Annotated in this window: 50 protein-coding genes (1 of these 50 cut by a window edge); 21 read left to right on the top strand and 29 right to left on the bottom strand. The window is 71.4% G+C overall.

Annotated features, from left to right (window positions below; all coding sequences use genetic code 11):
• The first annotated feature begins 26 nt into the window (after positions 1-26).
• Entirely contained in the window at positions 27-2,114 is a 2,088-nt protein-coding gene (locus FXF51_RS36915; RefSeq protein WP_148439344.1) for an ATP-binding protein, read from the top strand.
• A 109-nt stretch (positions 2,115-2,223) separates the two neighbouring features.
• Here FXF51_RS36915 and FXF51_RS36910 read toward each other — a convergent pair whose 3' ends face one another.
• Positions 2,224-2,673 (bottom strand): RrF2 family transcriptional regulator, encoded by a 450-nt coding sequence (locus FXF51_RS36910; RefSeq protein ID WP_148439343.1) that lies wholly within the window; start codon positions 2,671-2,673, stop codon positions 2,224-2,226.
• A 171-nt stretch (positions 2,674-2,844) separates the two neighbouring features.
• Between FXF51_RS36910 and FXF51_RS36905 the strand changes: the two genes are divergently transcribed.
• Entirely contained in the window at positions 2,845-4,026 is a 1,182-nt protein-coding gene (locus FXF51_RS36905; RefSeq protein WP_148439342.1) for an ROK family transcriptional regulator, read from the top strand.
• A 60-nt stretch (positions 4,027-4,086) separates the two neighbouring features.
• Here FXF51_RS36905 and FXF51_RS36900 read toward each other — a convergent pair whose 3' ends face one another.
• The 4 genes from FXF51_RS36900 to FXF51_RS36885 form a co-directional block, all read right to left on the bottom strand.
• Positions 4,087-5,586: a glycoside hydrolase family 3 protein gene (locus tag FXF51_RS36900; protein ID WP_148439341.1), complete on the bottom strand. Its 1,500-nt coding sequence runs from the start codon at positions 5,584-5,586 to the stop codon at positions 4,087-4,089.
• Between the two features lie 64 nt (positions 5,587-5,650).
• Positions 5,651-6,502: a carbohydrate ABC transporter permease gene (locus FXF51_RS36895; RefSeq protein ID WP_148439340.1), complete on the bottom strand. Its 852-nt coding sequence runs from the start codon at positions 6,500-6,502 to the stop codon at positions 5,651-5,653.
• The gene (locus tag FXF51_RS36890) at positions 6,499-7,512 is read right to left on the bottom strand and encodes a carbohydrate ABC transporter permease (protein ID WP_148439339.1); all 1,014 of its coding nucleotides are present in this window, start codon (positions 7,510-7,512) and stop codon (positions 6,499-6,501) included. The genes FXF51_RS36895 and FXF51_RS36890 overlap by 4 nt, the downstream gene beginning before the upstream one ends.
• A gap of 2 nt (positions 7,513-7,514) precedes the next feature.
• Positions 7,515-8,828 carry an extracellular solute-binding protein gene (locus FXF51_RS36885; RefSeq protein ID WP_148439338.1) on the bottom strand — a complete coding sequence of 438 codons (1,314 nt, stop codon included), beginning with the start codon at positions 8,826-8,828 and terminating at the stop codon, positions 7,515-7,517.
• Positions 8,829-8,964: 136 nt separating this feature from the next.
• Here FXF51_RS36885 and FXF51_RS36880 point away from each other — a divergent pair, with 136 nt between their 5' ends.
• The 3 genes from FXF51_RS36880 to FXF51_RS36870 all read left to right on the top strand — a co-directional run bounded on the left by FXF51_RS36880 (position 8,965) and on the right by FXF51_RS36870 (position 11,937).
• Positions 8,965-10,113 carry an ROK family transcriptional regulator gene (locus FXF51_RS36880; RefSeq protein WP_148439337.1) on the top strand — a complete coding sequence of 383 codons (1,149 nt, stop codon included), beginning with the start codon at positions 8,965-8,967 and terminating at the stop codon, positions 10,111-10,113.
• 12 nt (positions 10,114-10,125) lie between these two features.
• Complete coding sequence (locus FXF51_RS36875; RefSeq protein ID WP_148439336.1) at positions 10,126-10,776, top strand: M15 family metallopeptidase; 651 nt, start codon at positions 10,126-10,128, stop codon at positions 10,774-10,776.
• Positions 10,777-10,851: 75 nt separating this feature from the next.
• Positions 10,852-11,937, top strand: coding sequence for a glutamate--cysteine ligase (locus tag FXF51_RS36870; protein WP_148439335.1), 1,086 nt, complete (start codon positions 10,852-10,854; stop codon positions 11,935-11,937).
• Here the strand turns inward: FXF51_RS36870 and FXF51_RS36865 are convergent.
• The 13 genes from FXF51_RS36865 to FXF51_RS36805 form a co-directional block, all read right to left on the bottom strand.
• Positions 11,934-12,674 carry a sulfite exporter TauE/SafE family protein gene (locus FXF51_RS36865; RefSeq protein WP_148439334.1) on the bottom strand — a complete coding sequence of 247 codons (741 nt, stop codon included), beginning with the start codon at positions 12,672-12,674 and terminating at the stop codon, positions 11,934-11,936. The two genes, FXF51_RS36870 and FXF51_RS36865, sit on opposite strands and share 4 nt — an antisense overlap.
• Positions 12,671-14,464: a gamma-glutamyltransferase family protein gene (locus tag FXF51_RS36860; RefSeq protein ID WP_148439333.1), complete on the bottom strand. Its 1,794-nt coding sequence runs from the start codon at positions 14,462-14,464 to the stop codon at positions 12,671-12,673. Before FXF51_RS36860 ends, FXF51_RS36865 begins: the two co-directional genes overlap by 4 nt.
• A gap of 9 nt (positions 14,465-14,473) precedes the next feature.
• Entirely contained in the window at positions 14,474-15,436 is a 963-nt protein-coding gene (locus tag FXF51_RS62990) for an ABC transporter ATP-binding protein (RefSeq protein ID WP_262380073.1), read from the bottom strand.
• The gene (locus FXF51_RS62985) at positions 15,433-16,398 is read right to left on the bottom strand and encodes an ABC transporter ATP-binding protein (RefSeq protein ID WP_148439332.1); all 966 of its coding nucleotides are present in this window, start codon (positions 16,396-16,398) and stop codon (positions 15,433-15,435) included. The genes FXF51_RS62990 and FXF51_RS62985 overlap by 4 nt, the downstream gene beginning before the upstream one ends.
• Positions 16,395-17,222: an ABC transporter permease gene (locus tag FXF51_RS36845; RefSeq protein WP_148439331.1), complete on the bottom strand. Its 828-nt coding sequence runs from the start codon at positions 17,220-17,222 to the stop codon at positions 16,395-16,397. Before FXF51_RS36845 ends, FXF51_RS62985 begins: the two co-directional genes overlap by 4 nt.
• Positions 17,215-18,174: an ABC transporter permease gene (locus tag FXF51_RS36840; RefSeq protein WP_148439330.1), complete on the bottom strand. Its 960-nt coding sequence runs from the start codon at positions 18,172-18,174 to the stop codon at positions 17,215-17,217. Before FXF51_RS36840 ends, FXF51_RS36845 begins: the two co-directional genes overlap by 8 nt.
• Complete coding sequence (locus tag FXF51_RS36835; RefSeq protein WP_148439329.1) at positions 18,174-19,790, bottom strand: ABC transporter substrate-binding protein; 1,617 nt, start codon at positions 19,788-19,790, stop codon at positions 18,174-18,176. Before FXF51_RS36835 ends, FXF51_RS36840 begins: the two co-directional genes overlap by 1 nt.
• Positions 19,791-19,880: 90 nt before the next feature.
• Positions 19,881-20,558 carry a GntR family transcriptional regulator gene (locus tag FXF51_RS36830; RefSeq protein WP_148439328.1) on the bottom strand — a complete coding sequence of 226 codons (678 nt, stop codon included), beginning with the start codon at positions 20,556-20,558 and terminating at the stop codon, positions 19,881-19,883.
• Between the two features lie 25 nt (positions 20,559-20,583).
• Positions 20,584-21,369, bottom strand: coding sequence for a hypothetical protein (locus tag FXF51_RS36825; RefSeq protein ID WP_148439327.1), 786 nt, complete (start codon positions 21,367-21,369; stop codon positions 20,584-20,586).
• A 165-nt stretch (positions 21,370-21,534) separates the two neighbouring features.
• A complete protein-coding gene (locus tag FXF51_RS36820) occupies positions 21,535-23,307 on the bottom strand; it encodes a hypothetical protein (protein WP_148439326.1) in 1,773 nt (590 codons plus the stop codon).
• On the bottom strand, positions 23,298-24,050 hold the full coding sequence (locus tag FXF51_RS36815) for an ABC transporter ATP-binding protein (protein ID WP_148439325.1): 753 nt from the start codon (positions 24,048-24,050) through the stop codon (positions 23,298-23,300). The genes FXF51_RS36820 and FXF51_RS36815 overlap by 10 nt, the downstream gene beginning before the upstream one ends.
• Positions 24,047-24,652: a TetR/AcrR family transcriptional regulator gene (locus tag FXF51_RS36810; protein ID WP_187414770.1), complete on the bottom strand. Its 606-nt coding sequence runs from the start codon at positions 24,650-24,652 to the stop codon at positions 24,047-24,049. The genes FXF51_RS36815 and FXF51_RS36810 overlap by 4 nt, the downstream gene beginning before the upstream one ends.
• Positions 24,653-24,806: 154 nt before the next feature.
• The gene (locus FXF51_RS36805; protein ID WP_148439323.1) at positions 24,807-29,513 is read right to left on the bottom strand and encodes an ATP-dependent helicase; all 4,707 of its coding nucleotides are present in this window, start codon (positions 29,511-29,513) and stop codon (positions 24,807-24,809) included.
• Between the two features lie 90 nt (positions 29,514-29,603).
• Here FXF51_RS36805 and FXF51_RS36800 point away from each other — a divergent pair, with 90 nt between their 5' ends.
• On the top strand, positions 29,604-30,092 hold the full coding sequence (locus FXF51_RS36800; RefSeq protein WP_148439322.1) for a VOC family protein: 489 nt from the start codon (positions 29,604-29,606) through the stop codon (positions 30,090-30,092).
• 12 nt (positions 30,093-30,104) lie between these two features.
• On the opposite strand, the gene FXF51_RS36795 is transcribed toward FXF51_RS36800, so the two are convergent.
• Positions 30,105-30,299, bottom strand: coding sequence for a hypothetical protein (locus tag FXF51_RS36795; protein ID WP_148439321.1), 195 nt, complete (start codon positions 30,297-30,299; stop codon positions 30,105-30,107).
• Positions 30,300-30,343: 44 nt separating this feature from the next.
• Between FXF51_RS36795 and FXF51_RS36790 the strand changes: the two genes are divergently transcribed.
• Positions 30,344-30,538, top strand: coding sequence for a DUF3046 domain-containing protein (locus FXF51_RS36790; RefSeq protein WP_148439320.1), 195 nt, complete (start codon positions 30,344-30,346; stop codon positions 30,536-30,538).
• Positions 30,539-30,558: 20 nt separating this feature from the next.
• Here the strand turns inward: FXF51_RS36790 and FXF51_RS36785 are convergent, their stop codons facing one another.
• Positions 30,559-30,879 carry a hypothetical protein gene (locus FXF51_RS36785; RefSeq protein ID WP_262380072.1) on the bottom strand — a complete coding sequence of 107 codons (321 nt, stop codon included), beginning with the start codon at positions 30,877-30,879 and terminating at the stop codon, positions 30,559-30,561.
• A 491-nt stretch (positions 30,880-31,370) separates the two neighbouring features.
• On the opposite strand from FXF51_RS36785, the gene recA reads away from it, so the two are divergent.
• Positions 31,371-32,462, top strand: a complete 1,092-nt coding sequence (gene recA, locus FXF51_RS36780; RefSeq protein ID WP_148439319.1) for a recombinase RecA — start codon at positions 31,371-31,373, stop codon at positions 32,460-32,462.
• A gap of 11 nt (positions 32,463-32,473) precedes the next feature.
• Complete coding sequence (gene recX / locus FXF51_RS36775; protein WP_148439318.1) at positions 32,474-33,907, top strand: recombination regulator RecX; 1,434 nt, start codon at positions 32,474-32,476, stop codon at positions 33,905-33,907.
• A gap of 455 nt (positions 33,908-34,362) precedes the next feature.
• Here recX and FXF51_RS36770 read toward each other — a convergent pair whose 3' ends face one another.
• Entirely contained in the window at positions 34,363-34,767 is a 405-nt protein-coding gene (locus FXF51_RS36770; RefSeq protein WP_148439317.1) for a MerR family transcriptional regulator, read from the bottom strand.
• A 768-nt stretch (positions 34,768-35,535) separates the two neighbouring features.
• Between FXF51_RS36770 and FXF51_RS36765 the strand changes: the two genes are divergently transcribed.
• Entirely contained in the window at positions 35,536-36,966 is a 1,431-nt protein-coding gene (locus FXF51_RS36765) for a SulP family inorganic anion transporter (protein WP_262380071.1), read from the top strand.
• Between the two features lie 838 nt (positions 36,967-37,804).
• Positions 37,805-39,421: a ribonuclease Y gene (gene rny, locus FXF51_RS36755; protein WP_148439316.1), complete on the top strand. Its 1,617-nt coding sequence runs from the start codon at positions 37,805-37,807 to the stop codon at positions 39,419-39,421.
• 160 nt (positions 39,422-39,581) lie between these two features.
• Here rny and FXF51_RS36745 read toward each other — a convergent pair whose 3' ends face one another.
• The 6 genes from FXF51_RS36745 to FXF51_RS36720 form a co-directional block, all read right to left on the bottom strand.
• A complete protein-coding gene (locus FXF51_RS36745) occupies positions 39,582-41,411 on the bottom strand; it encodes a prolyl oligopeptidase family serine peptidase (protein ID WP_148439315.1) in 1,830 nt (609 codons plus the stop codon).
• Positions 41,412-41,461: 50 nt separating this feature from the next.
• Entirely contained in the window at positions 41,462-42,307 is an 846-nt protein-coding gene (locus FXF51_RS36740) for a glutamate ABC transporter substrate-binding protein (RefSeq protein WP_262380070.1), read from the bottom strand.
• 130 nt (positions 42,308-42,437) lie between these two features.
• Positions 42,438-43,355, bottom strand: coding sequence for an amino acid ABC transporter permease (locus FXF51_RS36735; protein WP_148439313.1), 918 nt, complete (start codon positions 43,353-43,355; stop codon positions 42,438-42,440).
• On the bottom strand, positions 43,352-44,020 hold the full coding sequence (locus FXF51_RS36730; protein ID WP_148439312.1) for an amino acid ABC transporter permease: 669 nt from the start codon (positions 44,018-44,020) through the stop codon (positions 43,352-43,354). The genes FXF51_RS36735 and FXF51_RS36730 overlap by 4 nt, the downstream gene beginning before the upstream one ends.
• A gap of 58 nt (positions 44,021-44,078) precedes the next feature.
• Complete coding sequence (locus tag FXF51_RS36725; RefSeq protein WP_148439311.1) at positions 44,079-44,939, bottom strand: glutamate ABC transporter substrate-binding protein; 861 nt, start codon at positions 44,937-44,939, stop codon at positions 44,079-44,081.
• A gap of 20 nt (positions 44,940-44,959) precedes the next feature.
• Complete coding sequence (locus FXF51_RS36720) at positions 44,960-45,715, bottom strand: amino acid ABC transporter ATP-binding protein (protein WP_148439310.1); 756 nt, start codon at positions 45,713-45,715, stop codon at positions 44,960-44,962.
• Between the two features lie 137 nt (positions 45,716-45,852).
• Between FXF51_RS36720 and miaB the strand changes: the two genes are divergently transcribed.
• Positions 45,853-47,349 carry a tRNA (N6-isopentenyl adenosine(37)-C2)-methylthiotransferase MiaB gene (miaB, locus tag FXF51_RS36715; RefSeq protein ID WP_148439309.1) on the top strand — a complete coding sequence of 499 codons (1,497 nt, stop codon included), beginning with the start codon at positions 45,853-45,855 and terminating at the stop codon, positions 47,347-47,349.
• 40 nt (positions 47,350-47,389) lie between these two features.
• On the opposite strand, the gene FXF51_RS36710 is transcribed toward miaB, so the two are convergent.
• Positions 47,390-47,851: a hypothetical protein gene (locus FXF51_RS36710; RefSeq protein WP_148439308.1), complete on the bottom strand. Its 462-nt coding sequence runs from the start codon at positions 47,849-47,851 to the stop codon at positions 47,390-47,392.
• A 385-nt stretch (positions 47,852-48,236) separates the two neighbouring features.
• On the opposite strand from FXF51_RS36710, the gene FXF51_RS36705 reads away from it, so the two are divergent.
• The 3 genes from FXF51_RS36705 (at position 48,237) to FXF51_RS36695 (ending at position 50,300) form a co-directional block, all read left to right on the top strand.
• Complete coding sequence (locus FXF51_RS36705; RefSeq protein ID WP_148439307.1) at positions 48,237-48,797, top strand: hypothetical protein; 561 nt, start codon at positions 48,237-48,239, stop codon at positions 48,795-48,797.
• A 79-nt stretch (positions 48,798-48,876) separates the two neighbouring features.
• On the top strand, positions 48,877-49,620 hold the full coding sequence (locus tag FXF51_RS36700) for an isocitrate lyase/phosphoenolpyruvate mutase family protein (protein WP_148439306.1): 744 nt from the start codon (positions 48,877-48,879) through the stop codon (positions 49,618-49,620).
• A gap of 26 nt (positions 49,621-49,646) precedes the next feature.
• The gene (locus tag FXF51_RS36695) at positions 49,647-50,300 is read left to right on the top strand and encodes a hypothetical protein (protein ID WP_148439305.1); all 654 of its coding nucleotides are present in this window, start codon (positions 49,647-49,649) and stop codon (positions 50,298-50,300) included.
• Here FXF51_RS36695 and FXF51_RS36690 read toward each other — a convergent pair.
• On the bottom strand, positions 50,273-51,190 hold the full coding sequence (locus tag FXF51_RS36690; RefSeq protein WP_148439304.1) for a ribonuclease Z: 918 nt from the start codon (positions 51,188-51,190) through the stop codon (positions 50,273-50,275). The genes FXF51_RS36695 and FXF51_RS36690 overlap by 28 nt on opposite strands.
• Before the next feature lies 1 nt (position 51,191).
• Between FXF51_RS36690 and FXF51_RS36685 the strand changes: the two genes are divergently transcribed.
• The 6 genes from FXF51_RS36685 to FXF51_RS36660 all read left to right on the top strand — a co-directional run.
• A complete protein-coding gene (locus tag FXF51_RS36685; protein ID WP_148439303.1) occupies positions 51,192-51,710 on the top strand; it encodes a methylated-DNA--[protein]-cysteine S-methyltransferase in 519 nt (172 codons plus the stop codon).
• A gap of 12 nt (positions 51,711-51,722) precedes the next feature.
• Positions 51,723-52,628, top strand: a complete 906-nt coding sequence (gene miaA / locus FXF51_RS36680; RefSeq protein ID WP_148439302.1) for a tRNA (adenosine(37)-N6)-dimethylallyltransferase MiaA — start codon at positions 51,723-51,725, stop codon at positions 52,626-52,628.
• Between the two features lie 9 nt (positions 52,629-52,637).
• Positions 52,638-53,450, top strand: coding sequence for a diaminopimelate epimerase (dapF, locus tag FXF51_RS36675; protein ID WP_148439301.1), 813 nt, complete (start codon positions 52,638-52,640; stop codon positions 53,448-53,450).
• Between the two features lie 48 nt (positions 53,451-53,498).
• Positions 53,499-54,260 (top strand): aminoglycoside phosphotransferase family protein, encoded by a 762-nt coding sequence (locus tag FXF51_RS36670; RefSeq protein WP_262380069.1) that lies wholly within the window; start codon positions 53,499-53,501, stop codon positions 54,258-54,260.
• Positions 54,261-54,279: 19 nt separating this feature from the next.
• Positions 54,280-56,556, top strand: a complete 2,277-nt coding sequence (locus FXF51_RS36665) for a tetratricopeptide repeat protein (protein WP_148439300.1) — start codon at positions 54,280-54,282, stop codon at positions 56,554-56,556.
• A gap of 116 nt (positions 56,557-56,672) precedes the next feature.
• Positions 56,673-57,197, top strand: the 5' portion of a protein-coding gene (locus FXF51_RS36660) for an SDR family NAD(P)-dependent oxidoreductase (protein WP_262380068.1). It continues 264 nt past the right edge of the window; 525 of the gene's 789 nt are visible here — the first part of the coding sequence; its start codon is at positions 56,673-56,675; the stop codon falls past the right edge of the window.

Genomic DNA, 57,197 nt, shown 5'->3' with positions numbered 1-57,197 from the left:
TAGCCGAGTCCTGTGAGGTGACGATCATGCAAGTCAGCCAGTGGCAGGGGAACCTTCCCAGCGAGAGCACGAGACTGATCGGTCGCCGCGGGGAGGTGGACGGGGTACGGGCGCTGCTGGGCAGGTCCCGCCTGGTGACGGTCACCGGAGTGGCCGGGGTCGGCAAGACCAGGATCGCCCTGCGGGCCGCCGCCGGGCTGCGTGACGCCTTCGCCGACGGGGTCTGGGTCGTTGCGCTGTCGCCGCTGGTGGAGGGGAGCGCGCTGCCGTACGCGATCGCGGAGGCGCTGCCGCTGAGCGACCAGAGCTCCAGGCCGGTCACCGAGGTGCTGGCCGACTACCTCGCCGACCGGGAGCTCCTGCTCGTGCTCGACACCTGCGAGCACCTGACCGAGGCGTGCGCGGCGGCGGTCCTGACGCTGCTCGCCGCCGCGCCGCGGTTGCGCGTCCTGGCCACCAGCCGCAGACCGCTGGGCTGCGCGGACGAGCAGGTCTTCACGGTGGAGCCGCTGCCGGTCCCGGAGGGCGACGAGTGGCGCGAGGGCGACGCGGTGGAGCTGCTCCTCGACCGCGCCGCGGCCACCGTGCCCGGCTTCACGATCGACGAGCGCAACCGGGACGCCCTGATGCGGGTGTGCCGGCGGCTCGAAGGGCTGCCGCTGGCCATCGAGCTGGCCGCCGCCCGGCTGCGCGAGCTGTCCCCCGAGCGGCTGGCCGAGCGGCTGGAGGACCGCTTCACGGTCCTCGGCACGACCGACCACAAGGTGTACGGCGCCGACCCGCCCTGGCACCAGGCCCTGCGCACCGCGATCGGCTGGAGCCACCAGCTCTGCACCCCCGCCGAGCGGCTGCTGTGGGCGCGGGCCTCGGTGTTCGCCGGCGGCATCGACCCCGTCGCCGTCAAGCAGGTCTGCGCCGACGACCGGCTGCCGAGCTGGCAGATCCCCCAGCTGCTCGAATCGCTCGCGGACAAGTCCATCCTCATCTGGGAGCCCACCGGGGCCGGCGACCGCTACCGGATGCTCGACACGATCCGCGAGTTCGGCGCCATCTGGCTCAAGGACCTCGGCCAGGACGAGCGCATCCGCCGCCGGCACCGCGACCACTACCTCGACCTGGCCAGGGAGGGCGACGCCTGCTGGATCGGCCCCGACCAGTACGCCTGGTACGACCGCATGACCGGCGAGCTGCCCAACCTGCGGGCCGCGCTGCAGTTCGCCCTGGTACGCCCGGAAGGGCACACCGCGCTGGAGCTGGCCGGGGCGCTGTGGTTCTTCTGGTATCCCTGCGGCTTCCTCCAAGAGGGCCGGCACTTCCTGGAACGCGCCCTGGCCCAGGACCGCGCGCCGGGGCCCGCCCGCCGCAAGGCCATGTGGGCGTGCGCCCTCGTCCTCGTGTGCCAGGGCGAAGGGGCGCTCACCGAGAAGCTGGCGCTGGAGTGCGCCGCCGAGGCCGAGGCGCAGGGCGACGTCGAGGCGACCCTGATGGCCTGGTGCGCCGTCAGCTGCGCCAGGGTCATCATGGGCGACAACGCGCGGGCCGCCGAGGCCGCGCAGAAGGTGATCGACCAGGAGGAACGTTCCCTCTTCGTCTTTCCCGTGCTGCTCGCCTACACCAGTTACGGGATGAGCAGGACCATGGTCGGCAGCTTCGAGGACGGCATCGCCGCGCTCGAACGGCTCCGCACCCTCTGCGACCGGCACGGGGAGCGGTGGCAGCGGGCGTACGGCGACGTGCTGCGCGCCCAGGCCGAGCTGGCGTGCGGGCGGCCCGCGCAGGCGCGCGCCTTCGCCACGGCGGCGCTGGAGGTCAAGTGGCGGCTGCACGACAGCCTCGGGATGGCGATGGCCATCGACGTGCTCGCGCCGGCGGCGGTGGCCGCCGGGGAGGGGGAGCGGGCCGCCCGGATGCTGGGGCTGGCGGACCAGATCTGGGACACCGTGGGCAAGCACCAGATCGGCACGCCGGAGCTGGTGGCCACGCGGCGGGCGTGCGAGAGCGAGGTGCGGGGGGTGCTGGGGGATCGGGCCTACGACAGTGCGTTCAGTGCCGGGCGGGACAGCGATCTGGACGCGGGGGTCGCGTACGTGCTGGGCGGGCCCTCAGGGCGATGAGAGCGGCCGCGGCAGGGCACGACGGCGGCGCGCCCGGCGGTCTGCTTACGGGCGTGCGCGGGCGTGCGCGGCCGGGGCGGGCATGCGCGGCCGGGGCAGGCGGGGGTGGTCAGTCCCAGGCGGCGGGGTCGGAGGCGAGCTGCCGGATGCGCTCGGGCAGCGCGCCCGAGGAGACCTGCTCCAGCGTGACCTCCTCTAGGATCGACCGCTCCGTGGCCCGCAACGCGATCCACACCTGCTGCAACGACTCCGCGGGCCCCCGGTAGCCGACGTGCTCGGGCCGCTCTCCGCGTACGTTGGCCAGCGGCCCGTCCACGGCGCGGATCACGTCGGCGAGCGAGATCTCGGAGGCGGGCCTGGCCAGCACGTAGCCGCCCTCAGGACCGCGCTGCCCGCGCACCAGCCCGGCGCGGCGCATCTGCAGCAGGATGTTCTCCAGGTACTTGGGCGGCATGTCCTGCTCCTTGGCGAGCTCGCCCACGGTAGTCGGGCCTGCACCGGCTGCGGCAAGTTCAGCGGCGGCGCGGAGGGCGTAGTCGACACGAGCGGATAGGCGCATGTTCTCGATTATCCCTCCTGGTCAAGACTGGTTAGGCGCAAGCTTGCCAGAAGGGACACAAGATCTGATTACGCCGGGCCCGTCCCAGGTGCGGAAATCGGCGTTCACACCAGGCAAGAATGGGAGCGCTAAACTTCCAACAACCTTTTCGATTTGACGGTGGGATTCAGCGTGGAGCGACGCCCTGGTGTGCCCAGATTGCTCAGGGAGATCAATGACCGGGCCGCGCTGGAGCTGTTGCTGGCGACCGGTCCCATGACGCGGGGGCAGATCGGCAACCTGACCGGTCTGTCCAAGGTCACGGCCTCGCAGACGCTGGCGCGGCTCGAGGAACGCGGGCTGGTCGAGGTGGTCGGCACGCAGGCCGGCGGGCGGGGGCCGAACGCGGCGCTGTACTCGGTGATCGCCTCCAGCGCGTACGTGGCCGGCCTGGAGGTCGGGCCCGAGCTGATCTCCACGGCCGTCGCCGACATCCACGGCAACACCATCGCCGAGATCACCGTCGATCCCGACGGCCACGACGACCCGGTGTCGGTGGTGCACGGGGCGATCGTGAAGGCGTGCCGCAGCGCCAAGGTGAGCCTCGCCAAGCTGCGCGGCGTCGTGATCGGCACGCCCGGCGTGGTCGATCCGCGCAGCGGCGACATCCGGTTCTCCTTCGACCTGCCGGGCTGGCACGAGGGCATCCACGAGGCGCTGGCGGGCGATCTGCGGCGTCAGGTGACCATCGAGAACGACGTGAACCTCGCCGCCATCGCCGAACGCGCCGACGGGGCCGCACAGGGGCTCGACGACTTCGTGCTGCTGTGGGCCAGCCGCGGGCTCGGGCTGGCCATCACGCTCGGCGGCAAGCTGCACCGGGGGCGTTCCGGCAGCGCGGGGGAGATCGGCTACCTGCCGGTGCCCGGGGTGCCGCTGCCCGAGGACATCCGTACGCTGCCGGGGCGGCTGCCGTCGCTGGCCGGTGGGTTGCAGTCACTGGTCAGCGCGGAGGCGGTGACCGAGCTGGCGCAGAGCTACGGGTTCGCCGCGGAGAGCGCCACCGAGTGCGTCAAGGTGGCGGTGGCGGCGGGGGCCGAGGGGGAGCCGCTGCTGGACGAGGTCGCGCAGCGGCTGGCGCTGGGGGTGGCGGCGGTGTGCGTGATTCTCGACCCTGGCCTGGTGGTGCTGGCCGGCGAGGTGGGGCATGCCGGGGGCAGGGCGCTGGCGTCCCGGGTGGAGGAGGCGGTGGCTCGGATCTGCCCGGTGCGGCCTCAGGTGGTCACCACCACGGTGATCCACAAGAACCCGGTGTTGCGGGGGGCCGTGCTGGCGGCGCTGGATCGGGCGCGTGAGGAACTGCTGACCTCCTGAGGCGCGCGAGAAAGGCGCGACGCCCCGCGGCAGGAGGCGGGGCGTCGCGCGTGGCGGCGGTCAGGCGGTGAGGAGCTCGACGGCGGCCTGGGCGTTGGCCCTGGCGGCCCCGTACGTGGCGATGTAGGCGGCGCTGTCCGGCCGCCACACCGGCAGCCCCATCTCGATCACCGTGGTGTCAGGGCGGGCCGACACCAGCGCCGACACCAGGGACCGGCTCTCGTCGTGCCGGTGGGCGTCCTTGACCACGACGACCAGGGAACGCCCGTCGGCCTTGGCCAGCAGCCCCGCGACGTCGGCGGCGGCGGGCTTGACGCGGACGATCTCGGCGTCGGGCAGCCACGGCCCGACCCCCCACGGCACGTCCCCCACGGCGATGGTCGGCGGGGTGTCCACCTCGACGACCAGGGGTTCGACGAGAGGTGAGGCGGCCCCGCTGAGGCGGACGGCGCGGCGGGCGGCATGGAGACCCACCCCGGGCTGCCCGCTGCCGTTCTGCCCCGTCCCGTTCTGCCCGGCCCCGTTCCGGTCGGCAGTGACCTGCTCGGGCGTGACCTGCTCGGGCGCGGCGGCCCAGGAGCGCAGCGCGGCCACCCGCGCGGCCGCCTCCTCCAGCCTGGACTCAGGCAGCCGCCCCTCGCGCACGGCGGCGACGATCTCGGTGATGATGGCCCGCACGTCGTCGTACGTCGGCAGCGGCCCCAGGCACAGCAGGTCGGCCCCGGCGGCGAGGGTGAGCACGGCGCCGCCGGCGAGGCCGACGCTCTTGGTGATCGCCTGCATGTCGAGGGCGTCGGTGACGACCACGCCGTCGTAACCGAGCTCGCCCCTGAGGAGCCCGGTCAGTGCGGCGCCGGACAGCGTCGCGGGCGTCTGGCCCGTCACCGCCGGCACCGCGACGTGCGCGGTCATCACCGACTTGGCGCCCGCGCCGATGGCGGCGCGGAAGGGCGCCAGCTCTCGTTCCCGCAGCACGTCCAGGCCGACGTCCACGACGGGGACGGCCAGGTGGGAGTCGACGCGGGTGGCGCCGTGGCCGGGGAAGTGCTTGACGCAGGCGGCCACGTTCACCGACTGGAGTCCTTCGACGGCGGCGACCGTGTGCCTGGCCACCAGCGCCGGTTCGGTGCCGAACGAGCGGGTGCCGATGACCGGGTTGTCGGCCTCGGTGTTGACGTCGGCGCTGGGCGCCATGTCCAGGTTGATGCCGCAGGCGGCCAGTTCGGACCCGATGGCCCGGTAGACCCGGCGGGTGAGCTCCACGTCGTCCACGGCCCCCAGCGCCGCGTTGCCCGGGTACGGGCTGCCGACGTGGTAGGCCAGCCGGGTCACGTCCCCGCCCTCCTCGTCGAGCGAGATGACGGGCTCACCGGCTCCCCTCAGCGCGGTGGTCAGGGCGAGCACCTGGCCGGGGTCGGCCACGTTGAAGCCGAAGAGTGTCACGCCGCCGAGGCCGTGCTCCAGCTCGCGCAGCACCCATTCGGGCGCCGTGGTGCCCTGGAAGGCGACGAGCAGCGTGCCGGCCGCGAGTCGGCGCAGCCCCCGATCACTCTGACTCATGGCTCCTCATCCGTATCAAGGCAGGGTGGAGTACGGTGCCGGCGGCACCGTACGCGAGAACGTGTCAGCCCTTCACGGCCCCGGCGGTCAGGCCGGTGACCATGCGGCGTTGCACCAGCAGGAAGAAGATGACGACCGGGATCGTCATCAGCGTCGAGCCGGCCATGATGGCGCCCCAGTCGACGCCCTTCTGGCCGAAGAAGTACTGCAGGGCGACGGGCATCGTGTATCCCTCTGACCCGGACATCAGGTAGAGGGCGAAGACCAGGTCGTTCCACGCGGTGATGAAGGAGAAGATGCTGGTGGCGACCAGCCCGGGCGCGACCAGCGGGAAGAGCACCTTCCAGAAGGTCGTCATGCGCCCGGCGCCGTCGATCCAGGCGGCCTCCTCCAGCGACCTGGGCACCGCGGCGACGAACGTGCGCAGCATCCACACGGCGAACGGCAGCGTCAGCGCGACCTGGGTGACGATCAGCCCGAGGAGCTGGTCGCCGAGCCCGGCCCGCTTGACCATCATGTACAGCGGGATGAGCAGGCCCTCGGCCGGCAGCATCTGCACGATCAGCAGCAGCACCAGGAACGTGCCACGGCCCTTGAAGTTGAAGCGGGCGATGGCGGTGGCCGACAGCAGCGCGAACGCGGAGCCGATGATGACGGTGCCGAGCGCCACGACCGCGCTGTTGCGCAGGTAGAGCCAGATGGAGTTGTTCGCGACGCCTTCGGTGAGCACCCGCTCGAAGTGCTCGAAGGTGAAGTGCGTCGGGAACGGGATGAACTCGGTGGTGAAGATCTGGTCGTTCGCCTTGAAGCCGGTGGCGACCATCCAGTAGACGGGGAAGACGGCGTAGACGAAGACCGCGATGCCGGCGACGTTCAGCAGGACCTTGCCGAGCCTCTTGCGTGCGAGCGGGGTCACATCTCCTCCTGCTTCACGATCTGCCTGACGTACACCACGGTGATGATCAGCAGGATGATCGTCAGCACCACGGAGATCGCCGCGCCGGTTCCCAGCTTCTGCGGCGGCTTGAACGCCTCGGCGACGGAGTACATCGACAGGTTGAAGCCGTCACGGTTGGTGGGGCCGTTCATGAGCACGTACAGCTGGCTGAAGCACTTGAAGTCCCAGATGATCGACAGCACCGTCAGCACGGCGAAGACCGGCTTGAGCATCGGCAGCGTGATCTTCCTGAACGTGTGCCACGCGCCGGAGCCGTCCACCTTGGCGGCCTCGTACAGCTCGGCGGGGATGCCCTTGAGGCCGGCCAGCACCGAGACGGCGATGAACGGGAAGCCCGCCCACACCACGCAGACGGTCAGCGCGATGTAGAGGGGGACGGTCTCGTTGAGCCAGGGCGTGCCGGTCCAGCTCTCCTGGCCGTCGGGCGGGGCGGCCAGCCAGTCCGGCAGCAGGTTCAGCAGCCAGTTGACGATGCCGGCCTCGGCGTCGAACAGGGAGCGCCAGATGACGCCCTGCGCGACGGGTGGCACGGCCCAGGCGAACATGCAGCCGACGACCACGAACAGCGACATCTTCTTGCCGAGCTTGTTCAGCAGCACGCCGACCGCGGTGCCCACGATCAGGGTGAGGCTGACGGCGACGAAGGCGAAGGCCACGGTGTTGCGCAGCGCGGACCAGAAGATGTCGTTGGCGAAGATCTTCTCGAAGTTCTCCAGGCCGACCCACTCGGCGGGCCTGGTGCCCCGGATCTGCGCCAGGCCGACCTTCTGGAACGACATGACGATGAGCTGGAACATCGGGTAGAGCAGCAGCCCGCCGATGACCACCAGGCCGGGGACGAGCAGCACGTACGGGATGCTCCACACCGGCAGCCCGCTGGCCCGTGCCGTCCGGCTGTTCCTGTTACGCCGGTGGCCCGGGGGCGGGGACGAGCCCCTGCCCCGGGCGACCGTTGTCGTGTTCGCCATCGTTACTGGTTCAGGATCTCTTCGAGTTCCTTGTTGGCGTCCGCGAGGGCGGCGGTGGCGTCCTTCTTGCCCTCGATGACGGCCCGCGCGGCGTTCTGCAGCACGGCCTTGGTCGCGTCGGCCTCAGACCAGTTGGGGTCGGCGGGGAAGGCCTTGGCCTTGGCGAAGGCCTGGGCGAACGGGCCCTGCGCCGGGTCCTCGTTCATGGCCTGGAGGGTGTCGGGGTAGACGGGGAGCAGGCCGCCCTCCTTGGCGTACCGGTCGGCCCAGGTCTTGCTGGTGGCCAGCTTGATGTACTCCTTGCCCAGGTCCGCCTGCTGGGTGGTGCCCCACAGCGCGATGTCGTTGCCGCCGAAGAAGGAGGGCGCGACGCCGCCGGTCTTGGCGGGCAGCGGGAAGAAGCCGATCTTGTCGCCCTTCAGCTTGCCCTTGGACTCCTCCTCGATGCCCGACAGGTCCCAGGCGGCGGTGAGGTACATCGCGACCTTGTCGTTGGCGAAGCGGGTGCGGATGTGGGTGGTGTCGTGCGTCAGGTTCGCCTTGTTGGACAGGCCGTCGGTGACCAGGCCGGTGTAGGTGCCGAAGCCGGCGGCGAAGGCGGGCTCGGTGAGCTTGCCGACCCACTTGTCGCCTTCCTTGACGGCGTACTCGCCGCCCTCGGACCAGGCGAAGGCCGCCAGAAGGTGGTTGGCGTCGGACCCGCCGTTGAAGGCGAAGCCGTCCACGCCCTTCTTCTCGGCCTGGATCTTCTTGGCGGCGGCGACGAGCTCGTCCCAGGTCTTGGGCGTCTCGATCTTGAGCTCTTCGAACCAGTCCTTGCGGTAGAGCACCGCGCGGGCCCCCGCGCCCCACGGGATGGCGTAGATCTCGTTGTCCACGGTCTCGTAGCCGTAGAGGTTCTGGGGGATCTGCGAGCGGTCGCCCTCGCGGGCGATGTCGGTGATGGCGGTGAGCGCGTCCTGGCTCTGCCACATCGGCACCTGGTCGTTGCCGATCTCGGTCACGTCCGGGCCTGTGCCGGTGGCGGCGGCGGCGAACTTGTCCGCGACCTGCGGCCACGGGATCCACTCCAGCTTGACCTGCGCGCCGGTCGTCTTGGTGAACTCGGCGTTGAGCTCCTCCATGTACTTGGCGGCGGCCGGGTTGCTGTCGCCGAGGCGCCAGACGCTCAGCGTCTTGCCGGCGTACGCGGGGCCGGAGGCTGCGGCGCTGGGTGAGGACGAGGGGGGCTGTTCACTTGAGCCACCGCAAGCGGCCAGGCCCAGAGCCAGCGCGGCCGTGGTGACCGTAGTGGCTGTGATCTTCGCGATCCTCACAGGGTTCTCCCTTCCCGGGTGCTGGCCTACGGTCCGCACCAGGCTGATCGTCAAATCCGAACGATGCTGGTAAACTAACAAGAAACTTTCTTAAAAGAAACGCTCGTTAGCCGATCGTGACGAGAAGGGTGCGCCGATGAGCCGAGACCCGGGAACCCCCCGGTTGCTGCGCCGGCTGAACGACCGCGCGGCACTCGAACTGCTCCTCGGAGACGGTCCTCTCACCCGTGCCGAGCTCGGTGAGCGGACCGGGCTCTCCAAGGTAACCGCAGGTCAGCTCCTCGCGCGCCTGGAGGAACGGGGTCTGGTCGAGGTCGCGGGCGAGCGCGCGGGAGGCAGGGGGCCGCACGCGGCCCTGTATGCCGTGGTCCCGTCGAGTGCGTACGTCGCCGGGCTGGAGGTCCTGCCCGACAGTCTCACGGTCGGTGTGGCCGACATCACAGGCAGAGTCGTGGTCGAGATCACCGTCAACCCCTCCGACGGGCGCGATCCGGTCAAGGCGGTGCACGCCGCCGTGCAGCGGGCGTGCGACGCCGCCAGCGTCAGCCTCTCGCAACTGCGCGCGTTCGTCATCGGCACCCGAGGCGTCGTCGACCCGGCCACGGGCGACGTGCGCATCTCGGTCGACCTGCCCGCCTGGCACGTCGGCGTGCTGGCCAGCCTGCGCGAGACGCTCGGCGCCTCGGTGACCATCGAGAACGACGTCAACCTGGTCGCCCTGGCCGAGCACCGGTACGGCGCCGCCGTCGGCCACGACGACTTCGTGGTCGTCTGGGCGGGCGTCGGCCAGGGCCTCGGCGTCATGCTGGGCGGCCGGCTGCACCGGGGCATCACCGGCGGCGCGGGCGAGATCGGCTGGCTGCCCGTCCCCGGCGAGCCGCTGCCGACCGACGTCGCCCGCCCGCAGACGGGCTCGTTCCAGCGCCTGGTGGGCCACGACGCCCTGCGCGGGCTGGCCGACGAGCGCGGCGTCAGCGGCCACACGGTGCCCGACCTGGTACGCGGCGGCGACGAGGGCTACCTCGACGCCGTGGCCGCCCGGCTGGCCCTGGGCGCGGCGGCCGTCACCGTCGTGCTCGACCCCGGCCTCATCGTGCTCAGCGGCGACATCGGCCGCGCGGGCGGCGAACGGCTGGCGGCCAAGGTGCAGGAGGCCGTCGCCCGGGTGTGCCCGAGCCGCCCGACCGTCGTCACCACCACGGTCGCCGGGAACCCCGTGCTGCGCGGCGCCCTGGTGGCCGCGCTCGAACAGGCCCGGGAGCAGGTCTTCTCCGACACTGTGTGAGAATTCTTGCCCATGTGGCAGTCCTCGAACGATGTCGTGCTGATCTCGGACCCCCGCGTGACCTCCCTCCCGGTGCAAGAGTGCGGCGAACCGCTCGCGGACGTGCGCGGGCGGCTGCGCGTGGACGCGCGCATGGCCGACGGGCAGGGCGCCTACGCGCAGCTGCGGGCCGGCGTGCTGCGGCGCCTGGAGCACGCGGAGAGCCTGTTGCCCGACGGCTACCACCTGCTGATCGTGGAGGGCTACCGCCCCGTCGCGACCCAGCGGCAGATCTTCGACGAGTACCGCGCCACGCTCTCCCACCTGCCGCCTGAGGAGTCGTACGTGGCCGCCAGCCGCTACGTCTCCCCGGTCGAGGTGGCCCCGCACACCGCCGGCGCCGCCGTGGACCTGACGCTGTGCGCGCCCGACGGCGCCGAGTACGACATGGGCACCGAGGTCAACGACAACCCCGAGCAGAGCTCCGGCGCCTGCTACACCGCGGCCCCGAACATCTCCGACGACGCCCGCGCCCACCGCAAGCTGCTCGCCGCCGCCCTGGAGCCCGCCGGGCTGGTCAACTACCCCACCGAGTGGTGGCACTGGTCGTACGGCGACCGCTACTGGGCCATGTCCACCGGCGCCGGCCATGCACTCTACGGCCCCGTGGAGTTCACCTCCTGACAACCCGGGTTTTCCGGGGGGTGAGGTAGGGGCACAACTCCTTACGGAGGGTTGGACTCCCAGCGAGGTGTGGGCATGGTTGCGCTCATCGGGATCGAGGAGGAGTACCTCATCGTCGATCCCAGCACCCGCCACGTGGCTCCCCGGGCGGCCGAGGTTCTGGCCGCCGCGACGGACATGCTCGACGTGGTGCATGAAATCACCCGATTCCAGGTGGAGGCCCGCACGCCGCCGTCCGCCGACCTGAGCGAGCTCGGCTCGCAACTGCGCGCCGCGCGAAAGGAGGTGGCGGGGGCGGCCCGCTCGTGCGGCCTGGCCGTCGTCGCCAGCGGCATCCCCGTCCTGGGCAACGTCATGCCGCCGCCGCTCACCGACGACGTCCGCTACCACGAGGGCCGCACGCTCTACCGGGCACTGCAGGACGAGATCAGCATCTGCGCCCTGCACGTGCACGTGGACGTGCCCGATCCCGAGCACGCCGTCTACGTCGGCAACCACTTACGGCCCTGGCTGCCGACGCTGATCGCGCTGGCCGCCAACTCGCCGTTCTTCGTCGGCCGCGACACCGGGTACGCCTCCTGGAGAGTGATCAGCTGGGGCCGGTGGCCGGTCTCCGGCGCGCCGCCCTACTTCCCGTCGTTCGACGCGTACGAGCTGGCCCTGCGCTCGCTGGGCGACTCGGGCGTGCTGCTCGACCCCAAGACCGTCTACTGGGACACCCGCCCCTCGCCCCGCCTGCCCACCGTGGAGATCAGGGTGGCCGACGTGCCGCTCGACGTGGCCGACAGCCTCACCCTGATCGGGCTCATCCGCGGGCTGGTGGTCACCGCGCTGTCCGCCGTCGCGCGCGGCGACCGCGGGCTGCCCGTGCCGGCCGAGGTGCTGCGTGCCGCCTACTGGCGGGCCGCCCGCTACGGGCTGCAGGGCGACAGCCTCGACGTGCGGCACGGCACGCTCGTGCCGGCGGCGGTGCTGGCCGGACGCCTGCTGGAGCACGTACGCCCGGCGCTGGCCGAGGCCGGTGACCTGACGTTCGTCCAGGTGGGCCTCGACCGGCTGCTGCGCGCGGGGTCGGGGGCCATGCGGCAGCGGCGGGCGTACGCGAAGGCGAACGCACTCGAAGAGGTGGTGGACGACCTCATCGAGGCGACCGTCGCCTAGTGCAGCGCGAGCGCCACGGCCACCCCCAGGCCGAACGCGACGACCACGCCCCGCAGCACCTTGGCGGGCATCAGCCTGGCCAGCTTCGTGCCGAGGAAGCCGCCCACCAGGCTGGCCGGCGCGATCACCGCCGCGGCCTTCCACTCCACGGGCCCGAACAGCGAGAACGCGACGACCGACACCGAGCTGACGACCAGCGAGAGCACGGCCCGCACGGCGTTGACCCTGTGCAGGTTGTCGTGCAGGAACAGGCCGAGCACGGTCAGCAGCACCACGCCCATGCCGCCGTTGAAGTAGGCGCCGTAGCAGCCGCCGAGGAACGTTCCAGCGTAGACCAGCCGGCTCGTGGGGCCGCTCTCCTCACCCCCGATGAGCTTGCGCAGCCACGGCTGGGCCAGCAGGGCGAGGCTGGCGAACGCCACCAGCCACGGCACCATCGACTCGAACAGCTTGCCCGGCGTGAGCAGCAGCAGCGAGCTGCCCACGCAGGCCCCCAGCACCGCCGTGACCGACAGCACGGTGGCTCTGCGCCGTTGCCCCTTCAGCTCGGCCCGGTAGCCGAGCACACCCCCCAGATAGCCGGGCCACAGCGCCACCGCGTTCGTGACGGTGGCGGTCAGGCCCGGATAACCCAGCGCCAGGAGGGCGGGGAACGAGATCAGCGTCCCCCCGCCCGCCAGGGCGTTCACCACACCGGCCAGCAGGCCGGCACCGACCAGGAAGAGCAGGTCGGTCATCGGCCGGCAGCGTAGCCCTGGGCGCCACGCGGGTTCGCGGCGGCCTTGAGGAAGTCGCCGTCACGGGCGACCGCGCTCAGCCGGCCGAGCGACCACGGGCCCTGCACCTCGACCTCGTGCCCGCGCCGCCGCAGCTCCGCTATGACGCCCGGATCCACCCGGTCCTCGACGTGCACGACGCCGGGGCGGGAGCCGCGCGGGAAGAACGAGCTGGGGAAGTGCTCGGTGTGGAACATGGGGGCGTCCACGGCCTCCTGGAGGTTGAGCTTGCCGTGCACGACCGCGAGGAAGAAGTTCAGGCTCCACTGGTCCTGCTGGTCGCCGCCCGGCGTGCCGAACGCCAGCCACGGCTTGCCGTCCCTGAGCGCGAACGACGGCGACAGCGTCGTACGCGGGCGCGTGCCGGGGCGCAGCGCGGTCGCCACGTCCTCCTGCAGCCAGAACATCTGGGCCCGGGTGCCCAGGCAGAAGCCCAGCTCCGGGATGGTGGGGGAGCTCTGCAGCCAGCCGCCGCTGGGGGTGGCCGACACCATGTTGCCGAAGCGGTCCACGACGTCCACGTGACAGGTGTCGCCCTTGACCATGCCGTCCCGCGACACGGTCGGCTCACCCACGCCCTGCGGCTTGCGGGCGCCCGACAGGCCGGGGGCGTCGCTCAGCGTGCCGGGGTCGGGGAAGACGGGCAGCCGGGGCGCCCGCCCGCCGGGAGCGCCGGGACGCAGCTCCAGGCTGGCCCGGTCGCCGATCAGCCGCCGCCGTTCGGCGTTGTAGGCCGGGCTCAGCAGGTCGGCCATGGGCACGTCGGTGTCGCCGTACCAGGCCTCGCGGTCGGCGAAGGCCAGCTTGGCGGCCTCCGTCACCGTGTGCAGGTAGTCGGCGCCGAGGAAGTCCATCCCGTCCAGGTCGAACCCGTCGAGCAGGGCGAGCTGCTGCAGGAACGCGGGGCCCTGCCCCCACGGGCCGGTCTTGGCCACCGTGTGGCCCTGGTAGTCGAAGGTCAGCGGCTCCTCCACCGAGGCCGACCAGCCCGCCAGGTCGTCGCCCGTCAGCAGGCCGCCGTGCACCTCGCCCGAGCTGTCCCGCCACGCCGTCGTCGCGCTGAACTCGGCGATCGCCTCGGCGACGAAGCCCTCGTACCAGGCCTTCCTGGCGGCGGCGAGCTGACCCTCGCGGGTGCTCGACGCGGCCTCCGCCTCCGCGACCAGGCGCCGGTAGGTGGCGGCCAGCACCGGGTTGGCCAGCTTGGCGCCCGGCTTCGGAACGTTCCCCCCGGGCAGCCAGGTGGCCGCCGACGTGGGCCAGTCCTGCGCGAACAGCTCACGTACCGACTCGATCGTGGCCGCGATCCGCTCCAGCACCGGCACGCCGTGCTCGGCGTAGTGGATCGCGGGCGCCAGCACGTCGGCCAGCGACCAGGTGCCCCAGCGCTCCAGCATCAGCATCCAGCCGCCGAATGCCCCCGGCACGGTCGCCGCCAGCAGGCCGGTGCCGGGCACGACGTCCAGGCCGAGCCCGGCGAAGCGCTCGATGGTGGCCGCGGCGGGCGCCACGCCCTGACCGCACACGACCGACACCTTCTGCTCGGCCTCGCTCCACAACAGGATCGGCACCTCGCCGCCGGGGCCGTTCAGGTGCGGCTCGGCGACCTGCAGCACGAACCCGGCGGCCACCGCGGCGTCGAACGCGTTGCCGCCGCGCTCCAGGACGCCCATGCCGGTGGCCGAGGCCAGCCAGTGCGTGCTGGCGACCATGCCGAAGTCGCCCGACAGCTCGGGCCTGGTGGTGAACAAGATTTCTCCTTACTTGGCCGCGTCGGGGACGCGGTCCGCCGTTACCAGGTGGCACGCGGCGGGGTGACCGCTGCCACGCGGGTCGTTCAACAGAGGTTCGGAGGTACGGCACTCGTCGAAGGCGAGCGGGCAGCGCGTGTGGAAGCGGCAGCCGGACGGCGGGTCCACCGGGCTCGGCACGTCGCCGCCGAGCACGATCCTGCGCCGCTCCCGCTGCTTGGCCGGGTCGGCCACCGGCGCCGCCGACAGCAGGGCCTGCGTGTACGGATGCCGCGGCTGCGCGAAGATCTCGGCCGTCGGCCCCGACTCCACGATCCTGCCCAGGTACATGACCGCGATCCGATCGGCCAGGAACTCCACGACCGACAGGTCATGCGTGATGAACAGGCACGAGAACCCCATGTCCCGCTGCAGGTCGGTGATCAGGTTGAGCACCGACGCCTGCACGGACACGTCCAGCGCTGACACGGGCTCGTCCGCCACGACCAGCTTGGGCTCCAGGATCAGCGCCCTGGCCAGGCCCACCCGCTGCCGCTGCCCGCCGGACAGCTCGTGCGGGAAACGCTTGCGCATCTCCTGGCGCAGCCCGACCTTCTCCAGCATGGCCGCCACCCGGTTCGCGACCTCGCGCCGGTCGGTGACCTTGTGCCGCAGCAGCGGCTCGGCCACGATCCGCTCGATCGTGAACCGCGGGTTGAGCGAGGAGAACGGGTCCTGGAAGACCATGTGCACGTCCCTGCGCAGCGGGCGCATGGCCCGGCGCGACAGGTGGGTGATGTCCTTGCCGCCCAGCTCGATCGAGCCCGCGGTCGGCTCGGTCAGGCGCAGCACGCACTTGCCGACCGTGGACTTGCCACTGCCCGACTCGCCGACCAGGCCCAGCACCTCGCCCTGGCCGATCTCCAGCGACAGGCCGTCCACGGCCCGCACCGGGCCGTAGTGCTTGACCAGGTTGTCGATCCGCAGGATCACGACTGACCTCCCGGGTGGAAGCAGGCCGTCAGATGATGGTCGGCCTGGCGTTCGAGCAGGGGCCTGGACGCCAGGCAGTCCGCCTGGGCGAACCGGCAGCGGTCCTGGAAGGCGCACTCGTCGGGGTCCGACAGCGGCGAGGGCACCATGCCGGGGATCTCCGCCAGACGGCCGTTGACCGCGGCGGAGGGCAGGGCGTTCATCAGGCCCAGCGTGTACGGGTGCCGCGGGCTGGCGAACAGCTCGGCCACGGGGGCCTGCTCGACGGCGCGGCCCGCGTACATGACCATGGCCCTGTCGGCGATGTCGGCCACCACGCCCAGGTCGTGCGTGATGAGGATGATCGCGGTGCCGAGCCGGTCCCGCAGGTCGCGGAACACGTCCAGCACGCCCGCCTGGATCGTCACGTCGAGCGCCGTGGTGGGCTCGTCGGCGATCAGCACGCGCGGCGAGCAGGCCACCGCGATGGCGATCATCACGCGCTGCCGCATGCCGCCGGAGAGCTGGTGCGGGTACTCCTTCATCCGGCGCACCGGCGCGGGGATGCCGACCAGCTCCAGCAGCTCCACGGCCCGCTTGTTCGCGACCTGCCGCGACAGCCTCTCGTGCCTGCGCAGCACCTCGGTGATCTGGTACCCGACCGTGAACGACGGGTTCAGCGAGGTCATCGGCTCCTGGAAGACGACCGAGACGGTCTTGCCGCGCACCTGCCGCATCTCCGGCTCGGGCAGCGTGGTCAGCTCGCGGCCGTCCAGCTTGATCGAGCCGGACAGCCGCGTCGTGGCGGGCGGCAGCAGCCGGGGGATCGACATGGCGGTGACCGACTTGCCGCAGCCCGACTCCCCGCACAGCGCGAGGATCTCGCCCTCGTCCAGGGTGAGCGAGATGTCCCTGACCGCCTGGACGTGGCCGTCCTCGGTGTCGAAGCCGACCTTCAGGTCGGTGATCTCCAGCAGGCTCATCGGTGGCTCCTCGGGTCCAGTACGTCACGCAGCCCGTCGCCGAGCAGGTTGAAGCCGAGCGTCGCCAGCGCGATCATCAACCCGGGCCAGACGGCCAGCCAGGGCGCGTCGCTCAGGTACTGCTGCGCGGTCGTCAGCATCACGCCCCACGACGGCGTCGGCGGCTGCACGCCCAGACCCAGGAACGACAGCGTGGCCTCGCCGATGATCGCCGCCGGGATCGCCACCGTGGCCTGCACGATGAGCGGGCTGGCGCAGTTCGGCAGCACGTAGCGGAAGATGATGTGGCCGTCGCCCGCGCCGTCGGCGATGGCCGCGGCCACGTAGTCCATCTCCCTGACCGCCAGCACCTCGCCGCGGGTGATCCGGATGATCGCGGGGAGCTGGGAGAAGCCCAGCGCCAGCACGACGCCCTTCAGCGAGGGGCCGATGATCGCCGCCAGGCCGACCGCGAACACCAGGAACGGGAAGGCCAGCGTCACGTCCACCAGCCGCATCACGATCGGGTCCAGCCAGCGCCGGTAGAAGCCGGCGACGAGCCCGATCGGGATGCCGACCGCCATCGCCAGCAGCGTGGACAGCACGCCCGCCTGCAGCGAGACCTGGGCGCCGTGCGCGATCCGCGCGAAGGCGTCCCGGCCGAGGTCGTCGGTGCCCATCGGGTGCGCGCCCGAGGGGGCGGCCAGCGTGGCCATGTAGTCCTGCGCGGCCGGGTCGCCGGTCACCAGCGGGCCGAGCAGGGCCAGCAGCACGAACGCGACCACGAGCACCAGGCCCGCCATCGGCATCGGCCGCCGCCTGAAACGTCGCCAGTGCCTAGTCACGGGTGCCTCCCGACAGCCTGATCCGGGGGTTGAGGAAGGCGTAGGCGATGTCGACCAGCAGGTTCACCACGACGTACCCGATGACCGTGACCAGCACGACCGCCTGGATGACGGGGTAGTTCCTGGTGAGCACCGCGTCCACGGTGAGCTTGCCGAAGCCGGGAATGACGAAGATCTGCTCGGTCACCACGGCGCCGCTGATCAGCGCGCCGAGCTGCAGGCCGAGCACCGTCACCACGGTCGTCAGGCTGTTGCGCAGCGCGTGCGCGCCCACCACCTTGGTCTCGGACAGGCCCTTGGACCTGGCGGTCCTGACGTAGTCGGCCGACAGCGCGCCCAGCATGGCCGAGCGGGTCTGCCGCATCAGGATCGCCGCGAAGCCGGTGCCGAGCACCAGGGCCGGCAGGATCATGCGCTTCAGGTTCTCGGCCGGGTCCTCGGTGAAGGGCACGTACCCGGAGGCGGGCAGCACCCGCCAGGTGACCGCGAACAGCAGGATGCCGAGCAGGCCCAGCCAGAAGTGCGGGATCGACAGGCCGGCCAGGCCGAAGCCGGTGGCCACGTAGTCGGCGAACCTGCCGCGGCGGACGGCGGCCACGATGCCCGCCCCCACGCCGACGACGATCGCGACCACCATGGCCAGCAGCGACAGCTCCAGCGTCACCGGCAGCCGCTCGGCCAGGATGTCAGCCACGGGGAGCTGGTCCTGGGTCGAGCGGCCGAAGTTGCCGGTGAGGGTCTGGCCGACGTAGTCCAGGTACTGCGCGGGCAGCGGCTTGTCCAGGCCGAACTCCTTGCGGATGGCCTCGATCGCGGCCGGCGAGGCCTCCTGCCCGGCCATGACCGTGGCCGGGTCGCCGGGCAGCGCCCGGACGCCCAGGAAGATCAGGACACTGGACAGGAACAGCACGAGCACGGCCGACCCGCAGCGCCGGAGGATGAACCAGACCATCAGGCGGCGAACCCGGCGGTGACGTAGCGGGGCAGGCCGTCCTTGAAGTACTGGACTCCGGCGACGGTCTTGTGCATGCCGAGGTAGTACAAGTTGTGGTACAGGTACACGACGCCACGCAGCTCGGCGGCCTTCTTCATGGCGCTGCCGTACAGCTCGGCCCGCTTGGCGGTGTCCGTCTCGGCGGCGGCCTGCTTGATCGGGTCGTCGATGCCGGCGTCGGACATGCCCGCGTAGTTGTTGCTGCCCTGGGTGGTGACCAGGTTCGTGAGGTTGCCGTCCGGGTCCACCCGGCCGGACCAGCCGCTCAGCAGCACGTCGAACTTGCCCGCCTTGCCCTGCTCCAGCACGCTGACGAACTCGGCCGTCTGCACGCTGACGTTGAAGCCGGCCTCCTTGGTCATCGACTGGATGACCTGCGCCAGGCGCTGGTTGACGGCGTCGTTCGGGGTGGCGAGGGTGACCGCGATCGGCGTCGGCACGCCGGACGCCTGCACGAGCTGCTTGGCCTTGGCCAGGTCACGCTTGGGGCAGGTCAGGTCCTGCGTCCGGTACGGGCTGTCCTTCGGGACGGGGTAGCAGTCGACCTCGTGCAGCCCGTTGTACACGGCCTTGTTGATCGCGTCGCGGTCGAGCGCCAGCTCGAACGCCTCGCGCAGCTCGGGACTCTTGCCCAGCGGCGTGTCGATCGGGCCGGGCTTCTCGGTGGAGCCCTTGGCGTTGCCGATGTTGATCTGGAACCCGTAGTAGCCCAGGCCGCCGCCGGACACGACGGTCAGGTTCTGGTCGGCCTGCACGCCCGCGACGGTGTTCGTGGCGAGCTGGTCGGCCACCTGCACGTCGCCGGACTTGAGGTTGGCGGCCCGCACGTTGGGGTCGACGATGATTTTGTATACGAGCTTGTCGAGCTTGACCTTGGCGGCGTCGTAGTAGTCGGCCGACTTCTCCAGCGTGATCTGGCTGCCGGAGGTGCGGCTGGCGAACTTGAACGGCCCGACGCAGACGGGGCTGGCACCGAAGTTGTCACCCTCGGAGTCCAGCGCCTTCGGCGACATGATCATGCCGGCGCGGTCGGCGAGCTGCGCGGTCAGCGGCGTGAACGGCTGCGTCAGCGTGAGCTTCACCGTCGCCGGGTCGACCACCTCGACCTTGGACACGGCGGCCAGGTCGGCCTGCCGCGCGGACTTCTCCCAGGTGCGGTGCCGGTCCAGCGACTTCTTGACGGCCTCGGCGTCGAGCGCCGTGCCGTCGTTGAACTTGACGCCTTCGCGCAGCTTGATCGTCACTTCCTTGCCGCCGTCCGACAGCTCGGGCAGAGCCGCGGCGAGCTGCGGGATCAGGGTGGAGGAGGCGTCGATGTCGTAGAGCTTCTCGCACATGTTCGCGAACACCTCGCGGCCCACCAGCGTGGTCGAGATGCTCGGGTCCAGCGCGTCGGGGTCGGCGTTGAGCGCGATGTTGAGCGTGCCGCCGCCCTTGACCGACCGGTGGTCGGCCGAGGCGCTGGCTATGGAACTAGGTGCCGCGGGTGTGTTGCTCGTCCCGCCTCCGCCACAGGCCGCCAGGGCGAGGGGGAGGGTGATGAGCGCCGCGACGACCTTGGGGGACGGTCGCATGGTGCCTCCGTTGAAACGTTTAGGAGACTGTATACAAGATGCCACATTTCAGCGGTGTTTCATCACCCTATGTTGTTATCTGAGTGTTTCCTAATCGTTTGGGTGTTTTGTCTTACGGCCTACGGCCTGCAAGAACGACCGGCGGGCCGCGGCGACGTGCGCGACCGCTCTGGCCTGCGCTTCGTCCTCGTCGCCCGCCACGATGGCCTCGCACAGGCTCAGGTGCTCGGTCCAGGAATGCGGCCCGCGCGCGGCGGCCGTCTGGCTGAAGATCCACTGCGCCCGCTGCAGCATGGGCTTCATCATCAGCGCCAGGTACGAGTTGCCCGTCGCCTCGCCCACGGCCAGGTGAAAGGCCGTGTTGAGGTCGGCCACCGCCTCCAGCCGCCCCGCCTCGACCGCCTCCTTCGACTGCTCCAGCAGCCCGCGCAGCCGCTCGGCCGCGGCGGAGGAGCGCTTGCGCGCGGCCAGCCGCGCCGCCAGACCCTCGATGGCCATGCGCACGTCGAAGAGCTCCTCGCCCTCCTCGGCCGACAACCGGGCCACCGTGGCGCCCAGGCGGGGGACGACCTGGATGAAACCCTCGGCGGCCAGCACGCGGATGGACTCGCGCACGGGGTTGCGTGAGACGCCGAGCGCGGCGGCCAGCCGGTCCTCGACCAGGCGTTCACCCTGGGCGAGCTCGCCGGAGAGTATGCGGCGGCGCAGCTCCTTGGTGACCTCGTCACGCAAGGTCTGATGGGCCCCGCCCAGCGTCATATCAGTCATAGGGGGATTTATCGTATACAAGAAGTTAGGGATGACGCGCAGGGTACCAGTCGGCGTCCGTAACGTCCCTGGCCACCTCCCACAGCCGGTCGAACTCCGCCACGAAGTACTGGCACCACGCGTGCTCGCGGCGGTTGGAGAGCGTGAAGCCGGGGGTGGGGCCCGGCGAGCGATGGCCGCCCAGCTCCACGTGGATGAGGCCGTCGTCGTCGCCGGGGTCCGCCGCGAACATCATGAACGCGGGCACGAACGGCAGCAGCCGCACCTCCAGGCGCCCTTCGGCGTTCTTCAGCTCGCGCAGGAGGTACAGCGTGGACCTGGCGCGGTGCTCGAACACGTCCGGCTGGTCCGGGATCGTGGCCCGCCTGGCGGCCTCCTCCGGCACCGGGCCCGCGGGATCGATCACCAGCACCTTGACCGAGGCGCCCCGCTCCAGCGCCTTGCGCAGGTCGTTGACGTAGGAGCGGATCGTGCGGTTGAGTGTCACCCCGACGAAGCGGAGCTCCAGCGCGTGGGCGACGCGGGCGTCGAACCGCGTGGTGTCCCCGGACAGGAAGTCGCCGCCCGACTGGGGACCCGCCTCCGCCAGGCGGGCCACCTGCTTCTCCAGCTCGGCGACCTGGTGGCGGGGGCCCAGCGCGTTCACCGCCACCAGGGCCAGGGTCGCCAGCGTGGCGGCGCCCACGACCTTCGTGTCCACGAGGTCGAAGACGCCGAGCACGCCGACCGCCAGGGCTATCGCCGCCGTCAGGTAGATCTCGAGGTTCTTGCCTGTGGCGAGGTCCGCGCGTAATCGCGCCAGTGGCCGCATGCCGCGATACTTACCCCGCGCCGGCCTGCTTCGCGCGCGGCTTGTGCACGTGTCGGCTTGTGCACGTGCGCCACCCATCCCGCGGTGGCCTTCCCCCGCGCGGGCCTTCTTCACACGCGCGCTTGTGCACGTGCGTCACTCCTGCGGTGGCCTTCCCCGCGCGGGCTACCCTGCGACGGGTTGCTTCACGGCGGCGGCCTTTTTCTTCGCGCGCAGCCACAACCACAGGGCGGTGCCGTACATGCCCAGGCCCAGCAGCACGAAGGCGAACGCCACCGGCCACCGCAACCCCGGCGGCATGTGCGTGGCCAGGAACCACGACTGCTCAAGCCGCCCGTTCGCCAGGAAGACCATCGCCACGATGCCCTGTGGCGCCAGCGGGATCGCGCCGAGCGACGCGCACACCATCACGATGGTGCGCTGTGTCTTCGACATGTTGTCGGGCAGCTTGAAGGTCTCCGACGCCTTGCCGCTGTCGGGACGCCGGCCCGTACGCATGAGGTGCAGCAGCTCGGGCCCCTGCGCCGTCAGCCGCCGATCCGCCAGCAGCCCGAACCCCCACCAGCACAACACGCCCGTCAGCAGCCCGACCGGCACGCCCCACCAGCCGTGGAACACCGCCACCAGCACGGCGGGTGCCGCGGTGAGCGCCACCAGGAGCAGCACCAGGTACGCCATGCCGGTGGCCGAGCCGTCGTCCTCGGTCGTCCGCAGCGGGTTGCCGCCCCGGTTCTTCGGGTCGATGCCCGGGATCAGCCCGGCCACCGACACCAGCGGCACCAGCCCCATGGCCCCGCCGAGCAGCGCGAACGTGGCCGCCATGACCAGCGCCCACGGCCCGTTCACGGCCGCCGTGCAGACCACCGCCAGCACCAGCCCGATCGGACCCACGGCCGCCAGCCACGCGAGCTGCCTGCCGCGCACGTCGGAGGCGCCCGGCGTCATCAGCGTCAGCCAGTGGGCGGTGCCGTCGGTGCCGTACGCGTTGGCGGTCATCGCCGCCGCCATCACGATGAAGATCGGCCCGGCCAGCGGCACCATCTGCGGGATGCCCACCATCAGCGGCACCGCCGCGAAGGCCACGCCGTAGGTGAACGCGAACGCGAGCTGGTGGTTGCGCACCAGGTCACGCGTCCACGACCGCAGCTCCTTGGCGACGACGGCGCCGTGCGGCCCCGAGGCGCGCATCGGCCTGCGCCCCCGCGTGGAGGGCCGGCTGCGGCCCGTCCGCCTGGTCAGCAGCGCACCCCACGCCGCCAGCAGCAGCACGATCAGCACCGCCATCGCGGCCAGAGCCAGGTACTGCCCCTGCACGGCCAGCAGCCCCCACCCGGACGGCAGGTACCGGACGAACTCCGGGATCCGCCCGCCCTGCCCGAAGGCCACCATGAACACCCAGATCTGCCCGAGGAAGGCGAGGATCACGCCGTTGACCAGCCCGGCGCCGATCGCCCCGATCCTGGAGCCCAGCGCGAGGCCGAGCAGCGCCACGGTCACCTTCGACAGCAGCACGAACACGGCGAGCTGCAACACCATCGCCGGCACGGCCACCAGCGCCCCGGCCACGCCCTCGCGTACGCCCGCGACCAGCAGCCCGGCCAGCGCGAGCAGGCTGACCGCCGGAGCCATCCCCACGAACGCCGCCACCAGCAACCCGGCCGCCATGCGCTGCGGCGGCAGCCCGAGCAGCGAGAAGAACTCCGGCCGCAGCGTCTCGTCGCCGCCGCCGGAGAACACCGGTCCGATGATCCAGCCGAGCATCCACACGGTGTACGTGGCGGCCAGCCAGTCGCCGTCCAGGAACGCCAGCACGATCGTGCCGCCCGCCAGCAGGGCGCCGAGCACGCCGGCGGAAACCATCGTGCTGCCCTGCTGGCCCTTCATCGAGTGGCGCAGGATCGCCAGCTTCATGCTGGCCATGGTCAGCGCTACAGCCATGACAGCCCCTTGGCGGCCGTGGAGCCGGCGCCCACCAGCTCGACGAACCTGTCCTCCAGGGTCGCCGAGCCGCGCACCTCGGCCAGCGAGCCCGCGGCCGCCACCCGTCCCTTGTCGATCACGCCCACGTGGTCGCAGAGCTGCTCCACCAGCGCCATCACATGACTGGACAGCACGACCGAGCCGCCGCCCGCCACGAAGTCGCGCAGGATCTGCTTGATCGACGCGGCCGACACCGGGTCCACCGCCTCGAACGGCTCGTCCAGCACCAGCAGCCTGGGCGCGTGCAACAGCGCCGTGGCCAGGCCGATCTTCTTACGCATGCCGGTCGAGTACTCGATGACGAGCGTCTTCTCCGCCGCGTCCAGCTCCAGCACCGACAGCAGCTCCGCGGCCCGCTCGGCCACCACCTCCTTGCTCAGCCCGCGCAGCAGGCCGAGGTAGGTCAGCACCTCGCGGCCGGTGAGCCGCTCGGGCATGGCCATCCCGTCGGGCAGCACGCCGACGAGCTGCTTGGCCGTGGCGGGGTCGGACCACACGTCCGCGCCGAAGATCTGCGCGGAGCCCGCGTCGGGCCGCAGCAGGCCCACCGCCATGGACAGCGTGGTCGTCTTACCGGCGCCGTTCTGCCCGACCAGGCCGTAGAAGGAACCCTGGGGAACGGTCAGATCGACGTGGTCGACGGCGACGTTCTCACCGAAGGTCTTGGCCAGGCCCTTGATCACTAAAGCCGGCGCTGTCATGGCTGTCTCCTGGTCGCGATGGTGAAGGTGGTGACCAGCTCGCTGGCGAGCAGGTCGAGGTCGAAGCCGGGGTCGTGGAGCAGCAGCCCCGGCACCGCGTCGATCGCCCCCCGGATGGCGATCGCCATGCTGAGCTGGTCGAAGTCGCGGAACTCGCCGGCGCGCTGCCCCCAGTCCAGCAGCTTGCGCAGGTCGTCGATCGCCACCTCCGACTGCCGCGCGTACGGGTGCGGGTCGCCGTCCTCGCCGGTGGCGTGAGTGACGATCTCCACCAGCGCGAGGAGCGGCTTGCGGTGCAGGCGCATGAACTCGAGGTTGCTCTCGAGGTAGGCGCGCAGACCCTCCGCCGCGGTCGGCTGGGCGAGGATGCGCGGGACCATCAGGTCGGTGGCGAGCTTGGCGACGTGCGCGACCACGGCCTGGATGAGGGGGGACTTGCCGCCGAAGTGGTAGGAGATCACGCCGGTGCTGATCTTGGCTTGCCTGGCGATTCTGGCCAGGGTCGTGTTGGCGTAGCCGTGGTCGGCGAGGACGTCTATGGCGCACTCGATGATCTGGGCTCGGCGAATCTCTTCGATGAAGGTTCGACTTTCTGGCGGCACGGTCAGAACTTTAAACGGTCATTCAAATTTTGGGAAGCGCGGCCTACCGTGCCCGTTTCGCTCTTCACGCGACGCCCCTGCCGGGCGTCCGTCATCCACGCGACGCCCTTGCCGGGCGTCCGTCATCCACGCGACGCGCGACCGGTCCCGTGGGTCAGGCGCGCAACCGCAGCCCGCGCGGTGTCGGATGGAAGCCCGCCGCCTCCAACGCGGCGGCCAGCGGCGAGTCCACGATCGACCCGCCATCGGCCCGCTCCACCGTCAGCTTGCCGAGCGCCCCGTCGCGCACCGCCAGAGCCAGCGCGTCAACCGCAGGCTGCAACCGATCCCCATCGGTGAACGACAGCAGCGTCTTGCCGCCACGCTCCACGTACAGCACCAGGTGGCCATCCACCAGCACCACCAGCGACCCCGCCTTCCGGCCGGGCTTGTGCCCGACGTCACCGGGATGCTGCGGCCACGGCAGCGCGGCGCCGTACGGGCTGGCCGGGTCGGCGGCGGCCAGCACCACGGCCCGCCGCCCCTCACCACTTCCCGAGGACCCGATCCCGGGCGCCATGGCCCGCATCCGGTCCACCGCCCCGGGCAGCGCGAACTGCGCCCCGCCGAGCCCTTCCACGAAGTAGCCCCTCCGGCACCGCCCGCTCTCCTCGTACGCCCGCAGCACCTGGTAGATCGGCGTGAACCCGCCCGGCAGCCGCTCCGACGTCACCGCTCCGCGCGTCACGACGCCGTGCCGTTCGAGCAGCACCTCGGCCTGGGCGTGCGCCCGCTGGGTGGCGTCGTCAGCGGCCGAGGGCAGCAGCCACCACCGGCCGGCCACCGTCGGCGGGCCGCTCCTGCTCGGCAGCACCGCCCTGCGCCGCCGCGTCGTCGCGGGCCGGTGCGCGGGCCGCCCGGTGCCGAGCGTGGCACGCAGCGGGGCCAGCGTGTCGCCGGAGACCCGCCCCGACCACACCAGATCCCACAGCGCGGCCACCAGCGTGGCGTCGTCCTGGGTGGAGCCGAACTGGTCGGAGATGCCGCGGAAGAACAGCGCGCCGCCCCCGCCGAGCAGCTCCAGCACCCGCTCGTGCACCGGGGTCATCGTGATCTCGGCGGGCTCGGGGAGCAGCAGCGGCGCGGTGTCGGCGAACAGGAGCGACACCCAGCCGTCGCCGCCGGGCAGCGAGCCCTGCCCCACCCACATCACGTCGCCCGCCGAGGTCAGCTCGTCGAGCAGTGCCGGGTGATAGCCGGGCACGCGCGACGGCAGCACCAGCGTCTCCAGCGCCGACGCGGGCACGGCCGCCCCCTGGAGCTGCTCGATCGAACGCACCAGCGCGTCCATCGCCCGCGCCGACCCGACCGGGCCGCGCGCGTCGGCGCCGAAGCCGGACGTGCCCCGCCCGCCTCCGCCGGTCCCCGGCCCGGTCCCCGCACCCGCCTTGTCGGGGCCGACGCCCGTGATGCCGTGCCACGCGGGCAGGAACAGCGCGAGCGTCTCGGGCGCGACCGGCTCCACCTCCTTGCGCAACCGGGCCAGCGACCTGCGGCGCAACATCCGCAGCACCCCGGCGTCGCACCACTCCTCGCCCCGCCCGCCGGGCCGGAACTCGCCGCTGACCACCCGCCCGGTCGCGGCCAGCCGCCGCAGCGCGTCGCTGACCACCGCCACGCCGAGCCCGAACCGGGCGGCGGCGGTGCCGGCGTGGAACGGGCCGCGGGTGCGGGCGTGCCGCGCCACCAGGTCGGCCAGCGGATCGGTCACCGGCTCCAGGAACGCGTGCGGGATCCCGACGGGCAGCGGCACGCCCAGCGCGTCACGCATGCGCGCGGCGTCCTCGATGGCGGCCCACTGCTCCTCGCCGGCGATGCGCACCCTGATCGCCCGACGGGCGCGTTCGAGCTCCTCCAGCCAGGCGGGGTCGCCGCCGCGTACGCTCACGTCGGGCGCCAGCAGCGGCCCGTGGGAGCGCAGCAGGTCGGAGAGGTCCTCCAGGTCGCGCAGCGGCCGGTCGAGGCGGGCCAGCTCGCGCTCGCTGTCGGAGATCACGTCGGGGTCGAGCAGCTCACGCAGGTCGGCCTGACCGAGCAACTCGGCCAGCAGCGTGGTGTCGAGGGCGAGGGCCTGCGCCCGGCGTTCGGCCAGCGGGGCGTCGCCCTCGTACATGAACGCGCCCACGTAGTGGAACAGCAGCGCGGCGGCGAATGGCGAGGCCTGCGACGTCTCCACCTCGACCACCCGCACCCTGCGCGCGGCGACGTCGCGCATGAGCTGCACCAGGCCGGGCACGTCGAAGACGTCCTGGAGGCACTCGCGCATCGTCTCCAGCACGATCGGGAACGAGGCGTACTGCGAGGCCACGCCGAGCAGGTGGGCGGCCCGCTGCCGCTGCTGCCACAGCGGGCTGCGCCGGCCGGGCACGCGGCGCGGCAGCAGCAGCGCCCGGCCCGCGCACTCCCTGAACCGGGAGGCGAACATGGCCGACCCGCCCAGCTCCTCCGTGACGATCTGCTCGATCTCCTCCGGGTCGAACGCCGCCACGTCGGTGGGCGGCTCGGCCAGCGTGTCGGGGATGCGCAGCACGATGCCGTCGTCGGAGTGCACGGCCTGCACGTCGATGCCGTAGCGTTCGCGCAGCCGCCGGTTGATCGCCAGCGCCCACGGGGCGTGCACCCGGGCGCCGTAGGGGGAGTGGATGACGACCCGCCAGTCGCCCAGCTCGTCGTGGAAGCGCTCGACCAGCAGCGTGCGGTCGTCCGGGACGTATCCCGTCGCCTCGCGCTGCTCCTGGAGGTAGGCCAGCAGGTTGCCGGAGGCGTACTCGTCGAGGCCGGCCGCGCGCATCCGTTCCGTCGAGCCCTGTTTGGCCTGCTCGCGCAGGAACTGGCCGATCGCCCGGCCCAGCTCGGCCGGCCGCCCCGGCGCGTCGCCGTGCCAGAACGGCAGCTTGCCCGGCTGCCCCGGCGCGGGGGAGACGAGCACCCGGTCGGCGGTGATGTCCTCGATCCGCCAGGAGGTCGCGCCCAGCACGAACACGTCGCCGACGCGCGACTCGTAGACCATCTCCTCATCCAGCTCGCCCACCCTGGAGGCGCGCTCGCCCACCAGGAACACGCCGAACAGGCCCCGGTCGGGGATCGTGCCGCCGTTGGTCACCGCCAGCCGCTGCGCGCCGGGCCGGCCCTGGAGGATGCCGGTCACGCGGTCCCACACGATGCGGGGGCGCAACTCGGCGAACTCCTCGCTCGGGTAGCGCCCCGCCAGCATGTCGAGCGTGGCCTCCAGCGCGCTGCGCGGCAGCGTGGCGTACGGGGCGGCGCGCCTGATCACGCCCTCCAGCTCGTCCACCGTCCACTCGTCGAGCGCGGTCATCGCCACGATCTGCTGGGCCAGCACGTCGAGCGGATTACGCGGATAGCGCAGCTCCTCGATCAGGCCGCTCTTCATCCGCTCGGCCACCACGGCCGTCTGCACCAGATCGCCCCGGTACTTGGGAAAGATGACGCCCCTGGACACCGCGCCCACCTGGTGCCCCGCCCGGCCGATGCGCTGCAGCCCGCTCGCCACGCTCGGCGGCGCCTCCACGCACGCCACCAGGTCCACCGCGCCCATGTCGATGCCCAGCTCCAGGCTGGAGGTGGCGACCACGGCAGGCAGGCGGCCCGACTTCAGCGCCTCCTCGATCTGCGCCCGCTCCTCCTTGGAGACCGAGCCGTGGTGAGCGCGTACGATCTCCGTCACGACCCCCTTGCTCGCCCCCGCCTGCGCCATCACCTCGGCGGGCATGGGCCTGGACGGGCCCGTCTCCCAGATCGACAGGTCGACGGTCTCGGTGCCCTGCTCGCGTTCGTAGGCCAGCTCGTTGAGCCGGGTGCACAGCCGCTCCGCCAGCCGCCGCGAGTTCGCGAACACGATCGTGGAGCTGTGCGCCTCGATCAGGTCGAACAGCCGGTCCTCGACGTGCGGCCAGATCGACCGGTTGCCCGGCTCGGGCGCGAACTCCTCCTGGGACTCCGGCTGAGCGCGGCCCTCCATCTCCGTCATGTCCTCGACGGGGACGACGACCTCGACCTCGATCACCTTGTCGGACGGCGGCTGCACCACGGTGGCCGGGCGCGTCCCGCCCAGGAACGCAGCCACCTCGCTCACCGGCCGGACGGTCGCCGACAGCCCCACCCGCTGCGCCGGCCGTTCGAGCAGCGCGTCGAGCCGCTCCAGGCTGAGCGCGAGGTGAGCGCCGCGCTTGGTGCCCGCGACCGCGTGCACCTCGTCCACGATCACCGTCTCCACGTCGCGCAGTGCCTCCCGCGCCTGGCTGGTGAGCAGCAGGAACAGCGACTCGGGGGTGGTGATCAGGATGTCGGACGGCTTCGCCGCGAACCGCCTGCGGTCCTCGGCGGGGGTGTCGCCCGAACGGATCGCCACCGAGATCTCCGGAACTGGCAGGCCGAGCCGCCGAGCTGTCTGCTTCAGCCCGGCCAGAGGGGCGCGCAGGTTGCGTTCGACGTCCACGGCGAGGGCCTTGAGCGGCGACACGTACAGCACCCGCGTGCCCTTCCGCTCCCCCTCTTGCTTCTCCTCGCGCTTCTTCTTGCGGCTCTGCGCCCGCTTCTGCTCTTGGGCCTGCTCCTGCTCTTGAGCCCGCTCCTGCTCGTGCGCCCGCTCGTCCGCCCGCGTCTTCGGCGCGGCGGCCAGCCGGTCGAGCGACCACAGGAACGCCGCCAGCGTCTTGCCCGAACCCGTGGGCGCGACGACCAAGGTATGGTCGCCACGCGAGATCGACTCCCACGCCCCCTCCTGGGCGGCCGTGGGCGCGTGGAAGGCCCCGGCGAACCATTGCCTGGTCACCTGGCTGAACTGGGCTAGCGAGCTCACCTGCACATAGTGCCTCCCGGCACCGACAGAAAACGCATTTGGCGCGGCGGCGTGTGATTGAGGGGGTGCCCTGGCGGACATAGAGCCCCCGTGACCATCGATTACGCGGCCATCGAAGCCCGCCGAGCGGAGATCCGACAACGCTACGCCTTACCGCACCGGCCATCGAGCAGCGCGCGCGGCCTGCATCACGCGGCGCTGATCTCGTCCGACGTGGAACGCACCATCAAGTTCTACCAGGACCTCCTGGAGTTCCCGCTCACGGAGATCATCGAGAATCGCGACTACAAAGGGTCGAACCACTTCTTCTTCGACATCGGCAACGGCAACCTGCTCGCCTTCTTCGACTTCCCGGGCCTCGACCTCGGGCCGTACCAGGAAGTGCTCGGCGGGCTGCACCACATCGCGATCTCCGTCGATCCCGCCACGTGGGAGCGACTGCGCGGGAAACTGGAGATGGCCGGCGTGCCGCACCAGATAGAGAGCGGCGCCTCCATTTACTTCAAGGACCCCGACGGCGCCCGGCTGGAGCTGCTCGCCGACCATCTCGGTGAGATGTACGGCGCGCGCGTGTTGTGACCCGTGAGGTGACTAACGCCGCGACGCCCTGCGCGTGCGCGGCTTACCCGCACGCGGCTCCTGCTTGATGCCCGCGTGCCGTTCGGCGCGCTCGAGCTTCTCCTTCCGTACGGTCAACCGCAGCGCGAGCAGTAACCGGCGGCGCTTGGCCCTGTTGGCCTTCGTCTTGGCTGTCTTCGGGGGTGAAGACTTGGGGGTCTTTGGCATGGGGATGTCCTACCCACACCTCGCACGCTTCCATACTTGAGTTCATGCGCCTGACGGAGTTCTGGAGACGGATGAACGCTCACTTCGGCGAGATGTACGCGGAGTCGTGGGCACGCGACTACGTCCTGGCGCCGCTCGGCGGTCGCACCGTCGTGCAGGCGCTGGCCGACGGCGAGAGCGCCAAGACGGTGTGGCGGGCGGTCTGCCAGGTGGAGGACGTCTCACCCAAGCTGCGCTAGACCGCCCCGCCCCGCCCCGGTCAGGCCGGTTGCCCCATGCCGAGGGCGTCCCGCAGCGCCGTGGCCGTGCGCTCCAGGTCGGTGGCGGGGCACTGCCCGCCCGGCGACCACAGGAACTGCCAGCCGTCGCCCGTCGGGGTGGCGAAGATGAGCGTCTGGCGGCCGGTGCGGGGATGCCACACCCACAACACCGGGTCGTCCCCGCCGACCATGCGGCTGACCAGGCCGTGAGCGGGTAGCTGCTCGGCGAGTGCCTCGAGATGGACGCGTCGTTCCCCGGTGTAGCCGCTCGCCACGTGCCGCCTCCAGTTGTCGCCCTGGAGTGAGTCTCCCCAGCTCATCCAGCCTGACAACACGCGGGAGCCAACCACCCGCAGACGTCTTTTCCCGGACGTCCGGAGGCGCTTGTCCGGGGTGTCCGGAGGCGCTTGTCCGGGTGTCCGGAGGCGCTTCTCCGGGGCGTCCGGAGGCGCTTTTCGAGGCGTCGGACCGCGCGCGTGCAGGCTCGCTCGTAACCTTTGTTCCCGGACGGAGGCGACGCGGCCGGTCTCCGGGCGGAGGCGCAGGACGGACGATCAGGCAACCTCGGACAGACCCTGGGCCGCGGACCCGGGCGGTCTCCACCCGGCACCCACCCCTGACAGGCCGATCCGACACCCTCTCAGGGACGACCTGCGTGTTCCTGCTGTGATCGAACAGCCGTTCGGCTACGATGGACCCAGCCGGGCAGCCACGTCTTCCCCGACACTTCCCCGACACGGCAGAAATTGTCGGTGGCAGGCCGTAGCTTTCACTCGACTGATCGGACCACGACCCTCCAGGGGGAGTTCCCATGGCTATCAACGACCGCGAGAAGGCCCTCGAGACCGCGCTCGCTCAGATCGAGCGACAGTTCGGCAAGGGCTCCGTCATGAGACTGGGCGACGACGCCCGAGCTCCCATCGAGGTGATCCCCACGGGGTCGATCTCCCTTGACGTCGCCCTCGGCATCGGCGGCCTGCCGCGCGGCCGCATCGTGGAGATCTACGGCCCGGAGTCCTCGGGTAAGACCACGATCGCGCTGCACGCCGTGGCCAACGCCCAGCGGGCCGGAGGCATCGCGGCGTTCGTCGACGCCGAGCACGCCCTCGACCCCGAGTACGCCAAGAAGCTGGGGGTCGACACCGACGCCCTGCTGGTCTCCCAGCCCGACACGGGTGAGCAGGCGCTCGAGATCGCCGACATGCTGATCAGGTCCGGCGCCGTCGACATCATCGTCATCGACTCGGTCGCGGCCCTGGTGCCCAAGGCCGAGATCGAGGGCGAGATGGGTGACAGCCACGTCGGTCTCCAGGCCCGCCTCATGTCCCAGGCCCTGCGCAAGATCGCCGGCGCCCTCAACAGCACCGGCACCACCGCCATCTTCATCAACCAGCTCCGCGAGAAGATCGGCGTCATGTTCGGCAGCCCCGAGACCACGACCGGTGGTAAGGCGCTGAAGTTCTACGCCTCGGTCCGGATGGACATCCGCCGCATCGAGACCCTCAAGGACGGCACGGAGGCGGTCGGCAACCGCACCAGGGTCAAGGTCGTCAAGAACAAGATGGCCCCGCCCTTCCGCGTCGCCGACTTCGACATCCTCTACGGCGTGGGCATCTCCCGCGAGGGCGGCCTCATCGACATGGGTGTGGAGCACGGCTTCGTCCGCAAGTCCGGCGCCTGGTACACCTACGAGGGCGACCAGCTCGGCCAGGGCAAGGAGAACGCCCGCAACTTCCTGAAGAACCACCCCGACATGGCCAACGAGATCGAGAAGAAGATCAAGGACAAGCTGGGCGTGGGCCCGCGCCTCGACGCCCCGGCCGAGGCCGCCGCTGCTCCCGCTCCGGCCGCCGCTCCGTCGGGCCGTGGTTCCAAGTCCACCCCCAAGCCGGGTGACGTCTGATCGCTGACCCCATGAGCAGCACGGACCGACCGCAAGCGCCCCAGCCGCCAGACCGGGGCGCCTGGCCCGACCCCTCGTCCTCACCCTCGTCCTCCCGTACGCGCGACCTGGCCCGCTCAGCCTCGGACGGCTGGCCGTCGGTGTCGGAGTGGCGCGAGCAACGCGACCGCACGCGCGCCGCCGCCCCTTCCACCTCGGACGGCGCAGATGAGGATTCCGAGGGAGACAGCCGGGACGGCTCGCACGCCGAGAAGAGCTCCGGCTCCGAGATCTCGCACGCTGAGATCTCGCATGCTGAGATCTCCAGCACCGAGGGCTCGGACGCTGAAGTCTCGGGCGCTGAGAGCTCGGGTTCCGAGGGTTCAAGTGCCAAGGGCTCACCTCAGAGACGGCGTCCTGGAGACGAGTGGCACTCCGAGGTGCTGGCAGGGAGCAGTTGGTTCGCGGCTGAGCCAAGCGAGAGCACCGGACAGGAGAGCCGGAAACGCGGTCGCCGCTCCGGCGGCTTCGGCGACGATGCCGGGCAGCACGATGAGGGGCCAGGCCGGCTCGACTCGGATGCGCTGGACGGCCGCAGGCGCGGTCGCCGATCCGGCAGCGCCAGGCGCTTCGGCGGCGGCACTGGGCAGTCTGACGATGGTCCCGGCCAGTCTGACGATGGTCCCGGCCGGTCTGACGATGGTGCCGGGCAGTCTGACGGCGGTCTCGGCAGTTTCGTCGGCGGTGCCGAACGGCACGACGAAGGGGCAGGCAGTTTCGGCGGTGATGCTGGGCAGCACGACGAGGGGCCCGGCTGGTTCGGCAGAGGCATCGGGCAGGCCGAGGAGAGTGCCGGGCGGTTCGGGAGCAAGTCTGGAGGACGTTCCCGGCGAGGAGGACGCAAGAGCGCTCGACAACGGGGCTGGCTGCCTGACGGGCCCGATGCCGAGACCACGGCCGCCACAAGCCCTCAGGCGGACCCGGAGTCGGTGGCCCGGGCCATCTGCCTGCGTCTGCTCACCATGGCGCCCAAGACCCGCGCCCAGCTCGCGGAGGCCCTGCGCAAGCGGGACGTGCCGGAGGAGGCCGCCGAGGCGGTGCTCAGCCGGTTCTCGGAGCTTGGGCTGATCAACGACGAGGCGTTCGCCGCGGCCTGGGTCGACTCCCGCCACCACGGCCGGGGGCTGGCCAAGCGCGCCCTGGCGGCCGAACTGCGTCGCCGGGGGGTGGACGGTGACACGGTCAACGAGGCCGTGGAGCGGCTGAACCCCGACCAGGAGGAAGAAACCGCCCGGCGGCTGGTGGGACGCAAACTCGCCTCCACCCGCTCACTCGACCCCCAGACCCGCACCCGGCGGCTGGCCGGCATGCTCGCCCGCAAGGGCTATCCCTCCGGGCTGGCCTTCCGCGTCATCCGGGAGGCACTCGAACAGGAGGGCATCGAGGTGGAGGAGGACTTCTCCTAGGCCAACCCCCGCAGACCCGCACCCGACGGCTGGCCGGTCAACAAGCGCATTTCGCCTCCCCACCGCGCCCGCGCCGCCACCGCGCCCGCGCCGCCACGGAGCCCCGTCGCCGTGCCCATCGCGTCTGCCGTGCCCATCGCGTCTGCCGTGCCCATCGCGTCGCTGCAGTGGCCGGCGCCACCGAGCCCACGCTGCTGTCGAGTCCGCCCTGCCACGGAGCCCCCGTCGCCGCGCCCGCCGTGCCTGTCGAGTCGCCGCAGTGGCCGGCGCCGCAGCGGCGAATGCCGGGGGCTCCCGCCGTTGTGGTGACCAAGCCGCCATCGGAACAACTCCATGCGTCATGGCGTCGTGTTCGGGATCGCGGCAGCGTCGGGCTGTACGCGTCGGGCCGTACAAGGGAGGCGGCTGGGCTCGCCGCCGGTCAGGCAGCACCGTCGGTCAGGCAGCACCGTCGGTCAGGCGGCGCCGTCGGTCAGTTGGTCGGTGCGGCGGCGCAGGTCGGCGGCGAACTCCTCGGCTCGGCTCAGCTGGGTGCGCAGCGCTTGGCAGCGCTCGCGGGTGGCCTGTTCGAACCGGCCCAGCCGCGCCAGCAGCCGCTCGCGCTCGGCCGTTTCCAGCGCCGCCGCCGCGCCGCCGTTGTCGAGCTGGTCGGTGATGGACAGCAGTTCGCCCATCTCCTCCAGGGTGAAGCCGAGCGGCTTCATCCGGCGGATCACCATCAGCCGGGCTACGTCGGCCTCGGTGTAGAGGCGGAAGCCGCCCTGGCTGCGGGCCGAGGGCCGGACCAGGCCGACCTCGTCGTAGTGCCGGATGGTTCGCAGCGAGAGCTGGGTGCGCGTTGCCACCTGCCCGATGTGCATGTGATCCCCACGGGGGCCCGCATGGTGATCTGCGCTGTGCTCTTGGTCGCTGCCCGCCGGAGCGGGGACTTCGCCGTGGGGGGCGGAAACCGCCGATCCGTCCATGTTGCGTACGACCTCGCTGCTCTGCTGGGTAGGGCGGCGGGGACGCTATGTCCGGACCCTCCGAATCTCTACCCTAACGTTAAGGTAGGGTTGCTGATGGCCGGACCGTATGGGGCGCATGCACGTGCTGGGCTCCCGCTGTCCTGGCGCATCCGGTCGGCGGCACGCATTGGCGCTGGCCCGGTGTCATCCCCCGGCGCACACGAGGTAAGGAACTTCGGCGCATGCCCTTGATCATCACCGCCTGCTGCCCGCCGTGACCTGCCCGCCGTGACCTGCCCGCCGTGACTTGCCCGCCGTGACTTGCCCGCGGCAGCACCGCTGACGTCATCGTCGGTCCAGGTGCCGCCTTCGGCGATCCCAGGACCGCCCGTGAGCGTGCGCGCCCGTGAGCGTGCCGCCCGTGAGCGTGCTGCTTGCGGCCGCTTCCCAGCCCCGTTGCCAGGCCGCTGCACGTCCACTGCACGTCCACTGCACGTCCACTGCACGTCCACTCACGTCCATGCTGCTGTCTGCCCCTCCCGTGGCATGCGCCCGCTGCCACGTTGAGGGCCGCTCCACCGTGAAGGATTCCTGTTGCCTCGCTCATCCGTGCCCGCCCGTCCGTCCGCGACCCTTACGGCTCGGCTGAGATCCGGCCGCCCCGCTTGGCTCAAGCCCTCGGTGGCCCGCACCGAAATCCTGTCCGGCCTGGTCGTCGCCCTCGCTCTGATCCCCGAGGCGATCTCGTTCTCCATCATCGCCGGGGTCGACCCCAGCGTCGGACTGTTCGCCTCCTTCACCATGGCCGTGGTCATTGCCATCGCCGGCGGACGCCCCGCCATGATCTCCGCTGCCACCGGTGCGATCGCGCTGGTCGTCGCGCCGCTGACCCGTGAGTACGGCCTGGGCTATCTGATCGCCACGGTCATCCTCGGCGGCCTTGTTCAAATCGTGCTCGGCGCGCTCGGCGTGGCCAAACTGATGCGCTTCGTGCCGCGCAGCGTCATGGTCGGCTTCGTCAACGCCCTGGCCATCCTGATCTTCATGGCGCAGGTACCCGAGCTCATCGACGTGCCATGGATCGTCTACCCGCTGGTGGCCGCCGCGCTGGCGCTGATGGTGTTCCTGCCCCGGCTGACCAAGGTGGTCCCGGCTCCGTTGATCTCCATCGCCGCGCTCACCGCGCTGACCATCGGCGCCGGTCTGGCCGTGCCGTCCGTCGGCGACCGCGGCGAGCTGCCGTCGGCGCTGCCCGTCCCCGGCCTGCCGGATGTGCCCTTCACCGTGGACACCCTCATCCTCATCGCCCCGTACGCGGTCGGGTTCGCCCTGGTCGGGCTGATGGAGTCGCTGATGACGGCCAAGCTGGTGGACGATCTGACCGACACCCGCTCCTCCAAGACCCGTGAGTCCATCGGCCAGGGCATCGCGAACATCGTCACCGGCTTCTTCGGCGGCATGGGCGGCTGCGCGATGATCGGCCAGACCATGATCAACGTGAGGAACGGCGCCCGCACCCGTCTGTCCACCTTCACCGCCGGCGCCATGCTCATGGTGCTGTGCATCGTCTTCGGCCCGCTGGTCTCCCAGATCCCGATGGCCGCCCTGGTCGCCGTCATGATTCTGGTCTCCTTCGGCACCTTCGACTGGCACTCCGTCGCCCCGGCCACGCTCAAGCGCATGCCCGCCGGCGAGATCGGCGTCATGGTCATCACGGTCGCCGTCGTGGTCGCCACGCACAACCTGGCCATCGGCGTCGTGGTCGGCTCGCTGACCGGCTTGGTCATCTTCGCCCGGCGGGTGGCGCATCTTGCCAACGTGACCGCATGCCTCGATCCCGAGGGTGGCCAGGTCGTCTACGCGGTCACCGGCGAGCTGTTCTTCGCCTCCACCAACGACCTGGTCTCTCAGTTCGACTACGCCGGCGACCCCGACGACGTGGTGATCGACCTGACCGACGCCCATATCTGGGACGCCTCCTCCGTCGCCGCGCTGGACGCTGTCGAAGCCAAGTACGCCGCTCGTGGCAAGACCGTCCAGATCATCGGCCTCAATCCGCCCAGCGCCCGCATGCACGGCTCCCTTTCCGGTGAGCTGTCCGGCAGCCACTGAGGGATGCTGCCTGCGGCCCCGGCCTGGGGCTCCGGCCTCGGCCCCGGCCTGGGCTCTGGCCTCGGTGTCGGCCCCGGCCTGGGCTCCGGCCTCGGTGTCGGCTCCGGTGTCGGCTCCGGTGTCGGCTCCGGTGTCGGCTCCGGTGTCGGCTCCGGTGTCGGCTCCGGTGTCGGCCTCGGTGTCGGTGTCGGCGCCGGCCCCGTCCCGGCCCCGGTCCCCGACTCGGCGTCGTCAGCGCCGCTGCCGTGCCCGCTCGGCGGGTGCGGCAACCATGTCGTGTGGCGCGTGTCCCGTGGGTGACCACCTCGGCCGTGATCTCCAACGCCTTGAGCCGACCCTCCGGGTGGTCTACGGCGACTTCCACACCGGCACGGCAGTGCCTTTCCGTGAGGCCGGTAAGGGAGCGACTCCGACGAGTGTCGGACACGAGCCGACCGCGGATCTGGCCGCGAGGGCGGGCGCGCGGGCGACATGCCGCACGATGCCTCCCCACGGAGGTCGAATCCAGTGCCAATGGGTGACGCCTGTCTGAACAGGGGCATGCAGGCCCGTAAGACACGCTTGATGACGCGTTTGCTTGCTCGTGACCTGTTCGACGCATAACCTCGACGGCAGTGAGGAGTTACTCCGCGCAGCGCGGATTGCCATACCGGTGAACGACGGACGAATTGAACGAGGCAGGAGAGGTGTCGGCTCGAGAGGTCGACGCCCCATCAGCCTTGACTTGACATCGATCCCGGCGATGACGCCGACCGGGCTTTCCGCGGCGCGCCTGTGACCCCTCCCGTTTTGTGGCCGCGTTATGAGTTCTTGACGACGCGAGGAGGGCGGGGCGCACATGGGGCCGCTAGTCGTGGTGCTGATGGTGGCGGTGCTCGTGCTCGCGTTCGGGATGATCGCGGCGCTGCTCGTCGTCGTACGGCGCACCTCGGGCAGCCTGCCCCGCAAGGGAAAGCCCAGCCCCGGGCAGGTCGAGGTGGCGCACGAGGAGCTGCAGCAGGCACGGGAGGCGGCGCGGGAGATCCGCTACAAGGCGGAGAGCGACGCCGAGGAGATCCTGCGCAGGTCGGAGGCGGCCACCGAGAGCGCCGCGCAGATGCGGCGCGAGGTCGAGGAGGAGAGCCGGATACTCAAGTCCGAGCTCAAGGAGCTGCGCTCGGACCTGGAGCGCCGGGAGGCCAGGCTGGCCGAGCGGGAGCAGCGGCTGGACGAGGAGGCCAGGCGGCAGGCGGAACGTGACAGGAAGCTGGCGGAGACCGAGGTCGAGCTGGCCGACCGGCGCGAGGAGCTGCTGCAGGTCGAGCAGGAACGGCGGGTCATCCTGGAGCGGGTCGCCGGGCTGACCGGCGAGCAGGCCAAGGCCGAGCTGGTCAAGGAGATCGAGAACCAGGCCAAGCGAGAGGCCGCGCTGATCATCAGGGAGATCGAGGGGGACGCCCGCAAGGAGGGCGAGAAGCGGGCCACGAAGATCGTGACGCTGGCCGTGCAGCGGCTGGCCGCCGAGCAGACGGCCGAGTCGGTCGTGAGCGTGCTGCACCTGCCGGGCGACGAGATGAAGGGACGGATCATCGGTCGTGAGGGCCGCAACATCCGCGCCTTCGAGTCCACGACCGGCGTGAACCTGATCATCGACGACACCCCCGAGGCGGTGCTGCTGTCGTGTTTCGACCCGGTCAGGCGGGAGACGGCGCGGCTGACGCTGGAGAAGCTGGTGCTCGACGGCCGCATCCATCCGCAGCGCATCGAGGAGGCGCACGACCGCAGCCGCCAGGAGGTCCAGGACCTGTGCGCGCGGGCCGGTGAGGACGCCCTCGTCGAGCTGGGGATCACCGACATGCACCCCGAGCTGACACTGCTGCTCGGCCAGCTCCGCTACCGCACCTCCTACGGGCAGAACGTGCTCAAGCACCTCATCGAGTCCGCCCACATCGCCGGCATCATGGCCGCCGAGCTGAAGATGAACCAGACGCTGATGAAGCGCTGCGCCCTGCTCCACGACATCGGCAAGGCCCTGACGCACGAGGTCGAGGGCAGCCACGCGCTGATCGGGGCGGAGATCGCCCGCAGGTACGGCGAGGAGGAGGACGTGGTGCACGCCATCGAGGCGCACCACAACGAGGTCGAGGTGCGTACCGTCGAGGCGGTCCTCACCCAGGCGGCCGACGCGATCAGCGGCAGCCGGCCCGGGGCGCGGCGCGAGTCCTTGGAGGCGTACGTGAAGCGGCTGGAGCGGCTGGAGGAGATCGCGCAGTCGTACGACGGGGTGGAGAAGGTGTTCGCGATGCAGGCCGGGCGGGAGATCCGGGTCATGGTCAAGCCGGACGCCATCGACGACATCCAGGCTCAGGTGATCGCCCGGGATGTGGCCAAGCAGGTGGAGGAGGAGCTGACGTATCCGGGGCAGATTCGCATCACGGTGGTGCGGGAGTCGCGGGCCACCGAGTTCGCACGCTGACCCCTGTGCGCCTGGCCCCCGGACGCCTGGCCCCCGGACGCCTGGCCCCTGTGCGCCTGGCCCCCGTGCGCCTGGCCCCCGTGCGCTTGGCCCCCGGACGCCTGGCCCTCGTGCGCGCCTGATCCCCGGACGCCTGGTCTCCGGTCGCCGGTCACCGTTCCTACGAGAAGATCTGCTGGTAGAAGGCCAGTTCGGCGGCGAGGGCCGCGGCGCGGGTCTCCGTGCGGCGGAAGCCGTGGGACTCGCCCTCGAAGGCCAGGTACGTACACGGCACCCCACGTTCGGCGAGCGCGTCGGCGAAGGCCGTGGACTGCTCGGGCGGCACCACGGGATCGTCGAGCCCCTGGAGGAGCAGCATGGGACAGCTCACCCCGTCCACGAGCGCGAGCGGCTCCCGTGAGGCGTACACCTGCGGATCCTCCGGGCCGACCAGCCACTCCACGTAGCGGGACTCGAAGTCGTGGGTGTGCGCGGTGAGCGGGGCGAGGGCGCTGATGCCGTAGTACGAGACGCCGCCGGCGAAGACGTCCGAGCGGCAGCAGGCCGCCATCACCGTCCAGCCGCCCGAGCTGCCGCCGCGCACCGCGATCTTGCCGGGGTCGGCGAGGCCCTGGGCGGCGAGCCAGCCGGCGGCGATGATCGCGTCCTCGACGTCCACCACACCCCACTGGCCCTTGAGGCGGTCGCGGTAGGACCGGCCGTAGCCGGTGGAGCCGCCGTAGTTGAGGTCGAGGACGCCGATGCCGCGTGAGGTGAGGAACGCCTTCTCCAGGTCGAGCGCGGTGTCGGCGTGGGCGGTCGGGCCGCCGTGCACGAAGATCACGTAGGGGGGAGTGCCGTCGGTGGCGGCGGGGTGGGGCGGGTAGAGGAACGCGTGCACGTCCTCGGACGAACCGCTTCGCCGCAGCCGGACGGCTTCGGGAACGGGCAGGTAGGCGGGGTCGGGCAGGGGGGCGAGGTCGTGGCCGAGCGCCTGGTGGCCGCCCGTCACGGTGTCGACGATCACGACCGTGCGGGGCGTCGTGGCGGCGTACCCCACCCCGATCACAGAGGCGCCGTCGGCGGCCAGCGCCGCGTTCCAGCCGCTGTACGGCAGGTCGAGGTCCGTCAGCGCGCCGTTGGCCGGGTCGAGGAGGCCGAGCCGCAGGTCGCCGCGCCCGTGCAGGACCGCGAGGCGCCCGTCGGGAAGCACGGTGTACGGCATGCCGCCGAGCTGCCACGGCGGCATCGTGAACTCCTCCTCGGCCGGGTGCAGCGCCCGTGTGGCCTCGCCGCGCAGGCCGGTCTCGTAGAGGTTCCACCAGCCGGAGGAGTCGGAGATCAGGTAGAGGCGGGAGTCGTCCTTCCAGGCCGGGGCCAGCACGGACTCGGCGGGGCCGCCGCGGACCGTCCAGGCGGCGCCGCCCGTGAGGGGGACGACGCGGAGTTCGGTGCCGTCCCAGGGCATGCGGGGGTGGTTCCAGTAGACATAGGCGAGATGTCGTCCGTCGGGGGAGACGGCGGGGCTCGCGTAGAAGTCGCAGCCGGTGGCCCAGACGCGGGTCTCGCCGCCGTCCAGCGGGATCGCCACGACGGCCCTGGTGACCTTGCCGTTCTCATCGTGGTGCTCGCGTACGCACCACACCTGGCCGTCGTGGATGAGCAGGTCCGCGTAGCGGCAGCCGTCGTCGGTGAGGGCGCGCGGCTCGGCGCCGCCGGACAGCACGTAGAGCCGCTGGTCGCGCAGGTTGGCGAAGACGACGTCGCCCGACGGGGTCACGGCGTACGGCCTGCCGCCGTACTCGTGCACCCGCGTGCGCGCGCACCACGGCGCGGCCAGCAGGTCGCGGCGGGTGCCGTCGGCGGCGCGGTGGACGATCACCGTGCGCCCGCCCTCGTCGGGACGGTCCTCGGTCCACCACATCCGGCCGTCGAGGGCCACGGGCCAGCCGGGACGCACGCCGGAACCGGCCACGTCTTGGGTCGAGATGGGGGAGGGCCAGAAGGGCATACCCGCATCCTGCCGGAAGATCGCTTGGAGTGCGGGCCGCTCCCCGTAGATCAGGGACAGCCTTCGGGACGGGGCAGCGCGGAGGGCAGCACGAGATCGGTCCTGCCGAACCATTTGCGGAGCAACCGCGTGGTCGTCCCGTCGTGCCACATGCGGGCGATCGCCTGGTTGACGGCGTCGCAGGTGGCGGTGTCGCCCTTCTTCAGCCCGACGGCCCACTTCTCGTTCGTGATCGGGTCGTTGAGCAGCCGGAACCTGCCGGGGTCCTGCTCGGCGAAGCCCGCCAGGATCAGGTTCTCGGTGCTGACGGCGTCGAGCTGGTTCGCGGCGAGCTTGCGTACGCAGTCGGAGTAGTTGGCCGCGTGCACCAGCGTGGCGGGCAGGCCGAGCTTGCCGTCGGGGGGCGGGTCCACGATCCGCCGGTAGGAGTTCGAGCCCTCGGCCAGGCAGATCCGCTTGCCGCGCAGGTCGCTCGTCCGGCGGATGCGGGTGTCGTTCGCGCGGACCATGGTGTCCTGGGGGACGATCGCGTACGGGCCGCCGAACGTCACCTTGGGCTTGCGGGCCTCGGTGATGGAGTAGGAGGCCACGATCATGTCCACGGTGCCGTTCTGGAGCAGCGCCTCGCGGGTGGAGGACGGTGACTCGCGCCAGGTGATGCGGACGTCGCCGCCGCCGGTGAGGTGGTTGACGACGTAGCGGGCGACGTCGGCGTCGAAGCCCTGGGGCTCGCCGTCGCCGATCTTCAGGCCGAGGCTGGGCTGGTCCCACTTCGTGCCGACGACGACGGTGCCGGTGTTCTTGATCTTGTCCACGACCGTGGCGTACGAGCCGCCGCCGCCACACGCGGCCAGCCCCACCGTCACAGCCGCTCCCGCGAGCGCCGCCCTGCGCATGCTCGCTCGGATACCCGCCCGAAGGGGGCCGCAATGCCGAGGTGGGACAACCTTTGACATCTCGGGCGGCGAGCATGACGCCCGCGGACGTTGCCGGGCGGCGAGCATGACGCCCGCCGCCCGGGAAACGTCACTCCAAGGGCTTGTCGGGGGCGAGGCCGCCGCCCTCGGTGCCCTGCCCCGTGGCCACGCCGACCTCGGCCGAGCCGGGCGCCGCGACCGGCCGCGCCGCCGTCTTGCGGCTGCGCCTGCTGCGCCGCTCCAGCCACGTCGCCAGGTAGCTCAGCGCCATGTTGAGCGCCACGTAGATGACGCCGATGACGATGGCCGCCGGGATCAGCGAGCCGAAGAACCGTGCCGGCAGGATCTTGAAGCCGGTGTTGAGCAGGTCGACGTAGGCGATGATGTAGCCGAGCGCGGTGTCCTTGAGCAGCACCACGAGCTGGCTGACGATGGCGGGCATCATCGCCGTGACGGCCTGCGGCAGCAGGACCAGCCTCATCACCTGGTTCTTGCGCATGCCGACCGCGTACGCGGCCTCCGACTGCCCCTTGGGCACCGCGTGCACGCCGGCCCTGACGACCTCGGCCAGCACGGAGCCGTTGTAGAGCATGAGGCCGAGGACGAGGGAGATGAACGCGTAGTCGCCGGGGCCGGCGACCATCGGCGCCGCGTAGAAGATGAAGAAGATCAGCAGCAGCAGCGGGATGGCCCTGAAGACCTCGACCACCACGCTGGCCGGCACCCGGATCCACTTGTGGTCGGAGAGCCTGGCCAGGCCGAATACCGCGCCGAACACCAGCGCGAGCACCGCCGCCACGGCCGCCGCCTCCAGTGTGCCGATGAGGCCGGGGATGATGTAGAAGTCCCAGGTCTCCCACGACAGGAACGGCTGCCAGATCTTGCCCTCGAACTGGCCCTTGGCGTCGAAGCCGCGGTAGACGCCGTACACCACGGCGCCGACCACGATGACGCTGACGACCGTCAGCGCGTGGTTGCGGATCCGCCCGCGCGGCCCCGGCGAGTCGAAGAGTACGGACGTGCTCATCGGACCACCGCCAGTCGCCGTGCCAGCCAGCCCGTGAAGAACCCGATGGGCATGGTCAGCGCCATGAAGGCGACGACGATGCCCAGGAAGATCGGGATCGACGCGCCGGTGGTGTCGAAGGTGATCTTCATGACCGCCGCCGACTCGAGCAGGAAGCCACCGGCGGTCGCGACCGTGGTGTTCTTGATCATGGCGATCATCACGCTGCCCAGCGGCGCGATGACCGCGCGGAACGCCTGGGGCAGGATGATCATCGTCAGCGACTGCACGAACGTCAGCCCGATCGCCCTGGCCGCCTCGGCCTGGCCCATCGGCACCGTGTTCACGCCGGCGCGCAGCGCCTCGCACACGAAGGCCGCCGTGTAGAGCGACAGCCCCATCGCCACGATCCAGAACGAGTTGGTCGTCGGCGTGTCGGAGAAGACCAGGCCGAGCTGGTCACTCAGGCCCAGCGCGGAGAACGCCAGCACCAGCGTCAGCGGGGTGTTGCGCACCACGTTGACGTAGATCGTGGAGGCCGCGCGCAGGACCGGGGTCGGGGAGACCCGCATCGCCACCAGGAGTGTGCCCACGAGCAGGGAGGCGATCGCGCCCACGATCGACAGCTTGACGTTCTCCAGGAAGCCCACCGCGAGGTCGGGCGCGTACTTGATTAGTTCGTCCATCGTGCTCCACCGAAGGGGCGACGGGCGGCCGGGTCACCGGCCGCCGTCACCGACGTGATCAGGCGCAACCCTCGGCCGTGGGCGCTGCGGTGGAGACATTGAGGCCCTGGATGCCGCCGAACCACTTGTCCAGCAGCGTCTTCATGGTGCCGTTGCTCCACAGCGTGGCGACCGCCTTGTTGACGGCCTCGCAGGTCTTGGTGTCGCCCTTCTTCAGGCCGATGCCGTACTTCTCGTCCGTGAAGCCCTGGCCCAGCACCTTGAAGTTGCCACCGGCCTGCTTGGCGAAGCCCGCCAGGATCAGGTCGTCGGTGGTGACCGCGTCGAGGTTGCTGCCCGTCAGCTTCTGCACGCACTCGGAGTAGTTGGCGGCGTCGACGGTGGTGGCGTCGATGTCGAGCTCGCCGTCCGGCGGCGGCTCGGTGATGCGCTTGTAGGAGTTGGAGCCCGCGGCCTTGCAGATCTTCTTGCCCTTGAGGTCCTGCGGGGTGTTGATCGAGGTGTCGTCCTTGCGGACCATGATGTCCTGGTGGGCGACGACGTACGGGCCGCCGAAGGTGACCTTGCCCTTGCGCTCCTCGGTGATGGAGTAGGTGGCGAAGACGATGTCGACCGTGCCGTTCTGGAGGAACGGCTCGCGGTTGGAGGAGGCCGACTCCTTCCACTCGATCTTCACATCCTTGCCGCCGGCCACTTCCTTCAGCACGGCCTTGGCCACGTCGACGTCGAAGCCCTCGGGCTCGTTGCCCATCTTCAGGCCCAGGCTCGGCTGGTCCCACTTCGTGCCGACCACGACCGTGCCACCGCCCGTGATCTTGTCCGCCACGGTGGCGTACGTCTGTTCCCCACCGCCACAAGCGGCCAGGCCCGCGGCGAGTGCCGCAATGGAGAGCACCGCTCCCGTTCGACGCATGTGCATGTGTACCTGCCTCATAACTCTCAGTGCGTGAGGATCTTCGAAAGGAAGTCGCGCGCACGGTCCGTCTGCGCGTTGGTGAAGAACTCGTCGGGGGTGTTCTCCTCGACGATCTGCCCGTCCGCCATGAACACGACCCGGTTGGCGGCGCGGCGGGCGAACCCCATCTCGTGCGTGACGACCATCATGGTCATGCCGTCACGCGCCAGCCCGATCATCACATCGAGCACTTCCTGCACCATCTCGGGGTCCAGTGCGGAGGTCGGCTCGTCGAACAGGATCATCTTCGGATCCATGGCCAGCGCCCTGGCGATCGCGACCCGCTGCTGCTGACCGCCGGAGAGCTGCGCGGGGTACTTGTCCGCCTGCGCGGCGATGCCCACCCGTTCCAGCAGCTCCATCGCCCGCTTGTCGGCGGCGCCCTTGGCCACGCCGCGGACCTTCACCGGGCCGAGCGTGACGTTCTCCCGGATGGTCTTGTGCGCGAACAAGTTGAACGACTGGAAGACCATGCCGACTTCTGACCGCAGCCTGGCCAGCGCCTTGCCCTCTTCTGGCAGCACCTGGCCGTCAAATATGATCTTGCCGTCGTTGATCGTCTCCAACCGGTTGATCGTGCGGCAGAGTGTGCTCTTCCCGCCGCCCGAAGGGCCGATGACGACCAGAACCTCGCCACGAGAGACGGTCAAGTTGATGTCCTTCAGGACATGAAGTGTCCCGAAGTGCTTGTTGACGTTCTCCAACTGGACCAGTGGAGTGGCGTCGCCGTTCTCCGTCATGGAGTAAAACGTAGAGGGCGTTAGAGCGCTGTGCACTAACCGAGCGGTACCGATCCGATCACATCATGCCGCCAAGCTGGCCTTTTAGATCCATACGGGCCACCGCGAGCCGCACACCGACTACCCTTGAACGTGCCATGACTGTGACCCAGGAGGGCGCCCGCACATACGAAGTGCGCACATACGGGTGCCAGATGAACGTCCACGACTCCGAGCGGCTGTCAGGCCTGCTGGAGGACGCCGGCTACGTGCCCGCCCCCGACGGCGAGCCGGCCGACGTGGTCGTGTTCAACACGTGCGCCGTGCGGGAGAACGCCGACAACCGCCTCTACGGCAACCTCGGCCACCTCCGCCCGGCCAAGACCCGCAACCCGCGCATGCAGATCGCCGTCGGCGGCTGCCTCGCGCAGAAGGACCAGGGCGAGATCGTCCGCAAGGCGCCGTGGGTCGACGTCGTGTTCGGCACGCACAACATCGGCTCGCTGCCGGTGCTGCTGGAGCGGGCCCGCGTCGAGGGTGAGGCGCAGGTCGAGCTGAAGGAGTCGCTCGAGGTCTTCCCGTCCACGCTGCCCACCAAGCGGGAGTCCGCCTACGCCGCCTGGGTGTCCATCTCGGTCGGCTGCAACAACACCTGCACGTTCTGCATCGTGCCGTCGCTGCGCGGCAAGGAGAAGGACCGCAGGCCTGGCGACATCCTCGCCGAGGTCCGCACGCTGGTCGACCAGGGGGCGCTGGAGGTCACGCTCCTCGGCCAGAACGTCAACACCTACGGCGTGGAGTTCGGCGACCGGCTCGCCTTCGGCAAGCTGCTGCGCGCCTGCGGCGACATCGACGGCCTGGAGCGCGTCCGCTTCACCTCGCCGCACCCGGCCGCCTTCACCGACGACGTGATCGCCGCCATGGCCGAGACGCCCAACGTCATGCACCAGCTCCACATGCCCCTGCAGTCCGGCTCCGACCGGGTGCTGAAGGCCATGCGCCGCTCGTACCGGGCCGAGCGCTACCTCGGCATCATCGAGCGGGTGCGCGCCGCCATGCCGGACGCGGCCATCTCCACCGACATCATCGTCGGCTTCCCCGGCGAGACCGAGGAGGACTTCCAGGGCACCCTGGACGTCGTCCGCCGGAGCCGCTTCGCCAACGCCTTCACCTTCCAGTACTCCATCCGCCCCGGCACCCCCGCGGCCACCATGCCCGACCAGGTGCCCAAGGAGGTCGTGCAGGAGCGCTACGAGCGGCTCGTGGCCCTCCAGGAGGAGATCTCGTGGGAGGAGAACAAGAAGCAGGTCGGGCGGACGATCGAGGTCCTGGTGGCCGAGGGCGAGGGGCGCAAGGACGACGCCACGCACCGGCTCTCGGGGCGCGCGCCCGACAACCGGCTCGTGCACTTCGCGGTGGGCGGTGAGACGCCGCGGCCGGGCGACATGGTGACGGTCGAGGTCACGTACGCGGCTCCGCACCACCTGGTGGCCGACGGGGCCCTGCTGGGGGTCCGGCGTACTCGGGCGGGCGACGCCTGGGAGGCCCGGCAGGGCGGTTCGCCCGCGTCCGGGTCCGGCGTCCTGCTGGGGATGCCCTCCATCGGACGGCCCGCGCCGCTTCCCGCGGCCACCGGGGGATGCTCGGCTCACTGAGCGGTCCGCCCTCGCCAGGCGGCGAGGGCAGGTCCGGCGGTCAGCGGAGGAGCTGGTCGCGGAGCTGGTCGCAGGGTTGCCGGCGGAAGTCGTTCATGGTGGCGCAGGGGTTCGGCAGCCCGCGTGCGGGTGGCGGGTCGGCGCGCCGCGTGGCGGAGCTGCCGATCGGACGGCTCGGCGCGGGCGCCTGCGGAGACGCCAGAGGGGACGCCTGAGGGGACGCCTGAGGGGACGACCGGGGCGTCGGTGGGCCCTGCGCCCGATCAGCGCGATCCCGGGGCGGGATCAGCGGACGCCCCGGGTTCTTGGCGCGCCCGGGGGCGTGAGGTGAGCGCGCGGGCCGATGCGAACCGGTGACGGCGGGGACGGCGATGTCCACCGGAGGCACGATGCCGGTCAGGGGCGGCATGGGTGAGAGCGGCAGCCCGTCCGGGGTTGCCGCGTTCCACGGCGGGACGGCCTCGACCCACGGCGGCGACAGCGGCCCGAGCGCGAGGCCCATCGGCTGGGCCGACGGAAATCGGAGCGTTCCAGAGTCGGTCGCTGTTTGTGTCTTCGTCGATGCCGAGAGTGCCTTTGATCTTGCGGAAAGCGGAGTTTCCTGATCAATAACGCCGCGTCTTTGCGGGGCCGCATCTGTCGAGTTAGTGAATGCCAGGAATATTCCCAGTCCCGCCGTGGCGAGCACGCCGACCGCTCCCGCCAGCGGTCCGAGCGGCAGGCGGCTACCAGGGGAAATGGTACGAAGGGGGGACAAGTCGTGATTCCTTTGTGATTGGTGTGCGAGCATTCAGCTGTTGCGGCTAGTGTGGTCCATCACCCGCGGAAGCCGGCGAGCTTTCCCCGATACGACCGCAGGGAGCTGTAACCCCATGCATGATCCGAACGTGACGGATCGTCAGGAGATCCTGTCCGGGCCGGGAGACACCCGCCTGGCATCGAGAAATAGACGTCAGAGAAAAGCGACGAACAGCAAGCCGCTCATCATCGCCGCGTCGGTGCTCGTCGCCCTGCTCGCGGCGGGCGGGGCGGGCTACCTGCTGGCAGGGAACCCCGGCGAGGCCGCCCCGCAGAGCGGGGGTCGTCCCGCGCCCGCGCAGACCACCGGCGGGACCGACGACCTCGGCGGCGACGACGCCACGATGGGCGACGTCACCGCCGAGTCCCCCGGCGACGGCGACCTGTCCACCGACGCCCCCGGCGACGGCAGCATGGGCGACGTCGCCGACGCCCCAGGCACCGGCGACTCAGGCGACACAGGCGACACCGGCTCGACGGACACGGGCTCGCGGCCCGCCACCCAGGCCAGCGGCGGCACCGGCAAGAAGCCGGCCACGACGTCGCCCACCAAGGCGCCGCAGTCGTCCGGCAGCGACACCCCCGCCGACACCCCGGCCAACGGCCCCGCGGGCGAGGTCGCCGGCCAGTGCGCGACGAGCGGCTGCTAGAGCCCGCCTGCGAGTGGCTCGCCGGTTATCTGGCGGACTGGCTCTACAGGAGGCCTGCGCCGCCTCCTAGTGTCGAGGCATGACGAACGCCCCGGCCCTGCGCGCGCTGCACGTCCCCGGCACCCCGCTGGTCCTGCCCAACGTCTGGGACGCCGCCTCCGCCCGCGCCGTACGGCAGGCGGGCTTTCCTGCCATTGCCACCAGCAGCGCCGCCGTGGCGCACGCCCTCGGCTACGAGGACGGTGAACGCACCCCGGTGGCCGAGATGATGGCGGCCGTCGCCCGCGTGTCCAGAGCCGCCGAGGGCCTGCCCGTGACGGCCGACGTCGAGCGCGGTTACGGCCTCAAGCCCGCCGAGCTCGTCGAGCGCCTGGCCGGGGCCGGAGCCTCCGGCTGCAACCTGGAGGACTCCCTGCCCGGCAGCGGCGACCTGGTGGACCCGGCGGCGCAGGCGGACTTCCTGGCCGAGGTCAGGGCCGCCGCGGGCGACGCGCTGGTGATCAACGCGCGGGTCGACGTGTACCTGCACGGGCGGGGCGGGGATCTCCGGCAGGAGGCCGTGGCCCGGGGCCGCAGGTACCTGGAGGCCGGGGCCGACTGCGTGTACCCCATCCTGCTGGCGGCCGAGGACGAGATCGCGGCGCTGGTGAGCGAGCTGGACGCGCCGGTCAACGTGTACTTCGGCGCGGGCGGCCCGGGCATCCAGCGGCTGGCCGAGCTGGGGGTTGCCAGGATCAGCTTCGGGAGCGGCCTGCACCGGGCGTCCCAGGCCTTCACCGAGGGCCTGATCGCCGAGGTCCGTGAGGGCCGTAGTCCCTTCTGAACCTCCGGCCACGTACGCTTGCGCTCGTGCTTGTCGCCGCCGCCGTCTGCCCCTCGACCCCGCTGGTCGTGCTCGGGATGCCCGAGCTCCGCTCCGCCTGCCACGCCGCGATCGCCGCGCTGCGCGAGGCTCGTCCCGACGCGCTGGTCGTGGTGGGCGGGGCCGGGGCGACCCGTGCGTACGAGGCGGGCGCGGCGGGCACCCTGCGCCCGTGGGGCGTGGACCGGACGGTGGGCGACGGAGAGCCGGTGCTGCCGCTGTCGCTGACCGTCGCCCGCCTGCTCCTGGGGGACGACGCGCCGCAGGGCCTGCGGTCGGTGGCGTTCGACGCGGCGACGTGGGACTGCCTGGCGCTGGGGGAGAGGCTGGGCGCGAGCGGCGACCGGGTGGCGCTGCTGGTCATGGCCGACGGTTCCGCGTGCCTGAGCCCCAGGGCGCCGGGCAGGCACGACGAGGCCGCGGGCCCGTACCAGGACCGGATCGCCAAGGCCCTCGCGACCGGCGAGCCCGCCGCGCTGGCCGCGCTCGACCCGGCGGAGGCCGACAGGCTGTGGGTGAGCGGGCGAGCGGCCCTCCAGGTGCTGGCGGGGGCGGCGGGCGGCAGGACGTTCCAGGGGCGCCTGCTGGCGGAGACGGCGCCCTACGGGGTCGGCTACCTCGCCGGGGCGTGGCTCTCCTGACGCTTCGGCACCGGGATCCGCATCAGGTCGCGGGCCGTGATCACCTCGCCGTCGAAGCTGCGCCGCACCTCCTCGGCGAAGGACGGCTCGTCGGCGAACCCGTACCGCTCGGAGAAGTGGGTGAGCACCAGCCTGCGCACGCCCGCGTCGGCCGCCACCACGCCCGCCTCGAACGCGGTCAGATGCCCGTACTCCTTGGCCAGCGCGCTCTCGGCGGACAGGAACGTGGCCTCGATCACCAGCAGGTCCACCCCTGAGGCCAGCTCGAAGACGGAGTCGCAGAGCCGGGTGTCCATCACGAACGCCGCGCTCTGGCCGGGCTTCGGCACGCTGCACTCCTCCAGCGTGATCCCGCGCACGGAGCCGGTGCGCTGCAGCTCGCTGATCTCGGGGCCGCGGATGCCGCGGGCGGCCAGCTTCTCGGGCAGCATGCGGCGGCCGGACGGCTCCTGGAGGCGGTAGCCGTACGACTCGACGGGGTGCGACAGCCGGCGCGCGACGAGCGGCCCGACGCCCGCCAGGTCGCCGGAGAGCGGATGCTCCGCGATGACGTCCGTGTCGGCGAACGCGGCGGCGTGCCGCAGCCGCCGCCAGTACGTCTCCCCCGAGCCGGGGTAGAGCGCGCGCACGGGGTGCCGCACCCTGTCGCGGGCGATGCGCTGCACGACGCCGGGCACGCCCAGGCAGTGGTCGCCGTGGAAGTGCGTCAGGCACAGCCAGTGGACGTCGTTCGCGCTCAGCCCGGCGTGCACCATCTGCCGCTGCGTGCCCTCGCCCGGGTCGAACAGGAAGCCCTGACCGTCCCAGCGCAGGAGATAGCCGTTGTGGTTACGGTGTCGGGTAGGAACGGCGCTGGACGTGCCCAGCACCACGAGCTCACGTGAGGACACGATGACCACCACGACGACGGTCTGCTACGCCGAGGTGCCCACGCCGGTGGGCACGTTCGTGCTGGCCGTCACCGAGACCGGCCTTGTCGCGTCGGGCTGGGGCGCCCGCGACGGGCTGGCTGCCCGGCTCGACCTGGCTGAGGTTCATGATGCGGATCGTACGGCCTCCGTCGTCGCCGAGCTGAATGCTTATTTCGCCGGTGAGCTGAAGACGTTCGGGACGCCGATCGACTGGCGGCTCATGTCGGGCTCGCGGCTGCGCGTGCTCCAGGCGCTGCGCGAGGTCCCGTACGGGAGGACCGTCACCTACGGCGAGCTGGCCAGGCTGAGCGGCTCCAGCGTGCCCGCCCGCGGCATCGGCTCGATCATGGGCTCCAACCCGATCCCGATCTTCCTGCCCTGCCACAGGGTGATCTCGGGCAGCGGTCTCGGCGGGTTCAGCGGCGGCGAGGGCGTGGAGACCAAGCGGTGGTTGCTGACCCATGAGGGATATCTGCAGCCGACGCTGCTCGATCTCTAGCAAACTTGTCGTGTGCCTCAGCAGCAAGTCATCGCCGTCGTGGGCCCCACGGCCGCAGGAAAGTCCGATCTCGCCGTGGACCTCGCCCTCAGGCTGGGCGGCGAGTGCGTCAACGCCGACTCCATGCAGCTCTACCGCGGCATGGACATCGGCACGGCCAAGCTGACGGAGGAGGAACAGCGGGGGGTGCCGCACCACCTGCTGGACATCTGGGACGTGACGGTCACCGCCAGCGTCGCCGAGTACCAGAAGCTGGCCAGGTCCGTGATCGACGCCGTCGAGGTGCCCGTGCTGGTCGGCGGCAGCGGCCTGTACGTGCGGGCGGCCATCGACGAGCTGGAGTTCCCCGGCACCGAGCCGGCGATCAGGGCCCGGCTGGAGGCGGAGCTGGCCGAGCGCGGCCCCGCCCCGCTCTACGAGCGGCTGCGCGAGCGCGACCCGGCCGCCGCCGCGGCGATCCTGCCGAGCAACGGCCGCCGCATCGTGCGGGCGCTGGAGGTGATCGAGCTGTCGGGCCGCCCGTTCTCGGCCACGATGCCGTCCTACGACGCCGTCTACCCGAGCGTCCAGATCGGGCTGGAGGTGCCCAGGCCGGAGCTGGACGCGCGGATCGAGCTCAGGGTCGGCCGCATGTGGGAGGCGGGCCTGGTGGACGAGGTGCGCGCGCTGCTCGACCAGGGGCTGGCGGAGGGACGTACGGCGGGCCGCGCACTCGGCTACGCGCAGGTGATCCGCTTCCTCGCGGGCGAGTGGAGCGAGGAGCAGGCGATGGCCGAGACGGTCAGGCTGACCAGGCGGTTCGCCCGGCGGCAGGAGTCGTGGTTCCGGCGCGATCCACGGGTCTGCTGGCTGCCGTACGACGCTCCGGACCTGCTTGAGAGGTCCCTGGCGCGAATCGCCGGACAGCCGTGCGAATAAACTTCCACAATGCGCTTTCTCAAGGGGCACGGCACCGAGAACGATTTCGTCATCCTGCCCGATCCCGACGGCGTGGTCGACGTGTCGGCCGCGCTCGTCGCCAAGATCTGTGACAGGAGGGCGGGCATCGGCGCCGACGGCGTGCTCCGCGTGGCCCGTACCGAGCACAGCCACGAGGTGAGCGACCAGGCCGCGCAGGCCGAGTGGTTCATGGACTACCGCAACTCCGACGGCAGCGTGGCCGAGATGTGCGGCAACGGCGTGCGCGTGTTCGCCCGCTACCTGATCGACTCCAAGCTGGTGGACGGCTCGGAGTTCGCGCTGGCGACCAGGGGCGGCCTGCGCAAGGTGCGGGTGGAGCAGAACGGCGACATCACGGTGGACATGGGCAGGCCCGTCGTCCACGGGGAGAGCGTGGCCAGCCTGGGCGGTCACGAGTACCACGGGATCTGCGTCGACATGGGCAACCCCCATTTGGCCTGCGCGATCGGCGATCCGGTCGCCCAGCTCGACCTCTCGCACCAGCCGGGCTTCGACACGGTCGTCTTCCCGGCGGGGGTCAACATCGAGCTGTTCAACCCGGTGGGCACCAGCCGCGCCGTCATGCGCGTCTTCGAGCGCGGCTCGGGCGAGACGCGCTCCTGCGGCACGGGCGCGGTGGCCACGGCCGTCGCGGCGGCGCACCTGTCGGGCGACAAGACCGGCACGTGGACGATCGAGGTGCTGGGCGGCACGCTGACCGTCATCCTGGAGGAGGACACCAGCTACCTGTCCGGCCCGGCGGTGATCGTGGCCAGCGGCGAACTGACGCTTGCAGAATGAAGTTCTAATGGGGGATGCTGGGTCTACTTCGCGAACTGAGAGGTGGACATGGCAGACCCACGCACCACCGCTGTACAGGTGAAGGGCCCGATCGGCCAGTTCGGCGGCGGCTTCATGATCTCCCGGGAGGTCAAGGCCATCTGCGACGAGTACGGCCTCGGCGCCCGCGACGTCTACTTCAGGGGTCGCTGCGGCGTGCTGGGCGAGTGCGACGCCGCGGTGGTCACCGCCGTCGCCGTCTTCTTCCCCCACGCGCACGTCGAGGAGTGCTGGAACGGCGGCCGCAAGCTCCCCGTCGACAAGGCCGTCGAGCTCTACGCCGAGGCCTGCCAGGCGTGGGGCCGGCGCAAGCTGGGCGGCTACCAGGGCTGCGCCAGGCTCGCCGAGCTGCTGGAGCAGGTAGTAGAGCAGGCCTCGCCCGTCGGGGCGCCGCTCTTCGCGGGCTGGCGGGCCGTGCCGCTGCCCGACGACCCGCCCGCCAGGGCCACGCAGCTCATGCACGTCGTCCGCGAGCTGCGCGGCGGCCTGCACGCCAACGCCGTGCTCGCCGCCGGGCTGCACCCGCTGGAGGCCACGCTGGCCGCCGACCACGCCGGCGCGCCGGTCGGGCTCGGACAGGCGCGGGGCGAGGACATCGCCAGGTTCTTCACCTGGCCGGAGCCGTACGACAAGCCGGGACCCGACGTGGTCGCGCGGCGAGCGGCCGTCGAGGAGAACACTGACGACCTCATGGCGCCGGTCTTTTCGGTCCTGACGGACAGCGAATCGGACGAGCTGATCGAGCTTCTGCGTTTTGGGCACGCTCGTTGACCTGGCAGACTGACTCCTCATGGACGTGGACATCTGGGCCTGGGTCGGCGAAACCCAGCAGCAGCTTTCCGAGGCGGGCAACGTTGGCCTCGCCATGGCGCTGGGAGACCTTCCCGCACAGGCCTATGAGGGCCGGTATCCGCAGCTCGACGTCATGGCCCCGGCCATCGCGCAGCAGGCAGAAGCCCTGGAGCTGCCCTGGCTCGAGTTCTACGCCCGCTACTGGCACCTGATCGGCCGCATCGGCGACCGCGCCCAGGGCGCGGTCGCCATCGACGACGCCCAGCAGATCCTCGCGTTCGCCCAGCGCGAAGACGTGCGTGAGTGCCCCGCCGTGCCGGCCGCCGTCGAGGCGCTGGCCATCGTCTGGGCCAACACCGACGGCCCCGGCTACGCCGGCGAGCGGCTGGAGACCCTCGGCGCCTACCTGGAGAGCACCACCCCGGAGAAGCCGGCCTTCTCCGGGCTCGTCACCCAGTACGTCGCGGCCCTCATCGACGCGGGCAAGCCGGGCGAGGCCGTGACCTACGCCGAGTCCGCCGTCGAGCGGCTGCGCACCGCAGGCCGCGAGGCCAGCTGGGAGCTGGGCGCGGAGAGCGCCCGCGCGCTGCTGGCCGCCGGCCGCGCCGAGGACGCGCTCACCGCGTTGCAGGCCGCCGCCGAGTTCCAGGCCGACGACCCGGTCGCCAAGGAGCACCGCGACGGCGTGCGCAGGTCGCTGATCCTGGCCACCCTCGGCCGGATCGCCGAGGCCGTCGACGCGCTGCCCGACCTCGACGTGGTCGGCGAGCACCCCCGGGTGTGGGTCGAGTGGACGCAGGCCGTCAACAAGCTGGCCGGCTCCGCGCAGATCACCAACACCTGGCAGCTCGGCCGCGTGGTGCGCCAGTGGATGGACTACTTCGGCATGATGGGCGGCTACCGCTCCCGCGTCGAGCTCGCGCTCGTCGCCGGCGAGCTGGCCATCGGCAGGCAGGGCGTGTGGCAGGCCAGGCTGCTGGCCGACCTCGCCGAGTCGGGCAGCGCCGAGCTGCGCGAGGCGGGCGACCTGAGCGAGCGCATCGCCGCGCTGCGGGCCACCGCAGAAGCCACCGCCGAGCCCGAGGCCCCCGGCCCCGTGGCGGAGCGCGTCGGCCTGTTCGACGCCGCCGACGGCTTCAACGCCGACCCTGAGCGGTGGGTCGGCTGGCTCGCCCCGCTGTCCGGCCAGGACATCGAGGCCACCCGCCGGCACACCACCACCCTCGGCTTCCTCGGCTACCCGGCCACCGGCGCCGACATCTACTGGAAGCTGCTCGTCGACAACGGCGACATCGCCACCGCCGAGCCCGACGACGTGGCCTACCTCACCACGCTGCTCATCGAGGCCCGCCAGGACGAGCGCCTGGAGCAGATGGCCGCGCTGCTGCCGCACGCCGCCCAGCACCTCACGCTGGCCAGGCTGCACAGCGCCCGCGAGCGCTGGCAGGAGACGGTCGACGCCGCCGAGCACGCCATCCACGCCGGCGCCGGCATCGAGGCCCGCCGCCTGCTGTCCGGCGCCGCCCAGCAGCTCGACGCCAACGCAAGGGCCGCCGAGGTGCTGCTGGAGGTGCTCGACGAGCTCACCGACGAGGACGTCTGGCGCATGATCGTCATGGCCACCTCGGCGGAGGACTGGGAGACCGTGCGCAAGGGCGCCGCCAAGATCGGCATGCCGATCAAGTCGGCGGAGGGCCCGATCGAGGAGGAGATGGGCCTCATCCGGCTCATCCTGCCCGCCCCCGACGGCGGCCAGCGCCAGGTCCTGTCCATCCGCACCGGCCCCGCCACCGCCCGGCTGGCCCTGCCGCAGCCACGCGGCATGGAGTACAACGCCGGCGACCTGGTCGTCTTCGACCCGCAGCTCCTCGAGCCGGTCCCCGACGACCCGCAGGAGCAGCAGAACTTCGTGCCGCCGTTCGCCGCGGTGCGCATCCTGCGGCCCGGCGGCTACACCAGCTACTTCTTCGACGGCGCCGCGCCGAGCGAGGAGGACTGGGCCGAGTTCACCGAGGTCATGGCCGAGCGTGGCTGGCCGATGTGGGTCTACAGCGACGAGAACTACACCGTCACCCACCCGACCAGCAGCGAGCCGCTGCCCGGCGTGTTCGGCTGGGTCGCGGTGCCGCCCGACGTGGCGCCCTCCGAGGTCGACGCGCTGCTCGACGACGCCACCGAGCGGTGGGTGCATCCGCTGGCCTGGCTCGACCTGGCGCGTGAGATCGACGTCGAGGTCGAGCGGCACGAGCGCATCGTGAAGGAGTACGGCCTGTAGGCCGACTCTTGCGGGAAGGGGCGGTTCGCCGATGGCGGGCCGCCCCTTCGCGTGGGTGCCCTTGGTGTGCCATTCTCCCCCAGAAGACCAACACCGGCGGGAAGGAGCGCGGTCAGGTGGGCGACGTGCGAGGTACGGATCCAGGCGTGCTGGAGCGGTTCCGGCTCGACGGCAAGGTGGCGATCGTCACCGGCGCGTCCGCGGGGCTGGGGGTGGCGTTCGCGCGCGGCCTGGCCGAGGCGGGCGCCGACGTGGTGATCTGCGCCCGGCGCAAGGAGCGGCTGGAGGAGACGCGCAAGCTGGTCGAACAGGCCGGCCGCCGCTGCCTGGCCGTGCCCGCCGACGTGTCACGGCCCGACGACTGCGAGGCGGTCGTGGCCGCCGCCGTCGAGGCCATGGGCACGGTGGACGTGCTGGTCAACAACGCGGGGGTCGGCACGGCCGTGCCCGCGCTGCGCGAGACCCCCGAGGCGTTCCGCCAGGTGGTCGAGATCAACCTGCACGGGACGTACTGGATGGCGCAGGCGTGCGCCCGCGTGATGCGGCCGGGCTCGTCGATCGTGAACATCGGCAGCATCCTCGGCGAGACCACCGCGGGCCTGCCGCAGGCCGCCTACAGCGCGTCCAAGGCCGGCGTGGTC

Origin of the sequence: Nonomuraea sp. PA05, assembly GCF_008086045.1 — a bacterium.
Classification (GTDB): domain Bacteria; phylum Actinomycetota; class Actinomycetes; order Streptosporangiales; family Streptosporangiaceae; genus Nonomuraea; species Nonomuraea monospora.
Note: the sequence above shows the minus strand (reverse complement) of the source record. Positions and strands in the feature narration are given on the sequence as shown.

Coding starts and splice junctions, on each gene's coding strand:
- FXF51_RS36785 (WP_262380072.1), bottom strand. CDS start 30,879: ATGAGCTGGGGAGACTCACTCCAGGGCGACAACTGGAGGCGGCACGTG.
- FXF51_RS36790 (WP_148439320.1), top strand. CDS start 30,344: ATGCGCCTGACGGAGTTCTGGAGACGGATGAACGCTCACTTCGGCGAG.
- FXF51_RS36870 (WP_148439335.1), top strand. CDS start 10,852: ATGGTTGCGCTCATCGGGATCGAGGAGGAGTACCTCATCGTCGATCCC.
- miaB (WP_148439309.1), top strand. CDS start 45,853: ATGACTGTGACCCAGGAGGGCGCCCGCACATACGAAGTGCGCACATAC.
- FXF51_RS36825 (WP_148439327.1), bottom strand. CDS start 21,369: ATGCGGCCACTGGCGCGATTACGCGCGGACCTCGCCACAGGCAAGAAC.
- FXF51_RS36710 (WP_148439308.1), bottom strand. CDS start 47,851: ATGGGCCTCGCGCTCGGGCCGCTGTCGCCGCCGTGGGTCGAGGCCGTC.
- FXF51_RS36670 (WP_262380069.1), top strand. CDS start 53,499: ATGGCAGACCCACGCACCACCGCTGTACAGGTGAAGGGCCCGATCGGC.
- FXF51_RS36890 (WP_148439339.1), bottom strand. CDS start 7,512: ATGGCGAACACGACAACGGTCGCCCGGGGCAGGGGCTCGTCCCCGCCC.
- FXF51_RS62985 (WP_148439332.1), bottom strand. CDS start 16,398: ATGAGCCTGCTGGAGATCACCGACCTGAAGGTCGGCTTCGACACCGAG.
- FXF51_RS36700 (WP_148439306.1), top strand. CDS start 48,877: ATGACGAACGCCCCGGCCCTGCGCGCGCTGCACGTCCCCGGCACCCCG.
- FXF51_RS36900 (WP_148439341.1), bottom strand. CDS start 5,586: ATGAGTCAGAGTGATCGGGGGCTGCGCCGACTCGCGGCCGGCACGCTG.
- FXF51_RS36725 (WP_148439311.1), bottom strand. CDS start 44,939: ATGCACATGCGTCGAACGGGAGCGGTGCTCTCCATTGCGGCACTCGCC.
- FXF51_RS36865 (WP_148439334.1), bottom strand. CDS start 12,674: ATGACCGACCTGCTCTTCCTGGTCGGTGCCGGCCTGCTGGCCGGTGTG.
- FXF51_RS36910 (WP_148439343.1), bottom strand. CDS start 2,673: ATGCGCCTATCCGCTCGTGTCGACTACGCCCTCCGCGCCGCCGCTGAA.
- FXF51_RS36880 (WP_148439337.1), top strand. CDS start 8,965: ATGAGCCGAGACCCGGGAACCCCCCGGTTGCTGCGCCGGCTGAACGAC.
- FXF51_RS36730 (WP_148439312.1), bottom strand. CDS start 44,020: ATGGACGAACTAATCAAGTACGCGCCCGACCTCGCGGTGGGCTTCCTG.
- FXF51_RS36685 (WP_148439303.1), top strand. CDS start 51,192: ATGACCACCACGACGACGGTCTGCTACGCCGAGGTGCCCACGCCGGTG.
- recA (WP_148439319.1), top strand. CDS start 31,371: ATGGCTATCAACGACCGCGAGAAGGCCCTCGAGACCGCGCTCGCTCAG.
- FXF51_RS36820 (WP_148439326.1), bottom strand. CDS start 23,307: ATGGCTGTAGCGCTGACCATGGCCAGCATGAAGCTGGCGATCCTGCGC.
- recX (WP_148439318.1), top strand. CDS start 32,474: ATGAGCAGCACGGACCGACCGCAAGCGCCCCAGCCGCCAGACCGGGGC.
- FXF51_RS36915 (WP_148439344.1), top strand. CDS start 27: ATGCAAGTCAGCCAGTGGCAGGGGAACCTTCCCAGCGAGAGCACGAGA.
- FXF51_RS36815 (WP_148439325.1), bottom strand. CDS start 24,050: ATGACAGCGCCGGCTTTAGTGATCAAGGGCCTGGCCAAGACCTTCGGT.
- FXF51_RS36830 (WP_148439328.1), bottom strand. CDS start 20,558: ATGACTGATATGACGCTGGGCGGGGCCCATCAGACCTTGCGTGACGAG.
- FXF51_RS36740 (WP_262380070.1), bottom strand. CDS start 42,307: ATGCGCAGGGCGGCGCTCGCGGGAGCGGCTGTGACGGTGGGGCTGGCC.
- FXF51_RS36835 (WP_148439329.1), bottom strand. CDS start 19,790: ATGCGACCGTCCCCCAAGGTCGTCGCGGCGCTCATCACCCTCCCCCTC.
- FXF51_RS36875 (WP_148439336.1), top strand. CDS start 10,126: ATGTGGCAGTCCTCGAACGATGTCGTGCTGATCTCGGACCCCCGCGTG.
- FXF51_RS36720 (WP_148439310.1), bottom strand. CDS start 45,715: ATGACGGAGAACGGCGACGCCACTCCACTGGTCCAGTTGGAGAACGTC.
- FXF51_RS36840 (WP_148439330.1), bottom strand. CDS start 18,174: ATGGTCTGGTTCATCCTCCGGCGCTGCGGGTCGGCCGTGCTCGTGCTG.
- FXF51_RS36770 (WP_148439317.1), bottom strand. CDS start 34,767: ATGCACATCGGGCAGGTGGCAACGCGCACCCAGCTCTCGCTGCGAACC.
- FXF51_RS36745 (WP_148439315.1), bottom strand. CDS start 41,411: ATGCCCTTCTGGCCCTCCCCCATCTCGACCCAAGACGTGGCCGGTTCC.
- FXF51_RS36665 (WP_148439300.1), top strand. CDS start 54,280: ATGGACGTGGACATCTGGGCCTGGGTCGGCGAAACCCAGCAGCAGCTT.
- dapF (WP_148439301.1), top strand. CDS start 52,638: ATGCGCTTTCTCAAGGGGCACGGCACCGAGAACGATTTCGTCATCCTG.
- FXF51_RS36795 (WP_148439321.1), bottom strand. CDS start 30,299: ATGCCAAAGACCCCCAAGTCTTCACCCCCGAAGACAGCCAAGACGAAG.
- FXF51_RS36735 (WP_148439313.1), bottom strand. CDS start 43,355: ATGAGCACGTCCGTACTCTTCGACTCGCCGGGGCCGCGCGGGCGGATC.
- rny (WP_148439316.1), top strand. CDS start 37,805: ATGGGGCCGCTAGTCGTGGTGCTGATGGTGGCGGTGCTCGTGCTCGCG.